This is a genomic window from Komagataeibacter sucrofermentans DSM 15973, assembly GCF_040581405.1.
In the GTDB taxonomy this organism is placed as follows: domain Bacteria; phylum Pseudomonadota; class Alphaproteobacteria; order Acetobacterales; family Acetobacteraceae; genus Komagataeibacter; species Komagataeibacter sucrofermentans.
In genome coordinates, this window is sequence record NZ_CP137157.1 from 500,001 (window position 1) to 557,429 (window position 57,429).

At 59.3% G+C, this 57,429-nt stretch carries 50 protein-coding genes, 1 tRNA gene and 2 rRNA genes (1 of these 53 cut by a window edge); 26 read left to right on the forward strand and 27 right to left on the reverse strand.

What is annotated here, in order from left to right:
• From R5N89_RS02390 to istB, 6 genes are all read left to right on the forward strand, one after another.
• Positions 1-1,864: ribosomal RNA gene (locus R5N89_RS02390) — 23S ribosomal RNA — on the forward strand; it begins 877 nt to the left of the window's first position.
• Positions 1,865-1,980: 116 nt separating this feature from the next.
• Positions 1,981-2,096: ribosomal RNA gene (gene rrf / locus R5N89_RS02395) — 5S ribosomal RNA — on the forward strand.
• A gap of 20 nt (positions 2,097-2,116) precedes the next feature.
• Positions 2,117-2,193 (forward strand) — tRNA-Met (locus tag R5N89_RS02400).
• A gap of 348 nt (positions 2,194-2,541) precedes the next feature.
• Entirely contained in the window at positions 2,542-3,249 is a 708-nt protein-coding gene (locus tag R5N89_RS02405; protein ID WP_110570279.1) for a LysR family transcriptional regulator, read from the forward strand.
• A 166-nt stretch (positions 3,250-3,415) separates the two neighbouring features.
• Complete coding sequence (gene istA, locus R5N89_RS02410; protein WP_110570287.1) at positions 3,416-4,939, forward strand: IS21 family transposase; 1,524 nt, start codon at positions 3,416-3,418, stop codon at positions 4,937-4,939.
• Positions 4,929-5,708, forward strand: a complete 780-nt coding sequence (istB, locus tag R5N89_RS02415; protein WP_087609052.1) for an IS21-like element helper ATPase IstB — start codon at positions 4,929-4,931, stop codon at positions 5,706-5,708. The genes istA and istB overlap by 11 nt, the downstream gene beginning before the upstream one ends.
• Before the next feature lie 184 nt (positions 5,709-5,892).
• Here the strand turns inward: istB and R5N89_RS02420 are convergent, their stop codons facing one another.
• Positions 5,893-6,090, reverse strand: coding sequence for a hypothetical protein (locus R5N89_RS02420; protein ID WP_110566959.1), 198 nt, complete (start codon positions 6,088-6,090; stop codon positions 5,893-5,895).
• A gap of 321 nt (positions 6,091-6,411) precedes the next feature.
• On the reverse strand, positions 6,412-6,717 hold the full coding sequence (locus tag R5N89_RS02425; RefSeq protein WP_146220176.1) for a hypothetical protein: 306 nt from the start codon (positions 6,715-6,717) through the stop codon (positions 6,412-6,414).
• A 200-nt stretch (positions 6,718-6,917) separates the two neighbouring features.
• Between R5N89_RS02425 and R5N89_RS16350 the strand changes: the two genes are divergently transcribed.
• Positions 6,918-7,037 (forward strand): type II toxin-antitoxin system ParD family antitoxin, encoded by a 120-nt coding sequence (locus R5N89_RS16350; RefSeq protein WP_408887032.1) that lies wholly within the window; start codon positions 6,918-6,920, stop codon positions 7,035-7,037.
• 317 nt (positions 7,038-7,354) lie between these two features.
• Here R5N89_RS16350 and R5N89_RS02430 read toward each other — a convergent pair whose 3' ends face one another.
• From R5N89_RS02430 to R5N89_RS02440, 3 genes are all read right to left on the reverse strand, one after another.
• Positions 7,355-8,194, reverse strand: a complete 840-nt coding sequence (locus R5N89_RS02430; protein ID WP_110566963.1) for an MIP/aquaporin family protein — start codon at positions 8,192-8,194, stop codon at positions 7,355-7,357.
• A gap of 31 nt (positions 8,195-8,225) precedes the next feature.
• The gene (gene glpK / locus R5N89_RS02435) at positions 8,226-9,725 is read right to left on the reverse strand and encodes a glycerol kinase GlpK (RefSeq protein WP_110566965.1); all 1,500 of its coding nucleotides are present in this window, start codon (positions 9,723-9,725) and stop codon (positions 8,226-8,228) included.
• A 67-nt stretch (positions 9,726-9,792) separates the two neighbouring features.
• Positions 9,793-11,292 (reverse strand): carbohydrate porin, encoded by a 1,500-nt coding sequence (locus R5N89_RS02440; RefSeq protein WP_110566967.1) that lies wholly within the window; start codon positions 11,290-11,292, stop codon positions 9,793-9,795.
• 450 nt (positions 11,293-11,742) lie between these two features.
• Between R5N89_RS02440 and R5N89_RS02445 the strand changes: the two genes are divergently transcribed.
• Entirely contained in the window at positions 11,743-12,537 is a 795-nt protein-coding gene (locus R5N89_RS02445) for an OBAP family protein (RefSeq protein WP_110566969.1), read from the forward strand.
• Here the strand turns inward: R5N89_RS02445 and R5N89_RS02450 are convergent.
• Positions 12,507-12,812, reverse strand: a complete 306-nt coding sequence (locus R5N89_RS02450) for a hypothetical protein (protein WP_146220177.1) — start codon at positions 12,810-12,812, stop codon at positions 12,507-12,509. The genes R5N89_RS02445 and R5N89_RS02450 overlap by 31 nt on opposite strands.
• Here R5N89_RS02450 and R5N89_RS02455 point away from each other — a divergent pair.
• The gene (locus R5N89_RS02455; RefSeq protein WP_110566971.1) at positions 12,811-13,716 is read left to right on the forward strand and encodes a DNA adenine methylase; all 906 of its coding nucleotides are present in this window, start codon (positions 12,811-12,813) and stop codon (positions 13,714-13,716) included. The genes R5N89_RS02450 and R5N89_RS02455 overlap by 2 nt on opposite strands.
• On the opposite strand, the gene R5N89_RS02460 is transcribed toward R5N89_RS02455, so the two are convergent.
• The 4 genes from R5N89_RS02460 to R5N89_RS02475 form a co-directional block, all read right to left on the reverse strand.
• The gene (locus R5N89_RS02460; RefSeq protein ID WP_208624612.1) at positions 13,705-14,439 is read right to left on the reverse strand and encodes a hypothetical protein; all 735 of its coding nucleotides are present in this window, start codon (positions 14,437-14,439) and stop codon (positions 13,705-13,707) included. The two genes, R5N89_RS02455 and R5N89_RS02460, sit on opposite strands and share 12 nt — an antisense overlap.
• Entirely contained in the window at positions 14,432-14,671 is a 240-nt protein-coding gene (locus R5N89_RS02465) for a helix-turn-helix domain-containing protein (RefSeq protein WP_110566975.1), read from the reverse strand. The genes R5N89_RS02460 and R5N89_RS02465 overlap by 8 nt, the downstream gene beginning before the upstream one ends.
• A 298-nt stretch (positions 14,672-14,969) precedes the next feature.
• Complete coding sequence (locus R5N89_RS02470; RefSeq protein WP_110566977.1) at positions 14,970-15,689, reverse strand: HAD-IA family hydrolase; 720 nt, start codon at positions 15,687-15,689, stop codon at positions 14,970-14,972.
• A 186-nt stretch (positions 15,690-15,875) separates the two neighbouring features.
• Positions 15,876-16,076 (reverse strand): DUF2905 domain-containing protein, encoded by a 201-nt coding sequence (locus tag R5N89_RS02475; protein ID WP_110566979.1) that lies wholly within the window; start codon positions 16,074-16,076, stop codon positions 15,876-15,878.
• A gap of 411 nt (positions 16,077-16,487) precedes the next feature.
• Between R5N89_RS02475 and R5N89_RS02480 the strand changes: the two genes are divergently transcribed.
• From R5N89_RS02480 to R5N89_RS02500, 5 genes are all read left to right on the forward strand, one after another.
• Positions 16,488-17,216 (forward strand): haloacid dehalogenase type II, encoded by a 729-nt coding sequence (locus R5N89_RS02480; RefSeq protein WP_244192041.1) that lies wholly within the window; start codon positions 16,488-16,490, stop codon positions 17,214-17,216.
• 51 nt (positions 17,217-17,267) lie between these two features.
• A complete protein-coding gene (locus tag R5N89_RS02485; RefSeq protein WP_110566981.1) occupies positions 17,268-19,265 on the forward strand; it encodes an FAD/NAD(P)-binding protein in 1,998 nt (665 codons plus the stop codon).
• 60 nt (positions 19,266-19,325) lie between these two features.
• The gene (locus R5N89_RS02490) at positions 19,326-19,871 is read left to right on the forward strand and encodes a hypothetical protein (protein ID WP_110566983.1); all 546 of its coding nucleotides are present in this window, start codon (positions 19,326-19,328) and stop codon (positions 19,869-19,871) included.
• 89 nt (positions 19,872-19,960) lie between these two features.
• Positions 19,961-20,293 (forward strand): tRNA-binding protein, encoded by a 333-nt coding sequence (locus tag R5N89_RS02495; RefSeq protein ID WP_110566985.1) that lies wholly within the window; start codon positions 19,961-19,963, stop codon positions 20,291-20,293.
• A 165-nt stretch (positions 20,294-20,458) separates the two neighbouring features.
• On the forward strand, positions 20,459-21,823 hold the full coding sequence (locus R5N89_RS02500) for an amino acid permease (protein WP_244192042.1): 1,365 nt from the start codon (positions 20,459-20,461) through the stop codon (positions 21,821-21,823).
• Positions 21,824-22,003: 180 nt separating this feature from the next.
• On the opposite strand, the gene R5N89_RS02505 is transcribed toward R5N89_RS02500, so the two are convergent.
• The 5 genes from R5N89_RS02505 to R5N89_RS02525 all read right to left on the reverse strand — a co-directional run bounded on the left by R5N89_RS02505 (position 22,004) and on the right by R5N89_RS02525 (position 27,066).
• Complete coding sequence (locus R5N89_RS02505) at positions 22,004-23,383, reverse strand: aminotransferase class III-fold pyridoxal phosphate-dependent enzyme (protein ID WP_110567338.1); 1,380 nt, start codon at positions 23,381-23,383, stop codon at positions 22,004-22,006.
• A gap of 196 nt (positions 23,384-23,579) precedes the next feature.
• Complete coding sequence (locus tag R5N89_RS02510; protein ID WP_078524773.1) at positions 23,580-24,077, reverse strand: Lrp/AsnC family transcriptional regulator; 498 nt, start codon at positions 24,075-24,077, stop codon at positions 23,580-23,582.
• 198 nt (positions 24,078-24,275) lie between these two features.
• Positions 24,276-25,415: an FAD-binding oxidoreductase gene (locus R5N89_RS02515; protein ID WP_110566989.1), complete on the reverse strand. Its 1,140-nt coding sequence runs from the start codon at positions 25,413-25,415 to the stop codon at positions 24,276-24,278.
• Positions 25,412-26,782 (reverse strand): NAD(P)/FAD-dependent oxidoreductase, encoded by a 1,371-nt coding sequence (locus tag R5N89_RS02520; protein ID WP_110566991.1) that lies wholly within the window; start codon positions 26,780-26,782, stop codon positions 25,412-25,414. Before R5N89_RS02520 ends, R5N89_RS02515 begins: the two co-directional genes overlap by 4 nt.
• Positions 26,764-27,066, reverse strand: coding sequence for a (2Fe-2S)-binding protein (locus R5N89_RS02525; protein ID WP_110566993.1), 303 nt, complete (start codon positions 27,064-27,066; stop codon positions 26,764-26,766). Before R5N89_RS02525 ends, R5N89_RS02520 begins: the two co-directional genes overlap by 19 nt.
• Before the next feature lie 300 nt (positions 27,067-27,366).
• Between R5N89_RS02525 and R5N89_RS02530 the strand changes: the two genes are divergently transcribed.
• The 11 genes from R5N89_RS02530 to R5N89_RS02580 all read left to right on the forward strand — a co-directional run bounded on the left by R5N89_RS02530 (position 27,367) and on the right by R5N89_RS02580 (position 41,121).
• Entirely contained in the window at positions 27,367-28,851 is a 1,485-nt protein-coding gene (locus R5N89_RS02530) for an aldehyde dehydrogenase (protein WP_110566995.1), read from the forward strand.
• A 6-nt stretch (positions 28,852-28,857) separates the two neighbouring features.
• Positions 28,858-30,036, forward strand: a complete 1,179-nt coding sequence (locus R5N89_RS02535) for an amidohydrolase (protein ID WP_110566997.1) — start codon at positions 28,858-28,860, stop codon at positions 30,034-30,036.
• On the forward strand, positions 30,033-31,106 hold the full coding sequence (locus tag R5N89_RS02540) for a tartrate dehydrogenase (protein WP_110566999.1): 1,074 nt from the start codon (positions 30,033-30,035) through the stop codon (positions 31,104-31,106). The genes R5N89_RS02535 and R5N89_RS02540 overlap by 4 nt, the downstream gene beginning before the upstream one ends.
• Before the next feature lie 635 nt (positions 31,107-31,741).
• Positions 31,742-32,410, forward strand: a complete 669-nt coding sequence (locus R5N89_RS02545) for a haloacid dehalogenase type II (protein ID WP_110567001.1) — start codon at positions 31,742-31,744, stop codon at positions 32,408-32,410.
• A gap of 152 nt (positions 32,411-32,562) precedes the next feature.
• Complete coding sequence (locus R5N89_RS02550; protein ID WP_110567003.1) at positions 32,563-34,152, forward strand: ABC transporter substrate-binding protein; 1,590 nt, start codon at positions 32,563-32,565, stop codon at positions 34,150-34,152.
• Positions 34,149-35,105 carry an ABC transporter permease gene (locus R5N89_RS02555; protein WP_110567005.1) on the forward strand — a complete coding sequence of 319 codons (957 nt, stop codon included), beginning with the start codon at positions 34,149-34,151 and terminating at the stop codon, positions 35,103-35,105. The genes R5N89_RS02550 and R5N89_RS02555 overlap by 4 nt, the downstream gene beginning before the upstream one ends.
• Positions 35,102-35,926, forward strand: coding sequence for an ABC transporter permease (locus R5N89_RS02560; RefSeq protein ID WP_244192043.1), 825 nt, complete (start codon positions 35,102-35,104; stop codon positions 35,924-35,926). The genes R5N89_RS02555 and R5N89_RS02560 overlap by 4 nt, the downstream gene beginning before the upstream one ends.
• Positions 35,923-37,782 (forward strand): ABC transporter ATP-binding protein, encoded by a 1,860-nt coding sequence (locus R5N89_RS02565; RefSeq protein ID WP_244192044.1) that lies wholly within the window; start codon positions 35,923-35,925, stop codon positions 37,780-37,782. The genes R5N89_RS02560 and R5N89_RS02565 overlap by 4 nt, the downstream gene beginning before the upstream one ends.
• Before the next feature lie 18 nt (positions 37,783-37,800).
• On the forward strand, positions 37,801-39,261 hold the full coding sequence (locus tag R5N89_RS02570) for an NAD-dependent succinate-semialdehyde dehydrogenase (RefSeq protein ID WP_110567007.1): 1,461 nt from the start codon (positions 37,801-37,803) through the stop codon (positions 39,259-39,261).
• Positions 39,262-39,314: 53 nt separating this feature from the next.
• A complete protein-coding gene (locus tag R5N89_RS02575; protein ID WP_354680693.1) occupies positions 39,315-40,184 on the forward strand; it encodes a GNAT family N-acetyltransferase in 870 nt (289 codons plus the stop codon).
• A 10-nt stretch (positions 40,185-40,194) separates the two neighbouring features.
• A complete protein-coding gene (locus R5N89_RS02580) occupies positions 40,195-41,121 on the forward strand; it encodes a glyoxylate/hydroxypyruvate reductase A (RefSeq protein ID WP_110567011.1) in 927 nt (308 codons plus the stop codon).
• A gap of 170 nt (positions 41,122-41,291) precedes the next feature.
• Here R5N89_RS02580 and R5N89_RS02585 read toward each other — a convergent pair whose 3' ends face one another.
• The 4 genes from R5N89_RS02585 to R5N89_RS02600 all read right to left on the reverse strand — a co-directional run bounded on the left by R5N89_RS02585 (position 41,292) and on the right by R5N89_RS02600 (position 47,256).
• Positions 41,292-42,563: an FAD-binding oxidoreductase gene (locus tag R5N89_RS02585; protein WP_110567013.1), complete on the reverse strand. Its 1,272-nt coding sequence runs from the start codon at positions 42,561-42,563 to the stop codon at positions 41,292-41,294.
• Positions 42,564-42,584: 21 nt separating this feature from the next.
• Complete coding sequence (locus tag R5N89_RS02590; RefSeq protein ID WP_110567015.1) at positions 42,585-43,922, reverse strand: MFS transporter; 1,338 nt, start codon at positions 43,920-43,922, stop codon at positions 42,585-42,587.
• Positions 43,923-44,138: 216 nt separating this feature from the next.
• Positions 44,139-44,858: an HAD-IA family hydrolase gene (locus R5N89_RS02595; protein WP_110567017.1), complete on the reverse strand. Its 720-nt coding sequence runs from the start codon at positions 44,856-44,858 to the stop codon at positions 44,139-44,141.
• A 25-nt stretch (positions 44,859-44,883) separates the two neighbouring features.
• Positions 44,884-47,256 carry a TonB-dependent receptor gene (locus tag R5N89_RS02600; protein ID WP_354680747.1) on the reverse strand — a complete coding sequence of 791 codons (2,373 nt, stop codon included), beginning with the start codon at positions 47,254-47,256 and terminating at the stop codon, positions 44,884-44,886.
• A gap of 682 nt (positions 47,257-47,938) precedes the next feature.
• Between R5N89_RS02600 and R5N89_RS02605 the strand changes: the two genes are divergently transcribed.
• A complete protein-coding gene (locus R5N89_RS02605) occupies positions 47,939-48,958 on the forward strand; it encodes an NAD(P)-dependent alcohol dehydrogenase (protein ID WP_110567023.1) in 1,020 nt (339 codons plus the stop codon).
• Between the two features lie 73 nt (positions 48,959-49,031).
• Here R5N89_RS02605 and R5N89_RS02610 read toward each other — a convergent pair whose 3' ends face one another.
• The 8 genes from R5N89_RS02610 to R5N89_RS02645 form a co-directional block, all read right to left on the reverse strand.
• The gene (locus R5N89_RS02610) at positions 49,032-50,777 is read right to left on the reverse strand and encodes an oleate hydratase (RefSeq protein ID WP_110567025.1); all 1,746 of its coding nucleotides are present in this window, start codon (positions 50,775-50,777) and stop codon (positions 49,032-49,034) included.
• Between the two features lie 605 nt (positions 50,778-51,382).
• On the reverse strand, positions 51,383-51,718 hold the full coding sequence (locus R5N89_RS02615) for a DUF2934 domain-containing protein (RefSeq protein WP_110567344.1): 336 nt from the start codon (positions 51,716-51,718) through the stop codon (positions 51,383-51,385).
• A gap of 35 nt (positions 51,719-51,753) precedes the next feature.
• Positions 51,754-52,548 carry a family 1 encapsulin nanocompartment shell protein gene (locus R5N89_RS02620; RefSeq protein ID WP_110567027.1) on the reverse strand — a complete coding sequence of 265 codons (795 nt, stop codon included), beginning with the start codon at positions 52,546-52,548 and terminating at the stop codon, positions 51,754-51,756.
• A gap of 12 nt (positions 52,549-52,560) precedes the next feature.
• Positions 52,561-53,580, reverse strand: coding sequence for a Dyp-type peroxidase (locus R5N89_RS02625; protein ID WP_110567029.1), 1,020 nt, complete (start codon positions 53,578-53,580; stop codon positions 52,561-52,563).
• Between the two features lie 144 nt (positions 53,581-53,724).
• Positions 53,725-54,369 carry a Crp/Fnr family transcriptional regulator gene (locus R5N89_RS02630; protein ID WP_244192046.1) on the reverse strand — a complete coding sequence of 215 codons (645 nt, stop codon included), beginning with the start codon at positions 54,367-54,369 and terminating at the stop codon, positions 53,725-53,727.
• A gap of 325 nt (positions 54,370-54,694) precedes the next feature.
• Positions 54,695-55,351 carry a TetR/AcrR family transcriptional regulator gene (locus R5N89_RS02635; RefSeq protein WP_110567032.1) on the reverse strand — a complete coding sequence of 219 codons (657 nt, stop codon included), beginning with the start codon at positions 55,349-55,351 and terminating at the stop codon, positions 54,695-54,697.
• A gap of 140 nt (positions 55,352-55,491) precedes the next feature.
• Positions 55,492-55,971, reverse strand: a complete 480-nt coding sequence (locus R5N89_RS02640) for a hypothetical protein (protein WP_146220178.1) — start codon at positions 55,969-55,971, stop codon at positions 55,492-55,494.
• A gap of 361 nt (positions 55,972-56,332) precedes the next feature.
• The gene (locus R5N89_RS02645; RefSeq protein WP_110567348.1) at positions 56,333-57,256 is read right to left on the reverse strand and encodes a ketopantoate reductase family protein; all 924 of its coding nucleotides are present in this window, start codon (positions 57,254-57,256) and stop codon (positions 56,333-56,335) included.
• Between the last annotated feature and the right edge of the window lie 173 nt (positions 57,257-57,429).

Genomic DNA, 57,429 nt, shown 5'->3' on the forward strand with positions numbered 1-57,429 from the left:
ACCAAACCTAACCAAACTCCGAATACCCGGAAGTATGAGCTCGGCAGACAGACAGTGGGTGCTAAGGTCCATTGTCGAGAGGGAAACAGCCCAGACCACCAGCTAAGGCCCCCAAATCGTGGCTAAGTGGGAAAGGATGTGAGGATTCCAAAACAACCAGGAGGTTGGCTTAGAAGCAGCCATCCTTTAAAGAAAGCGTAATAGCTCACTGGTCTAATAGAAACCTTGCGCCGAAAATGTAACGGGGCTCAAGCCACGTGCCGAAGCTGTGGGTGCATTCTATGAATGCGCGGTAGCGGAGCGTTCCGTAGGTCTGTGAAGGAGACGGGGTGACCCTCTCTGGAGATATCGGAAGTGCGAATGCTGACATGAGTAGCGACAAACAGTGCGAGAAACACTGTCGCCGAAAGTCCAAGGGTTCCTGCGCAAGGTTAATCCGCGCAGGGTGAGCCGGCCCCTAAGGCGAGGGCGAAAGCCGTAGTCGATGGAAACCGGGCAAATATTCCCGGGCCTGCCAGAAGTGACGAATACAATATGTTGTCGGGTCTTATCGGATTGATCCGGCTTTTGGAGTATTCCAGGAAATAGCTCTGGCATATAGACCGTACCCGAAACCGACACAGGTGGACTGGTAGAGAATACCAAGGCGCTTGAGAGAACGATGCTGAAGGAACTAGGCAAATTACTTGCGTAACTTCGGGATAAGCAAGACCCGTCAGTGGGCAACCATCGGCGGGTGGCACAGACCAGGGGGTAGCGACTGTTTAGTAAAAACACAGGGCTGTGCGAAGTCGAGAGACGACGTATACGGCCTGACGCCTGCCCGGTGCCGGAAGGTTAAGAGGAGGTGTGCAAGCACCGAATTGAAGCCCCGGTAAACGGCGGCCGTAACTATAACGGTCCTAAGGTAGCGAAATTCCTTGTCGGGTAAGTTCCGACCTGCACGAATGGCGTAACGACTTCCCCGCTGTCTCCAGCATCGGCTCAGCGAAATTGAATTCCCCGTGAAGATGCGGGGTACCCGCGGTCAGACGGAAAGACCCTATGAACCTTTACTGCAGCTTTGCAGTGGCATCAGAGACATTCTGTGTAGGATAGGTGGGAGGCTTTGAAACCGGGGCGCCAGTTCCGGTGGAGCCATCCTTGAAATACCACCCTGACTGTTTCTGATGTCTAACCGAGGCCTGTTAGCCAGGTCCGGGACCCTGCATGGTGGGCAGTTTGACTGGGGCGGTCGCCTCCCAAAGTGTAACGGAGGCGCGCGATGGTGGGCTCAGGCCGGTCGGAAACCGGCTGTCGAGTGCAATGGCATAAGCCCGCCTGACTGTGAGAGTGACAGCTCGATCAGAGACGAAAGTCGGCCATAGTGATCCGGTGGTCCCGCGTGGAAGGGCCATCGCTCAACGGATAAAAGGTACTCTAGGGATAACAGGCTGATCTCCCCCAAGAGTCCACATCGACGGGGAGGTTTGGCACCTCGATGTCGGCTCATCACATCCTGGGGCTGGAGCAGGTCCCAAGGGTTCGGCTGTTCGCCGATTAAAGTGGTACGTGAGCTGGGTTTAGAACGTCGTGAGACAGTTCGGTCCCTATCTGCCGTGGGTGTTGGAGACTTGAGAGGATTTGTCCCTAGTACGAGAGGACCGGGATGAACATACCTCTGGTGCACCGGTTGTCGCGCCAGCGGCACAGCCGGGTAGCTAAGTGTGGACGGGATAACCGCTGAAAGCATCTAAGCGGGAAACCCACCTCAAAACAAGGTCTCCCCAAGGGCCGTGATAGACCATCACGTCAATAGGCCAGGTGTGGAAGCGCAGTAATGCGTGCAGCTGACTGGTCCTAATCGCCCAATAGGCTCATTCCATCGCCACAATCGTGGCAACACACATGCACAGCAGTCATCCACTCTCAATACATAGTCATACAAAAAACACCAACCCATCCACATCAAGTCCAACCCCATACGGGGAGACTCGATGACCTGGTGGCCATGGCGGGGAATGATCCACCCGATCCCATCCCGAACTCGGCCGTGAAAACCCCCAGCGCCCATGATACTGTGCCTTAAGGCACGGGAAAGTCAGTCGCCGCCAGGTCTTCCAGTCTCCCCCACAACCGCGGGGTGGAGCAGCCCGGTAGCTCGTCAGGCTCATAACCTGAAGGCCGCAGGTTCAAATCCTGCCCCCGCAACCAAAATTACCAAACGAAATCAATGACTTAAAAGGCGGCGCAAGCCGCCTTTTGTCGTTCCAGTGCACCGACTGGAATCATATAGGAATCAAACGGTGGAGAATTCACGCGTAGCAGCCGGACGCGCGGGGTGTGGCGCGAGAGGGCCGGGAACGACCCGAATCGGTCATGCCGCCTTCAGGTCGCGATTTGGGCGACGCCATTGCGATGTATATGCGCGGCCCCATAAAAGGCCCGGAGATGCTCACAAAAGCACGCATCCTTACCTTATGACTTCAATGATTGGATGAAACAAGCGACAACAAAGGCTGTGCCGACGGGTTTGGCCGTCGCGTTGGGTAAGTCAGCCTTATGTCCAAAGCCGATCTGAACCTCTTACACGCTCTGGATATCCTGATCGAAGTCCAGAGTGTGACGCTCGCCGCCGAACGTCTGGGGACAAGCCCGCCTTCGGTCAGTCGCTTGTTGGCCCGAGCCCGTGACATGCTGGACAACCAGATTCTGGTGCGGGCTGGACGCGGGCTGGTTGCGACGGAACGCGCCAAGGAGCTTCAGGCGGGCATCCGTCATCTTCTTGCTGAGGCGGATACCCTGCTGAATGCTCATGCGGCGTTCGATCCCGGCGGGCTTGAGCGTCGTTTCACGATCCGGGCCAATGACGGCTTCACGGGGGCGTTCGCCTCCGGTCTATACAATATTCTTGCTGATCAGGCCCCACGCGCGACCCTGCGTTTCGCCCAGGAACATGAGTTCGATGATGAGGCGCTTCGGGAAGGGCGGATCGACCTGGACATCGGTGCAAGCCGCGCAATGGGACCAGAAGTTCGGCTTCAAACCATTTTCCGCGATCATCATATCGCGCTTGCCCGTGACGATCACCCGATCTTCTCCAGGGATATTTCTCCCGAAACCTTCGCGGCCTTTCCGCATATCAGCGTCTCGCGCCGTGGGCGCTCCGCAGGGCCGGTCGATGAGGCTCTTCAGAAACTCGGGCTGACACGACATGTCCCGTTGATCGTTGAGGTGGTCCCGTCCGTTCGGACAGTTTTGCGGGCTTGATAAGCTATACCCGGTTGTTGTTATGCCGCCCTTCTGACGGCGTTGCTGTTGGCCTGTTGATTTTCACTGAGAACTGACCCGGGTAGGGCGGAAATTTTCATCGAGATTTGACCCATGCCTTCACACTCCCCGGCAGCATCTGCTGGGGGTTTGAGGAGTGATTGACATGGAGCTTCTGAGTGTGATCCGTCGGTGGCACTGCCGGGATCATCTTCCGATCCGCGAGATCGAACGCCGGACGGGACTGTCACGCAATACGATCCGGAAATATCTCCGGGCACAGAGTATTGAACCACGGTTTCAGGTTCCCGAACGTCCCAGCCGACTGGACCCGTTTGCTGACAGGCTGAGGGGATGGCTGGTCCTGGAAGCCGCTCGCCCCCGCAAGAACCGGCGCACGGCGCGACGACTGCATGAAGACCTTGTGGCGCTGGGTTATGATGGGTCCTACGGACGGGTGGCCGCTTTCATCCGGCAGTGGAAACACGAACAGCGCCAGGCACGCCAGACAACGGGTCGGGGTGTTTTCGTGCCCCTGTGCTTCCAGCCCGGGGAAGCCTTCCAGTTCGACTGGGGCGAGGACTGGGCGGTGATTGCCGGGCATCGCGTCAAGCTGCAGGTTGCCCACACCAAACTGTCCTTCAGCCGGGCCTTCATACTCAGGGCCTATCCCCTGCAGACCCACGAGATGCTTTTCGATGCGCTTACCGAGGCCTTCCGCGTGCTCGGTGGCGTGCCGCGGCGGGGTATTTTTGACAACATGAAGACCGCCGTGGACCGGATTGGGTCGGGCAAGGCACGTCAGGTCAATCTGCGCTTCATGGCCCTGGCCAGCCATTATCTGTTCGAGGCGACCTTCTGCAATCCGGCAGCCGGATGGGAGAAAGGGCAGATCGAGAAGACCGTGCAGGATGCCCGGCGCCAGATCTGGCAGGATCTGCCTGCCTTTCCTGATCTGGGGGCGCTGAACGCCTGGCTGGAAGCCCGCTGCCTGGACTGTTGGGAACGGCTGCAGCATGCTGAATTGCCGCACAGCGTCTCCGAGGTCCATGCCAGCGAACGTCCCCACCTCATGATCCCGGGGCGGCCCTTTGACGGGTTTGTCGAACAGACCAAGCGCGTCTCACCAACCTGCCTGATCCAGTTCGAAGGCAATCGCTACAGCGTGCCGGCCTCCTTTGCCAATCGTCCGGTCAGCCTGCGGGTTTATCCCGACAGGCTACGCATTATCGCCGAAGGGCAGGTTCTGTGCGTGCATGACCGGATCATCACGCGTTCGCATGGTGTGCCAGGCCGCACGGTGTATGACTGGCGGCATTATCTGGCGGTCATCCAGCGCAAACCGGGCGCCCTGCGCAATGGCGCGCCGTTTACCGAATTGCCAGCCGCCTTCCGGACCCTGCAGGATCAACTGCTCAGGCGGCCTGGAGGCGACCGGGAAATGGCTGAAATCCTGGCCCTTGTGCTGCAGCATGATGAGCAGGCTGTCCTCTGCGCGGTTGAACTGGCACTTGAAGACGGCGTGGCGACCAAGACCCATGTTCTCAATACGCTTCATCGCCTGATCGATGCCAAGAGAACCGTGGTTCCCCGGCTTGATGCCCCACAGGCCCTGGTGCTCGCACACGAACCGTGCGCCGATACAGGGCGGTATGACATCCTGCGAAGGGACAGCCGCCATGCGTCATGATCCTGCTGCTGCTTCACTTGTCGTCATGCTCCGTGGATTGCGGATGTATGGCATGGCCCAGGCCACGGCCGACCTCATCGAGCAGGGCGCGCCCGCCTTCGAGGCGGCCATCCCCATCCTCTCGCAGCTCCTGAAGGCGGAACTGGCCGAACGCGAAGTCCGCTCCATCGCCTACCAGACAAAGACCGCCCGGTTCCCCGCCTACAAGGACCTGTCCGGGTTCTCCTTTGCCGATACGCAGGTCAACGAGCCCATGATCCGCCAGCTCCATGGCGGGGACTTCATCGAGCGTGCTGAAAATGTCGTGCTGATCGGTGGCCCGGGAACCGGGAAAACCCACCTGGCGACCGCGCTGGCCATCCAGGCGATCACCCATCACCGCAAGAAGGCGCGCTTCTGGTCAACGGTCGACCTGGTCAATGCGCTCGAACAGGAAAAGATCGCCAACCGGGCCGGGCAGATTGCCGACAGGCTGCTCCGCCTGGATCTCGTGATCCTTGATGAACTCGGTTATCTCCCCTTCAGTGCATCAGGGGGCGCCCTGCTGTTCCATCTGCTCAGCCGCCTCTACGAGCGCACCAGTGTCATCATCACAACCAATCTCAGCTTCAGTGAATGGGGTGATGTCTTTGGTGACCCGAAGATGACGACGGCGCTCCTCGATCGGCTGACCCATCACTGTCATATCCTCGAGACAGGAAATGACAGCTACAGGTTCCGCGCCAGCACCGCCGCGTCAAAAAACAAAAAGGACAGATCCTCTTCTTGACCGCCCGCCTCACTATGCCTGAAATAGCATCTGGCTGGGTCAATTCCTGATGAAAAACCCGGGTCAGTTCTCAGTGAAAATCAACACCACCACTATTAGGATCCGTCATTTTGGTCCGGCCTGACTGGATAATCTCGCGATTCTCCAAAGTGACGGCGGCCTTTAACCTTGATCTTGCTCGCGCCTATTTCTCGCATGGTTCGACGCAATCGATATAGAAGGTGTCGCCTCGCCCATCATAGACCACCCCGCATTCCTCGGCTTCCTCATATCTCGCCTTAGAAAAATAGCGTAGCTTGCCGTCGACTCCGGTCTTCACGATCAGGTTCTCTTCCTCGGGTTCGTCGTCTGACAAGCTGGTGACAACACGACGTTCTAGCATGATGGCATCGTCATCGAGACGGCTGCCGCGAACCCTATGCGCGACACGTCGTGCGAATAAGTGGCGCCATCGGGGTAGAAGCTGAGGAGACTACCTGCGCCTCCGGCAGATCCGGCGGTACGTCGAATGCACGCTCAAGTTATTCGGTGCCAGATTCTTGAACGTCTGCCAGTGCCAAAACTGGTCAACTGCATGCAGTCGGTCAACCTTACGGTGACGTGCATCTTGTCGTCTTTCACCACACCATGTGTCGCAAATGTAGCGGCCATTCAAACGATGTTGGTCGAAGTGTCCAACTGGACATGTTTCAATCCGCTTTTATCATTTATCTGGAAGGCTTCCGATTTTATGCTTTCCACCGTTGGTGGTCACCCGAAGTACAAATTCAACGCGCGAGCCATCCTCGATGTGTTTATTGTTGAAATATTTGCCAGTCATCACTTCATGGCCTTCGTTTATGATGCTCTCAACCTCTTTGATACTTTTCCATTGATGATCGTGCCAACGAAATTCCTGCTCGCTCGGAAGTTTTCCCCAGCGATACATATGGAATTCAGAGTTAATGTGATTGGTAGCTCCTAACGGTCGAGCGCCGACAATACGATATTTACGTTTTTCAGTTGCCATGGTTCCCCCCGTTAACGATTGAGATCAGAGAGATAGATCGCCGCCCCTCTCGATCCGCATCTCAGACTATCAAAATGCGGATCAATTGAGAACCTCCGCCCTGAGTAAGGCCCACGGCGTTATGTGCGCCGCACAGCGGATGGGCAATTGAGGGTGTAATTTTTTTGCCAATTTTTGCCATTAACGAATAGGTTGCCGACATGAGCACGATGAACATCTTGCTCCCGGAGGCCATGAAAAGCTTCGTCGACGAGCAAGTCGTCGGGTGGGGCTTTGGGACCAGCAGCGAATATGTGCGCGAACTGATCCGTCGGGATTAGGGCCGGCCGCAACGGCGTCCTGCGAACGGCCATTCCCTCGACCGCGCGGTAACGCTTTAGCGGAGGTAAGCCGAGCATCTGTCCTGATTTAAAGTGTTAAGCTTCTGATACCGCGCAATTATATTGCCGCCTGAAGTGAATGTGCGAATCGGCGCTTGCGTGCCCCCGCAACTAGACCAAACATCATAATGCCAAACAAAAAACCCGCCCCTCAAAGGCGGGGTTTTTGCGTTCTGAAAATAATCCATATGCAGGGGCGCGGTACCCCCAGACCTGAAAGCAGGCTGTGCCAGCAAGGTCTCTCAATGGGGAAACCCCTACTCCCCTATGATAATGCTTTCCGCGTCGACCTTGCTTTGCAGTGCCTTCTGTGCACGCAGTTGTGCGGGTAGGAAGGGGAAGACCAGATATTCATAGGCTGTGGCCCCCACCAGCCCCCCGATCAGCGGCCCGACAACGGGCACCCACCAGTAATGACCAGTTGCGGGCAGGGCGGCTTCATGCCACCCGGCAATATAGGCGAACAGGCGCGGGCCAAAATCACGGGCCGGGTTAATGGCCCATGCTTCGAGATACCCCATGGAAGCACCGATGGCCGCGACAAGAAAGCCTATGATCAGCGCACCAAAATTGGCGCCGGGCGCCATTTCATTATACTGTTCGGTAATGGCGAAAATGCCGAATACCAGTATGGCGGTCAGGATGATTTCATCGCTGAAGGCGTGCCATATGGTTATGCCCGGCCCAGGTGCGGTAAAAAATACCCCCGCCCCACCGCCGCCCGCGCGTGCAAGTTGGTGGATGTCATTGAAGTGGTTGATGACAGGGTAATACAGTGCGTAAACCAGCCCTGCCCCCACAAAGCCACCCACGATCTGCGCAATCCAGTAGGGCACCACTTTTTTCCATGGAAAGGCGCGATAGGTTGCCAGCGCAAGGGTAACCGCCGGGTTGGCATGCGTGCCCGATACGGATCCGGTGGCATAGATGGCAACAGTCACCCCCAGTCCCCATACAATGCACACCCCCCAGTAGGACTGCAGGTAAGGACTGGGATCATAGAGGAGATACATCGCCGCCACGGAATCACCGAAGGCGATGATGATGAATACGGCAAGTGCTTCAGAAATCAGCTCACCCAGGAATTCCCTGTTCATTGGCCTGTTTCCTTATATGTGCTCAGAGGGCTCATTCTGCCCAGTCAAAGGATTTCTGTACTGCCTTCTTCCACCAGCCCAGGTAGCGGCTGCGCTGTTCCGGCGGCATGGTGGGCTGCCAGGTGCGGTCCACTTCCCAGTTGGCGCGCAGGTCATCGATGTTTTTCCAGTAACCCACGGCCAGGCCAGCAGCGTAGGCCGCGCCGAGTGCTGTGGTTTCCACCACTTTCGGGCGCACGACCGGCACATTCAGGATATCGGCCTGGAATTGCATCAGCAGTTCGTTTGCCACCATGCCGCCATCCGTTTTCAGGCTGCTCAGGATGATGCCGCTGTCTTCCTCCATGGCGGCGACCACATCGCGCACCTGATAGGCCGTGGCCTCCAGCGTTGCGCGGGCAAAATGCGCGCGGGTGACATAGCGGGTCAGCCCCACAATGACCCCACGGGCATTTTCCTTCCAGTATGGCGCATACAGGCCCGAAAAGGCGGGGACGATATAGATCCCGCCATTATCCGCCACGCTGCGGGCCAGCGGTTCGATCTGTGTGGCCAGATCAAACAGCTTCAGGTTATCGCGCAGCCACTGTACCAGAGCGCCCGTAATGGCAATGGAACCTTCCAGCGCGTAGCGTGGTTCTTCCGTGCCAAACTGGTAGGCGACCGTTGTCAGCAGTCCTGCTTTGGACTGGACCGGCTCGGTGCCGGTATTCATCAGCAAAAACGAGCCGGTGCCGTAGGTATTCTTGGCTTCCCCCGGTGCAAAACAGGTCTGTCCTACAAGGGCCGCCTGCTGGTCGCCCAGAATGCCGGCAAGCTTCGTGCCCTGCAGGCTGGGAATGACGATCGTGCCGTAAACCTGTGAGGACGGAACAATGCGCGGCAGGCAGGCAGCGGGAATGGAAAAGGCTGCAAGCATGTCCTCATCCCACGCGCAGGTTTTCAGGTTCATGAGTTGCGTGCGTGACGCGTTGGTCACGTCGGTAATGTGAATGCCCCCCTTCACCCCACCCGTCAGGTTCCATGAAAGCCAGCTGTCTATCGTACCGAACAGGGCCTGCCCGCTTTCGGCTTTCTCGCGTGCGCCTTCCACGTTATCGAGCAGCCAACGCAGTTTCAGCCCCGCAAAATAGCTTGCCAGCGGCAGGCCCGTAATGGCACGGAAACGGTCCTGCCCCCCGTCATGGGCATAGTCGCTGACGAGTTGGTCCACGCGGGTGTCCTGCCATACGATGGCGTTATGCAGCGGCTGGCCTGTTGTCCTGTCCCATAGCACGGCGGTCTCGCGCTGGTTGGTGATCCCGACCGATACCAGGCTGGCCGCGCCCAGATTGGCGCGGGCCATGGCCGCACCAATCATTTCATTCGTGTTTTCAAGAATTTCCAAGGGATCGTGTTCAACCCAGCCGGGCCTGGGATAGATCTGGCGATGCTCCTTCTGCGCAACGGAAACCACGGTTCCCTTCCGATCGAAGATCATGAAGCGGGAACTGGTCGTGCCCTGGTCTATTGCGCCAACGTATTCCGTCATGCTGCATTCCTTTTTATTATTTACAGTAACGCTTCATATGTTCTGTTTTTTTACTGTACGGCAGGATTTACAGATTGGTGGTGAACTGGAAGCCGATCACCGCCGCATCGTGGAAGGTGGTTGTAGCCCCCGGGCGCTGCAGATACTGGAAATCAGGCTGGAAGGCCGTGCCACGGGCGACGTGGATGCTGTAGAAGGCTTCCCATACATTTTCATGGCTCTGTATGCCGTAAACGGCTCCCCACTGATTGGGCAGGTAGGGCAGGCCGAGCGCAAGCGAGGATTCCTGCTGCAGGGCCACGGTGTGGCTCATTTCCATATACTGGAACATGACGCCTATCTGATCGAGCGGGCGGCCCCAGGGTGTGCCGCTTTGCAGCAGGCCGATCCATTCATGATCGCGCATGGCGACCTGGCTGCCCTGTGTGTAATCAACGCCCCCGATCACGATCAGGCCGTTCGCCAGCCCGTCTCCGCTGCGGTGGATCATCTGGTTGAACATGAGCCATGCCGCGTTCATGCCGGTTTCATACCGGCGCGGCTGGCCCGTCGCCTGGAACGAATTGCCGTTTATGTCGGCATACAGGTTGGGATAACGGGAATTGTCATACCAGTATCCGATCTTGTAATGCCCCAGCAGGTGATGCCTGCCAAAGGAGGGGCTCCATCCGATCTCGACCTGGGATGAAAGCTTTCCCAGCCCGTCTTGCCCCAGCGCCCAGCCGGATATACCGCCATTATAGGCATGGGGGCTGACGGCAAAGATGCCGCCCATGATGTAGGTCCGCAACGTGGGGCGCACCCGCAGGACCGCGCCGAGGTTGCCTGAAGGCCAGTCCCGTCCGCCCGGCACGTATTTTGAGGGTGCGGGATTGCCGCATACCGATACGTTCATGAACGAACAGACAAGATAATCCTGATTGAAAAAACTTCCTGTCGGTATGACACCAACCGACAGGATGATGCGGTCACGCAGGAAGCCCTTGTCGGCATACATGTCCACCAGATGGGCAACCACGTTGCCGCGTGCGCCATATATTTCTTCAGGATTGGTGACCGAATCCCCTATGGCGTTGGACAGGTTGCTTCCGTGCCCGTTGACGACCAGCATATGGGTCCAGAAGGAGGGAATCCCTGCCAGGCGTTGCCAGTCTATGTCCAGCGCGCCGGCGACCTGACCGGCCAGCACGTTGGCGCGCTGTTTGCCACCGGTAATATTGCCCATATATTCTTCATTGACGGTAACATTGAGGAATATGCCCCGATTTGTCAGCCACGGCTGTATGCCGCCCCAGTCTCCAAGCAGGTGTGGGGTGGCTGTCAGCATGGGCACGAGGGGACCGATGGCCACCTGTCCGCTTTCTGTCATGGGAAAGGCGGCAGGCTCGTAATGGGTTGTAAAGGCGGTCTTGGCGGTTTCTGTCTGGGCCAATACTTCGGAAGTAAGCATGCAACCGGCGAACAGCATTCCCACCGTAACGGCCAGAAGCCTGATATGGGCAGGAAAGTTGTTCCATGTTATTGCAGACTTATTCTCGTTCTTGGCGCATGTCGTGATGACACACATTATCTGCACTCCCTTCCCGGGGGCCTTATGGCCACGGGCGCGGCTATCAGGAACACAGTGTGTATCGGTGTACGAGTAAGAAAGATTTAATTCATGAATAACACAAGTTCGTGAATAATTTACTTATCTTATATTTTTGGTGATTTATATATTCGGAATACAAAGCCATTCTGTATCGAATAAAAAATGATTTTATGATCGTGTCGCCATCATGGCCACCCCGGGCGCGGATCGCCGCTGCTGCAAAAACTGTTACCGCCCGCTTCAGAGCCGCCTTCACCAGAAGACATGCAGGATGTGTCTTTATTCCTTGCATGTCCTGTTTTTATGGCCCGGTATCCCGCCATAAACCGGCCGGGTAATGCGCACGGTATCCTCCATGAAACTTCAGCGGACAGAGGCGCTTTATAGCGGCACGGAACATGCTTCATGTGCATGAAAGGACAGGCCATGTCGTTCCTTCATAACTTCACCTGCCGCCGATGTTTCAGCCGCACGCTGGCTGCAACCCTTGTTGCGGCACCCCTTTCGGCAATTGCAGGGCGCAGGGCCGGTGCGGCGGACAAAAAGCTGGCTCCTGTTCCCGGCGGCCCCACATCCCTGCGCAGCGATATGCTCGACGTGGCGGCGGATACGCTACAGGTCAAGAAACCGATTGATGCGATGAGCGCGTATCTGAGCGGTTTCCATTTCTATGCCGATGATCTGGGCCGTCAGGTGGAGGCCAACCATTTCTGCACGCATCTGAGCGAGGGTTTCCATCAATGCGTGATTTATGAAGCCAACCAGAAAAATGCCAGGTTGATCGGCATTGAATACATTGTCAGTGAAAAAATATTCAGGACACTCCCTGAAGAAGAAAAGAAATTATGGCATAGCCATCATTACGAGGTAAAATCCGGCATGCTTGTCGCACCCGGCGTGCCCGATATGGGCGAGCATGCTTTCATGGCCGATCTCGTCACCACGTACGGCAAGACATGGCACACCTGGCAGATCGACCGGGACAATGAACTGCCTCTGGGCATTCCCCAGTTGATGATGGGCTTTACCAAAGACGGTCAGATCCGTCAGTCCCTTCTGGATGACCGGGACAGGCGTTTCGATATTTCCACCCGGAGCGAAAAAGAGAACCGTGCCGATATCCCGACGCCACAGATTGTGGCGGGCGCCAACACCTGGCAGGGCGGCACGACGCCACAGTTGCAGCTTGTTCAGATGCCCGTAAAAAATCCTGCGCAATAATAAATGAATAACCCCTGCATTTCCCGACGCCCGGCCTCCTGAAAATGAGGAGAGGAGGCATTGATGGGAAAGTCCGATTTCTGTTCGCGCGGGTGCATGGGTGTGAAACCGGTCGTGACAGAAAGGCTTTTCAGGAATGCTGATCTCCAGAACCGGCTCTTGAGGGTTAAAACAGGAGATTTCTGCCTGTTCTGCAGGTACGGGCATATGGCCGACATTACCAGGTGTTTTCTCTCTTGATTGATGACGACTTCAAGTAGCATACTGCGGGTCATGATCAGGCAGCCCCTCTCTATCCAGCCAATCCCGTATCAGGGCAGCAAGCGCGCCCTGGCGCCGCGTATCTGTAGTTTGTTCCCGCAGAAAGTAGGAACACTTTATGAGCCGTTTGCGGGATCTGCAGCCATTACGTTGTTTGCAGCAACCCATGATCTGGCTGATCGATTTATCATTGGTGATTGTTACGGCCCGCTTGTTGAATTATGGAAACTCATTATCGAGACCCCTTCGGAACTCTCTGAAAGATATGCCGAAGTCTGGCAGGCTCAATTTGAGGTGGGGCTCTCTCACTTCAATGATGTACGTGCCCAATACAATGAAAACAGTGATCCCGTTCTTCTGCTGTATCTGATTGCGCGATGTGTTAAAAATGCTGTCAGATTCAATAAGGAAGGGAAATTCACGCAGTCCGCCGATAAGCGGCGCACGGGAATGAAGCCTGATCGCCTGACACGCACAGTTCACGCTGCAAGTCGGTTGCTTAAAGGCCGGACAACCACATTTCATGGTGATTTTCTGGGCTGCGTAAACGGCGCGTCAAGTAATGACCTGATCTATATGGATCCGCCATATCATGGAACAACCTATGGAACGGACAAGAGATATGCTTCCGGCCTGGAACGGGAACGTCTTATAGAAGGACTGCATCACCTGGATGCACAATCCGTTCCTTATATCCTGTCATATGATGGTCAGATGGGTGATAAGGTTTACGGGGAACCGTTGCCGCCCACCGTTAATGCTGACCGCCTGGCTATCCATGCTGGTCGTTCATCCCAGGCAACCATTAGTGGAAAAGTCGCAGAAACCATCGAGAGCCTTTATGTTTCCCGGTCCCTGAATGCACAGGATGCTGATATCTACCGGCCCAAACCAGCGCAGGAGCGACTATTCGTTTAGTTTGCGTTTGATAAGGTCAGCCAGTGAAATTCCATCATTGACAGCCTGTTGTGCCAGATGATCATAAATAAGGGTTTCCTGACCGCTCCATATTAGGTCAATACGCCTGCATGGCTCTCCACAAATATGCGTATAGTGTTCAGGAAACGCCCAGAAGCACGATTTGCAAAAATCAGGAGAGCGCGCGCCTGAGAAATTGGGACAGTGCTCACAAGCCCAACTTTTCTGGCGGTTTGATGAGGCATCCAGCAGCATGAATAACGATGGATCAAAAGAGCCGTCATCACCAGAAATCTCATAGGGAATTCGATGATCTATCTGCAGGCAGGCTTCTGGTAGAAGTGTATGAGTGATGGCATCACGAGAACCATGCAACGCGATTAGGTCTTGCTTTAACTTTTTTGGAAATGCTTTCCGCCCACCAATGCGACCATGAACAATATCGGCGGCATCACCAAATGTATATACGCCCATACGGCGTTTGGTACCTGGTTTAATAACGCTATGTGTTATTAGAGGAATACCGTTTTCCCGAACATCCCTGATTGCTCTTGGTGGGTGATTATATTCAGTACTTAATTGTTCATTGGTTATGAAACCGTTTTCAAGAATACGATCTATTACAGCACGAGCACGTTTTGCCTGAACACTCTCGCAAAGTTTGCGCATTTTCGGATCCAGAGATGATGCTGGTGTTTTTTTTATGCTGTTAATATCAGTCATGTTTAATCTCTAATAGGTGTGATGGCGATACATTTAAAGCATTGGAAAGTGATTCCAATGTTGATAACGTTATATTTCTTTCAGATCGCTCAACTGAACCAATGTATGTTCTATGGTATCCACAAATATAAGCAAGCTCTTCTTGAGATAGCCCCATGGTCAAGCGTAACCGCTTAACATTTGAAGCAATTATATATCTAAGCTTCTTGCCGTCTGTTTCTTGGTTACTCATGATTGTAGCATCGTTGAGTAAAGAACACTTTAAGTCTACAGACTTTAAGTAGCTTCCTGCAGGTAAAATGTCTTTCCCTCCCGAAGTGCTCTATGGGCGCAGGAAAATGTCAGTTCTGGCGCACTGCATGTATGGTCACTTTGCTGGCTACGAACAGCTTTGCCAATTTCTGGTATGATTTTCCTGCACCCTGTTTCCCCAATCAGTGCGCATGCGGGGAATTGAGTTGTCTTATTCATTGGGAAGGATGCTGTTTGACGCCGCCTTTGCCAAACACAGGCGGCGCCCGAATGCTCTTTTATGCCATGGCGGAGACAGAAGCTTTTTCATCCATGAAGTCAGCCAGTTCGGCTAACGTGGCAAAGTGATAATCAGGAATGGTGGCTTCTTCTACAGCAATGGTCGCACCATAGCCTTCCAGGCCCTGCCGGCGTTCGATCCAGCATACGCAATAGCCCATTTCCCGCGCAATGCCGATATCATGGAACTGGCTCTGGGCTACATGCAGGATCTTGTCCTTTACAATACCGTCACGGCTGAGGCGTCCGCGCGTAAAGGCAAAGAATTCCGGGGTCGGCTTTTCACACAGCGCATCATCTACCGTAACGGTATCAAAAAAAGGATAGTCCAAAGACTTTTCCAGCCCGGCAAATGCCCAGCGCTGGCAGTTTGTCATGGCTACCAGTTTGAAATGCTTCGAAAGCCGCTTCAGGGCCGCGACCGTATCGGGGAAGGGCTTCCAGTTGCGGGCATCCTGCGCAAAGGCCTGGGCGATGGCGTCATCGCGCGGCAGGTCAAACTGTTCGGCCAGGATGTGATAGACGGGCACCATATCATCAGGAAACAGGAGCGTGCCTGCACGGTCATGCGCTGCGCCATAGGCGGCGAGAAAGGCCTCGCGGTCCATGGCCTGCCCAGCTGCGCCACAATGGGCGTGGATGAAGTCCACCATACCGCTTTCAAAATCGATCAGGGTTCCAACCACATCAAATGTCAGTACTTCAGGCCATGATTTCATGTCAGCACTCCTTGCCGCGATTGCTGTAATTCAGCGGCATCCCATTATCTGAAGGCAAGTCCTTCATGAATCATGCCTATCATTACGAACTAGGAATATAATGCTGAACACCACATGATTTTCAGCGCTTTGCGCCGTTCTGCCCGGGCCGGATAGGGCAAAAGCCAAGGCATTGCGCCTGTGCGCCTAGCGCCGCATGAGCCACAGGATGCACGAAACAAGGAGGCTGATGAGCAGGCCACTCGTTATTGGCATATAAAGGGTGAAATTTGGCCGCTGTATCAGAATATCGCCCGGTAGCCTGCCAAAGGGCAGGCGCGACAGGAAAGGCCAGAACAGGCCTGCGGCCACAAGAAGCACGCCTGCGGCAATCAGAATGCGGGGCATCGGGTATGATCCAGTCCAGTCATGATCGGCTTGTCCGTGCCTGTGTCATATACACGGTCTTCTGTCATGAAAATGGAGATCATGATGCCAGGATCAAGCCCTGCTCCCGCACGGCATGTGCAGGCTGCATGCGCAATGCCCCATATTCTGCTGTTTCATGAGCCGGGACGACATGGAATATCGTTTTTACATCGAAATATAATCAAATGGTGCATGGCAGGTGTGTCATCGTATCGTTAATGAAACGCTTGTGCTTCAACTGGCTTCATGAAGGGATTGAATGAAACAGGATCATCAATTCAATATATATCATATTACATATCGTAAAATGTACATGAGCTTAAAGTAAGGTTACTTTATGCTTCCGGTCAGCCCCGGAGGCATGATGCATTTTTCGAAATGATGGAGCGCATGATGAAATTAAAAGACTTCAAGGTTCTGACCTTTGACTGTTACGGCACCCTGATTGATTGGGAAACGGGCATCATCAACGCCCTGACCCCCCTGACATCACGCCTCAGGACGCCGCTCAGCCGCGATGCCATCCTGCAGGCACATGCCAAATATGAGTCCCGCCAGCAGAAATGGACTCCCGGCCGCCCCTATCCGGCCATTCTGGCCAGTGTCTATCGCCGCCTTGCTGAGGAGTGGGGCGTGCCGCATACCATTTCCGAAGCGCAGGATTACGGGCAGTCCGTTCCGAACTGGCCTGCATTCCCCGATAGCACCGAAGCGCTTCAGTATCTCAAACAGCATTTCAGGCTGGTGATCCTGTCCAATGTTGATGCCCGTTCCTTCAGTGGCAGCAATGCGCGGCTGAATGTCGTGTTTGATGGCATCTACACCGCCGAGGATATCGGGTCGTACAAGCCGTCCATGCGCAATTTTGAATACATGCTCGAATATCTTGCCGACCTCGGGCTGGGGCCGTCAGATGTCTTGCACACGGCGGAAAGCCTGTTCCACGACCATCAGCCTGCCAACAAGGCGGGGCTGGCCTCGTGCTGGATCTACCGCCGCCATGCGCAGGACGGGTTCGGGGCGACGATGGACCCCGGTGCGATGCCGAACATTGATTTCCGCTTCAATTCCATGGCGGAACTCGCCGAGGCCCACAGGAAAGAGATGGCCGAAGGCTGAGGCCCGTTTCCCTGTCATCATTTCCCGATATCCCAGGTGTTGAGGTCATGTATGAAAAGCAGCGATAAACGACTGGGCATGGGCGCCGCGATTTCACGGCGTGATCTCATTCATGGCCTTGGCGCAACCGCGCTTGGCGCTGCCATGACCCGATCGGGCGCGAGCCAGGCCGCCACACCCGAGAGCGTGCAGGCAGCCCTGAGCAATTACGCGGGCCCGATTGCGGATGCCGCGACCTATCCCCCATTGCGCGAGGGCATGCGCGGCGCCCATCCCGGTGCGTTCGAGGCCGCGCATGGCCGCCGTGATGGCATGGCTTATCCTGCTCCGGTCCCGACCGGCGAAACCTATGACCTTGTGGTGGTTGGCGGCGGGCTGAGCGGGCTTGCCGCGGCCTGTTTCTACCGTCGGCGCTTCGGGCCGGAGGCGCGGGTTCTGGTGCTCGACAATCATGACGATTTCGGGGGGCATGCCAAGCGCAACGAGTTTGTCAGTGATGGGCGCACGCTCATGACCACCGGGGGCTCGGCCTATTTTGTCGCGCCCGATCAGTGGACGGATCAGGCAAAGGCATTCGTCAAAAGCCTTGGCGCCGATTTTACGATCAAACGCAAGGAAACCAGCCCTTTCGCCGCGTTGGGCATGCGGCCTGCAACCTTTCTGTCGCGTGGCAGCGGGGGCGACGGGCGGCTTTACCCGCATGTCCGTTTTACCGCGCCAACGCCCGAGTTCCTCAAGGCTGCGCATCTGCCGCAGCGCGTGCGCCAGGATCTCGCCGCGGTCTATCACGGCACGGTCGATTATATGGCGGGCATGACCACGGCGCAGAAAATCGCGCGCCTGCAATCCATAACATACAAGCAGTACCTGCTGGATTACGTGAAGGTAGCCCCCGAGAGCCTGCCGTGGCTACCGGGCGTGTGGTGCATGAGCAAGACCGCCGCCAGCGCCTGGTTTGCCTATTTCCGCTATGCCCCGGGTTTTTCAACGCTGGGGGTGGCGCGCGCGCCCTATTCGCCCGAGGCCCCGGAGGACGAGGCGGCTGACTTTCATATGCCCGCAGGCAATTCGGATCTGGCGCGGCTTATGGTGCGCGAACTCGTGCCGCAATCCCTGCCGCAGGGCACATGGCAGTCGCTGGAAACGGTGCGGCTGCGCTATGACATGCTTGACCGCCCGAAGGCCCCGGCCCGCATCCGGCTCAACAGTATTGTGGTGCGTGTCCAGCATGTCGGAGTGGCCCCGGTGGGGCTGTTTGAACCCGAAACGCGCCCGGTCGCAGTGGATTACATGCGTGATGGCAAATGCAGCCGCGTAATGGCGAAGAATGTCATTCTGGCGGGCAATAACAACATGATCCCCTATCTTTGCCCCGAAATGCCCGAAGAACAGAAAGCCGCCCAGCACAAGGCCGTGCGCGCCGCCAACCAGATAACCACCGTCCTGATCCGCAACTGGGAGGCCTTCCGCAAGGCCGGGGTGACGCATGTGGATACACCAACCGGCTTCTTTGGCAGTTTTGCCCTATCTGTGCCGTGGGCGCAGGATGATGGGGTGCCGGATATGGACCCCGGCAAGGGCGTTATCGTTATCTTCATGACCGGGACCAATTCCGGAATTCTCAATAACGAAACCATGACACGCGCCATCATGGGCACCGACATGCCCGACAACCTGACCATGCAGCAGCAGTTCAGGATGGTCAGGATGGGCCTGCTCCAGACACCCTTCGCGGTTTTTGAACGCGCCGTGCGCACCCAGATGAATGATGCGCTTGGCCCCTATGGGTTTGATGCTGCGCGTGACATTGTGGGCATTACCGTCAATCGCTGGCCGCATGGTTTTGCCATGGCGCAGAATTCGCTGTTTGATCCGCCCAGCCCGACGGGTGAGCAGCCCTGCGAGATCGCCCGCCGCCAGTTTGGCCGGATCTCCATCGCCAATAGCGATGCCTCGGGGCAGGACCTGTGCAATACCGCCATCGATCAGGCCTGGCGCGCGGTAGAAGAAATGGTGCCCCATAATTACGGTTACTATAACAGGATATAGTCATATCCACGATGGGCGACCCTATTGTTGTCTCCTGTCGTGGCATGGAGCAGAATGCACATGTACAGGAAATATTTCTCCACCGTGTTCAGGTCACGCTGGCCCGGGGCCGCGATGGGCCTGCTGGTTGTGGCCATGATGTCGGGAGCACCAGCCGCCAGGGCGGCGGAAGAAGCATGGCGTGGCACCGATGCGCGCGAGCAGGTGTCCGCCGCGCTGCTCGGGCCGTGGAAAGCTGACATTGCCGCCTCGCATTACACCGACCCGCCACCGCGCAAGGCGCTGCGGTTCTTTTCCTATACGGAGGGGGGAAAGGTCCTTGTCTCCTTCATGACGCTGAATGCCAAGGGCCAGTTCAGTTCCGGGCACTGGGCTGCTCAGGTCGATGGCACGCCCGGCATCGAGTATCACAGCCAGGGCGGCGCGATCCCGTTCAATGTCGTGTATTTTACAAAAGTCGATGATGACAATTACCACCTTGTTGTCAAAAGGAATGGCAAGGTGGAAATCACGGCGGATTACGCTCTCTCCAGAGATGGCAGGACACTCTCCTATCGTTATGGGGGCACGGTGGTTGTCTATCACCGTTGGGACATGATGGAATAAGGCCTGATGCTTCCGGCGCACTATGAGCCCATTACGTCGGAAAAACATCTGCACCATTTGCCCTGTTATTATGATGGAGAGTGAGCCCCATGGAAAAAATAAGCTGGAATGATTTTGAAAAAGTCCTGATCGTTGCGGGCACGATTGTTCGTGTCGAGGATTTTCCCGAAGCCCGTAAGCCAGCCTACAGGATATGGGCTGATTTCGGCCCTTATGGCGAACTGAAAACCAGCGCGCAGTTTACAAAACTGTATGACCGCGACACGCTGGTGGGGCGGCAGGTGATCGGGATCATCAATTTCCCCGAAAAGCAGATCGGCCCCTTCCGCTCGCAGTTCCTGCTATCGGGTTTTGAAACGCCGGAGGGCGTTGTGCTGGCATCGATCGAACGCAGCGTGCCCAATGGCACCCGGCTGAGCTGAATCCTGCACATATAATATTTCACAAAAGAAACAATAATAAACGCTACAAGTTAAATATATGCCAGTATTATAAATGTCTGGAAACGATACGGGCTGGTCATGGCCAATGAAAAACCACCCGTCATGACCAGTATTCTCCCAACCTTGCAGGGAATGGTACACGGCATGGGCGATACGGCTGGTTCTTCTTATTCCAATCATGCCCTGTCCACGCTCAGGCAGCGTCATGTCATCATGATCGCCCTCGGCGGGGCCATCGGGGCAGGGCTGTTTGTGGGTAGCAGCGCTGCCATTGCCGCAGCCGGACCGGCCGTGCTGGTGGCGTTCGTGGCGGTGGGGCTGCTGGTCATGCTGGTCATGCGCATGCTGGGTGAAATGGTAACGGCCCGCCCTGGCCGGGGCTCGTTCGTGGCCTATATCCGTGAGGCTCATGGCAATGGGGCGGCATTTACCGCAGGCTGGCTGTACTGGTTTTTCTGGCTGGTCGTGCTGGGTAGCGAGGCGATTGCTGGCGCCATCTTGCTGCATGAAAGCATCAACCTGCCTGTCTGGTTGCTGGCAACGGGCCTGATTGTCACGCTCATGGTTATCAATCTGGTAGCCGTGCGCATATTTGGCGAATGTGAATTCTGGCTGTCCATGGTCAAGGTGGTCAGCATCGTCGTGTTCGTGCTGGTGGGCAGTCTGGCTGTCGGGCACGTGCTGGGGCCGCCAGTGCCGGTAGTGCACAACCTGCTGGGGCATGGCGGTTTCATGCCACATGGCAGTATTGCGGTGCTTTCTATTGTTCCTACCGTCCTGTTTACCATGATCGGCTCTGAAATCGCGACGGTGGCAGCAGGAGAAACAGCAGAGCCTGCCCGGAATGTCGCGCACGTAACCCGTAGCCTGGGCACGCGGCTGACGTTGTTCTACAGCCTCTCGATCGGCCTGATCCTGATGATCGTGCCGTGGAGCGATATTGTGCCGGGGCATTCGCCCTTTGTCATGGCCATGCAGGCCATGCACATTCCTGGCGCTGCGGCAGGCATGCGTATCGTGGTGCTGACGGCAGTGATCTCGTGCATGAATTCCAGCCTGTACATCACATCACGCATTCTGGCGGAACTGGCACGCCATGGGGATGCTCCGGCAGCTCTTCAGCATCATGGTCGACATAATACGCCGGTCAATGCCATCGTGGCCAATTCGGTTGCCGGGGGGATTGTGGCTTTTGCCTCTATTGTCGCGCCTGATACGGTCTTTTCGTTCCTGCTCAGTTGCAGCGGGGCGGTGATTCTCGTGGTGTATTCCCTGATCATGACGGCCTATATTGTCCTGCGCCGTCGGGCGCCCAGGGAGGCGCAGAAAGCGTTTTTCCATCTGCCGCTGTTTCCAGCCATCAATATTGCCTGTCTGGGCGGGGTGGTGGTGATTTTTGCTGCCATGTTCAGCAATCCCGCGCAGCGGGAAACGGCTGCTGCCAGCCTCGGCACATGCCTGCTGTTTGTCGTGATCGACATGGTGCGGCGCCGGAGGCGGCCCGCCTGATGACGATGGGCAGGCCAATACAATAAATACCATTTTATTATAAAGAAGTTTTTGGTGAAGCTTTCTGCAAAACGCTTCACCAAAGGCAGAACCCAAGGCCCTACATCAAGATGACATAATAAAAAGGCCGGGATATGCCCATATCCCGGCCCGGTCCTGATAACAGTTCAGGGGTAGACGTTAGCCCTTGAGGGCTGCGCGCACATCCGCATCGTCGCGCACGGCATCGAGCACGTCGGTCAGGCGGTCGCACAGCAGATCGACTTCTTCGGTGGTGCAGCACAGCGGCGGGGCCAGGCCGATGATGTCATCACCAAAGGCACGGAACAGCACGCCCTTTTCATAACCGATGCTCGACAGCTTGCTGGCGATCTTGAGCTTCGCATCCGGCTTGCGCTTGGTCATCTTGTCGGTAACCAGTTCGATCCCGGCCAGCATGCCGCTGATGCGCACATCGCCCACCAGCGCGTGGTTGCCCAGCGCATGCAGGCGGCGGGCCAGGTGTTCACCCGCCTTGACGCCATTGGCCAGCATGCCCTGTTCATACAGGTCCAGCACGGCCAGGCCGATGGCGGCGCTGACAGGGTGCGCGCTGTAGGTCATGCCATGGCCAACCGCAACGCCGGGGGGCGTGTTATCGCGGATGGTGGTGTAAATATCTTCAGACATGAACACGGCACCCATCGGGGCATAGCCCGATGTCAGGCCTTTGGCGACCGTCATCATGTCGGGCACCACGTTTTCGCGCTCGCAGGCAAACAGGGGGCCTGTGCGGCCAAAACCCGTAATGACCTCATCGGCCACGAACAGGATGCCCAGTTCACGGCATGTCTCGCGCATGGCCTTCATCCAGCCCGCGGGCGGCACGATCACGCCGCCCGACCCCTGAACCGGTTCGCAGAAGAAGGCCGCGACCTTGTCTGCGCCAAGTTCGGCAACCTTGGCCTTCAGCGCGGCCACGGATGCTGCCGTGACGGCGGCATCGCTATTGTCGCCGGGGTGGCGGTAGGCATAGGGGCTGGGAATATGGTGCTGCCACGACAGAGGCACATCGGCATCGCGATGGAAGGCCGCCAGCGCCGTCAGCCCCGCGCCGGTATAGGTAGAGCCGTGATAGCCGCGGGCCAGGCCAATGACATGACGGCGCTCGGGCGTGCCGCGGGCATGCTGGTAGAAACGGATGAAGCGCAGCGCGCTATCCACCGCATCCGAGCCGCCCTGCGAAAAGAAGATGCGGTTCAGGTTGCCCGGCGCGCGCGCGGCCAGTCGGCCAGCAAGCGTAATGGCGGGTTCGCTGGCAAAGCCGAAATACCCCGTGGCATAGGGCAGGCGCGCCATCTGCTCGGTCGCGGCCTCGACCACGCTCTTGCAGCCATAGCCGACATTGACGCACCACAGGCCGGAAAAGCCATCAAGCAGTTCCTTGCCGTGAATGTCCTTGAGCCAGGCGCCATGGCCTGAATGCAGGATGCGGGGACCAGCCTCTTCCTGATCTCGCCAGGAGGAAACGGGATGGATCAGGTGATCCCGATCGATGGAAATCAGTTTTTCTGGGGTCATGTCGCGCTTGGCCAAATGTTATGGAGTTTTAACAGACCTGTTGATTGTGTCATAGACCAACAGAAGATGTTACGGGAAATGCCACCACCCGGGGCAGATTATGCCGTTTCCGACATTTGAGCAGCCCATAATCCTGATGGAGCGGCATTGATTCTGGTAGTATTCTGGTCCTTGCCCGTGGGGGTCATCATCAAATTTACGTATCGTTACTGTCCAGAAGGCTTTCAATCGCCACGGCGGATTTGATGATGGGAGATTTTATGACAATATAGCTGAAATATTTTTCAATGCCGATATTACGATCAAGCATTGTTTCCACGATTTCCTGATAATGATCCACGCTTTTGGTCATGAACTTCAGCAGGTAATCATAGCCACCACTGACCAGATGACATTCCACGACGGATGAAATTTTCTGGATATAGGTTTCAAAACGGGAAAAATCATCCCGCCGGTGGTCCGATAGCGTTACTTCGGTAAAGACCGTAAGCAGGCTGCTTATTTTCTGTAAATTGATCTGTGCGCCATAACTGACAATATATCCCGCTTTTTCCAGGCGCTTGACCCTGATCAGGCACGGACTGGCCGACAGGCCCACCCGGCGTGCGAGTTCCACGTTGGTCAGTCGTCCGTTGCGCTGCAGTTGCGCAAGGATACGCAGGTCAATCCGGTCCAGTTTTGGCTGGGATATCATGTTGGCCGATTACCTTTGTCCATATAAAAACCGCTGTTGTGGCGTCGATGCGTCATGCAGCATGAAGGTGGCATGTCCGCACGGATAAGAAAAGAAGATCGCATGCTCCCAGCGCTTTATCATGCACCCTGCGCCGCGACGGGCGGCGCGTGAAGGAGGCCCGGCAATGGCACGCACGGCTGCCATCGCCGGGCCGGGTTACTGGAACCGTTTTATATGGAAGGGCTCCAGCGGAATGTCGGTGCGCCCGGTTGCAATCAATTCCGCCATGGTCATGCCCACGCCGGGGCCAAGCTGAAAGCCGTGACCGCAGAAGCCGAAGGCGAAGAACAGGCCGGGCACCTTGCTGCTTGGCCCCATGATGGGCAGGTTGTCGCCCACATATCCTTCCACCCCCGACCAGGTGCGGATAATGCGCAGCCGCGCCATCTGTGGCACCAGCCGGGCAAGGTGGGGCATCTGGCGCATGGTGTTGAGCGGGTCGATCGGCGCGCGTTTGGCCACGATGTCCGCCACGCTGCGCAGGCCGCCGCCAAACACGATATTTCCGCGCTTGACCTGCCGCAGGTAGACGCCTTCCTCCGGCACGCTCGAGGCGCAGCCGATGACCGGCTCGATGCGGTAGGGGAGCGGTTCGGTCACCCCCATCTGCGGGCCATTGGCGGCAAAGGGAATATCCTCGCCAAAGGAGGCGGCCATCGCCCGACCCCATGCCCCGCTTGAAATCTGGAGGAGGGGGGCCTGGAAGGACTGCCCGTTCCGTGTCTCGACAATAAAGTCTTCCGCCGATTTGGTAATGGCGCACACTTCGGCGTTTTCGATCACCCGCGCGCCTGCCCGCCGCGCCGCGCGCCCGAAGGCCGGGGCGGCAAGGCGGGGATTGGCATGCCCGTCGAGCGGGGAATAGGAAACGGTGCGGATATCAGGGCCGACCATGGGGAACTGGGCACGCGCCTGCGCCCCGGTCATGATGGTCAGGTCCAGGCCGTAGGGCTTGCAGTCAACCGCGTATTTTTCCAGCCGGGCGCCGTCCTTTTCGCTGGTGGTGACCAGAATGTGCCCGCTCATGACAAACTCTGCATCTTCCCCGATCAGGCGGGGCATGTTGAGCCAGATATCGCGCGAGCGGTTGGCCAGCGGCAACTGGCCCAGATAGCGGCTCTGGCGGCGCACGTTGCCAAAATTGACGCCACTTGCCGCCTGTCCCACCAGGTCACGCTCCAGCAGGATGACCGACAGCCCCTGCCTGCGCAGGAAAAAAGCCGTCGCGGCCCCCATGAAGCCACCGCCGACAATAATCACATCGGCCTGCATGCGGTTGGTCGGATAGGCGGTCATGATTTTACCGTGCAGTTAAGGGGGAGGGGCTTGACGGGCGCTGCCGTGCGCAGGCGGCCGACTTCGCGCACCGGCACATTGCGCGCCGCGGCCAGGATCTCGGCTGCGGCAAGGCCGCACATGCGCCCCTGACACCGCCCCATGCCGGGGCGGGTGAGGGCCTTGGCGCGGTTCATCTCGGGCGCATCGAGTTCGCCCGCCGCGCGGCGGATCTCGCCTGCCGTTATGTTTTCACACCGGCAAACCACCGTTTCATCGGGCAGGGCGCGGGCCAGATGCGCAGGCCAGGGGAACGCTTCGGCCAGGCCCCGGCCAAAGCGGTTCATGACTGCCAGCGTCTCGTGCAGTTGCGTGAATTCGGTGTCGGCAACCGCATGGCCGCCATCGCGCAGCACGGCGCAGGCGGCAAGCTGGCCTGCGGCCTCGGCCGCGTCGGCCCCGCGCAGCAGCACGCCATCGCCCGCCAGATAGACATCGGGCCGGCTGGTGTGGCCATTGCGGTCAACATGCGGGCGCCACTGGGTAAAGCAGGGGTCGAAAATGAATTCGCATTTCAGCAGGTCGGCCAACTGCGTTTCCGAACGCAGGCCGTAGCCCATGCCGACCGCATCGCACGAAACATGGCGCAGCCTGCCCCGGCTGTCGCGCCATGCCACGCCCGATACCTGGTTGTTGCTGCCTTCAATGGCGCGCGGCGTGATCCCGGCATGCAGGCGCACGCCCGCACGCGCGAGGTCGGCCATGTAACGCACGCCATTGGCCACGACCCGCGCCCGGCTGGCCATGCGCCGCAGGCCCCGCATGCGGGTGGAGACAGCGCTGGTATCAAGCACGGCGGCCGGTTTGGCGCCCGCCTGCAGGTATTGCCAGGCCACAAGATAGAGCAGCGGGCCGGTGCCCATGAAAACCGGCTTCTGCCCGATGGCGCAGGCCTGCGCCTTCAGCGCGATCTGGGCGGCGCCAAGGCTGTAGGCTCCCGGCGTGGTCCAGCCGGGCACCGGCATGATCCGGTCGGTCGCCCCTGATGCGATAATGACCCGGCTGAATGGCACGATGGTCACATCCTGCCCGCGCACGGTCATGAGCCCTTCAGTCGAAACGCCCCATACGGTCGTGCCGGGGCGATAGTCGATATGGGGGCGCAACAGATCGAAATCCGTATGCAGGCTGGTCGCCTTTGCTGCTTCGGTGCCGTACAGCTTTTCGGGCGCGCGGTGAAAATTTTCCGGCTGGCGGCGATAGATCTGGCCACCCTGGCGGTCGTTTTCATCAATGACAACCGGGCGCAGGCCTGCCTGCACCAGTCGTTGCGCCGCGCGCGTGCCAGCCGGCCCCGCGCCGATGACGATTACAGGTTCGTCAGCCATGGGACCTCCGTTGTGGTAATGCGCATGCCGGGCTGGGCCGTTGTCGAACATGCGCGTAGCTGCGTGCCGTCTTCGGTCCATACCCAGCAGTCCTGACACGCCCCCATCAGGCAGAAACCCGCCCGTGGCGCATTGTCGAATTCATTGTGGCGCAGTTGCCCGATCCGTGTCAGCAGGGCCACCAGCACGGTGTCGCCTTCCAGCGCCTCGATTTCATGGCCATCGACGAACAGGCGTATGGTTTTTCGGTCTTTTTCGGCTACACGTCGGAATAAAGCCGGCATTGGTTCTCTCTTGGGTTGGGTCTGCTGGCGGGGCATATGCCGAATGATATGAGGATGCGACCTGAATTCACATACCCGAAAGAGTCACGCACCCGGAATGAAATTTGTTTAAAAAAAACAGGGGCAGGAAAGCAGGAAGTCCTGTTTCTGTGTTGAGTACGAAACATAATGTCCAGCCCGCGCCTTACAATGGCGGGCACGACCTGCGTGTCATGCGCGCCCCGTTTGAGGGAGGCTGCCGTCCGGGCGTGGTCCGGTCCGGCATACGGATAAAACGCATATTGGTTCAGGAAACGTTTCATGTCGTCCTCACTGTCTTTCGATCCCGCCCTTGCTGATATTCCCGCAGGCCATTTCATTGGCGGCCAGTTGCTCGCGGGTGGGGAGCAGATTGCGGTACACGCTCCCTCAAGCGGCGCGGTGGTGGGGCATATCCCCGCAGGCAGCGCGGATATCGTCGATCAGGCCGTGCGCCGCGCAGCCCATGTGCAGGCAACAAGTGGCTGGGCCACCTGTGCCCCGCGTGAACGCGCGCGGGTGATCCGGCAGTGGGCACGGCTGGTGGAAGAAAATGCCGGGCGGCTGGCCCGACTGGAATCCTTCTGCTCCACCCGCCCCATTGCCGAGAGCACGGCATGGGATGTGCCGTTTACGGCGGAGGGGATGCGTTTCTTCGCGGAATATGCCGACAAGCTTGGCGGTGATGTGGCCGCCACCCAGTCGGACCTGCTGGGCATGACGATTGCCGAACCCTATGGCGTGATCGGCGCCATCGCGCCGTGGAATTTTCCGCTGGTCATGGGCAGCTGGAAAGTGCTGCCCGCCCTGGTGGCGGGCAATGGCGTGGTACTCAAGCCCTCGGAAATGACGCCGTTCTCCGTCGTGCTGCTGGCCCAGCTTGGCGAGCAGGCGGGCCTGCCCGCGGGGCTGTTCAATGTGGTGCAGGGGGCAGGCAGCGTGGTGGGCGCGGCGCTGTCGCGGCACCCGCTGGTGGGCAAGCTCACCTTTACCGGCTCCACCCGCACGGGCATTGCGGTCATGCAGGCGGCGGCTCAAAGCGGGCCCAAGCCGGTTACGCTGGAACTCGGTGGCAAGAGCCCGCAGGTGGTCTATCAGGACATCAGCTGCATCGACACGGTGGCCGCCCGTATCTTCCGCGCCTTTACCGGCAATGCCGGGCAGGTGTGCGTGACCGGTTCGCGCCTGATCGTGCATGAAAAGGTCGCAGCCCCCCTCATCGAGCGCATCGCCACGCTGGCAGGCCAGGTCCGCCCTGGCCCTACATGGAATGGAGAGGCGGCCTACGCCCCGATCATTTCCTCCTCCCAGGCGCAGCGGATAGAAGACATCGTCAGCCGCGCCTGTGCGGCAGGCGCGCAGCAGGCCGTGCCCATGCGCCGCCTGCTGCCCGATAGCGGCGGGGTTTTCCTCTCGCCTGCGGTGCTGACCAACGTGACCATGCAGAATGTGGCCGTGCGCGAGGAAATCTTTGGCCCGGTCCTGACCGTGCAGACCTTCAGGGAAGAAGAGGAAGCCATGACGCTGGCCGAACACCCTGAATACGGGCTGGCCGCTGGCGTGCATACCGCTGACCTCGGTCGCGCCATGCGGGCGGTCAGGCGGCTGAAGGCAGGCACGGTGTGGGTCAACCGATACGGGCGATCGGCTGATTTTGTCATTCCCACGGGCGGCTTTGGCGGTTCGGGCATTGGCAAGGACCTTGGGCGACAGGCGGTGGAGGCCAACCTGCGGCACAAAAGCGTGCTGATGTCGTTTGAGGGATAAAGCGCGATGACCCGGGCCGCATGCCTTACCGAACTGACCGCCCTGCGGCAGGATCTGCACGCCCACCCCGAACTGCGTTTCGAGGAGGTCCGCACAGCCGATCTGGTTTATGAATACCTGACCGAAATCGGCTACGCGCCCGTCCGTGGCCTTGCCACGACAGGGGTCGTGGCAACCCTGCATGGCAACCGCCCCGGCCCGTCAATCATACTGCGCGCCGACATGGATGCGCTGCCGGTGCATGAACGGGGCACGCATGGCCATGTCTCGCGTCATGCAGGCCGGATGCATGCCTGCGGGCATGACGGGCACACGGTCATGCTGCTTGGCGCCGCCGCCCGGCTGGCGGCCCGACCGCCGGAACATGGGGTGATCCATTTCGTCTTCCAGCCCGGCGAGGAAGGGGGCGCAGGCGCGCGCGTAATGATCGAGGAGGGCCTGTTCACGCGCTTTCCGGCTGAAGCGTGTTTCGGGCTGCATAACTGGCCCGGCCTGCCGGCGGGGCAGCTTGCGGTGCGTAACGGGCCGATCATGGCGGGGGGCTGGCGGTTCCGTATCCGCATCAGGGGGCGGGGCGCGCATGCGGCGCAGCCCCACCTTTCGGCCGATCCGGTTCTGGCCGGGGCGGCGCTGGTGCAAGCCATGCAGCAGCTTGTGGCGCGGCGCACGAACCCGCTGGTGCCAGCCGTGGTTTCGGTCTGTACATTCCATGCTGGCAGCACGGACAATATCATTCCCGACCAGGCGGAACTTGCAGGCACGATCCGGGCGCTGGACCGTGACACACTCGAGCGCCTGCGTGAAGAACTGGTGGATCTGGCTGCGGGCATGGCGCAGGCAGGCGGGGTTGAAATGGCGGTGGACTACCACAGCCCGTATCCTGTCACCGTCAACGCGGCAGCGCCCACGCGCATTGTGGGCCATGTGATGCGTGACATGGATGCGGATACAGCCTGGCCGCCTGCCGATACCGATGTGCCGCCCAGCCTGGCCTCGGAGGATTTCGGCTTCATGCTCGAGCAGCGTCCGGGCACTTATGCCATGATCGGCAATGGCCCGTCTGCTGCCCTGCATGCGCCGGATTATGATTTCAATGACAACGTGATTGGTCGCGGCGTGACCTACTGGGAGCGCCTGGCCCGTTATTATCTTGCGCAACAGACGCGGAGAGATGAAGTATCATGAAGACATACAAGATTGCAGTCCTGCCCGGTGATGGTATTGGCAAGGAAGTCATGCCGCCTGCGCTGAAGGTGCTCGATAGCATTGGCAAGATCTGCGGCATCGGTTTCCAGTATTCCGAATATGACTGGAGCTGCGAAACCTATCTTGCGACCGGCAGCATGATGCCAGCCGATGGCATGGACCGCCTGTCGCAGCATGATGCCATCCTGCTTGGCGCGGTGGGGTATCCGACCGTGCCGGACCATATCTCGCTGTGGGGGATGCTGATTCCCATCCGGCGTGATTTTGACCAGTACGTCAATCTGCGCCCCGTCCGCCTGCTGCCCGGCATCCGCTGCCCGCTGGCTGACCGCAAGCCTGGCGACATTGATTTCTGGATCGTGCGTGAAAACACCGAGGGCGAATATTCGCGCATTGGCGGCCGTTTTGCCGAGGGCACGGATGCCGAAGGCGTGGTGCAGACCGCCGTGTTCACCCGGCACGGCACGGACCGCATCATCCGGTATGCTTTTGAACTGGCCAAGAAGCTGGACCGACCGCATGTTTCATCGGCCACGAAGTCTAACGGCCTGTTCCATTCCATGCCGTTTTGGGATGAGCGGTTCGAGAAAATGGCCGCGCAGTATCCGGGCACCCGCATCGACAGCCACCATATCGATATTCTGGCCGCGCGTTTTGTCCTCTCGCCTGAATATTTTGACGTTGTGGTAGGCAGTAACCTGTTTGGCGATATCCTGTCCGATCTCGGGCCGGGGGTGACGGGCACGATCGCGGTGGCGCCGTCCGCCAACATCAATCCCGAGCGGCGTTACCCCTCCATGTTCGAGCCCGTGCATGGGTCCGCCCCCGACATTGCCGGGCGTAACATCGCCAATCCCGTTGGTCAGATCTGGGCGGCTTCCATGATGCTCGATCATCTTGGCGAGCCGGAAGCCGGGCGCATGGTGCTCAAGGCCATCGAGACGGTTCTGGCCAACCCCGCTGCCCCCCGTACGCCCGATATTGGTGGCAAGGCCAGCACGACACAGTTCGGGGACGCCATTGCCGCAGCCCTGCACGACATGCGTTGACAGGCCGCCTGGGGCGGGATCTGAGCGATCCCTCCCCATGACGATGCCGCACTGATTGAAGCAGATGAATCAGCCAGACTGGTTCATCTGCTTTTTTTATGGCGCGAAAGTAACGGCATGAATTGTTTCATGCTGGCATCTATCATTCTGCTACCTGTGGCATGACAGGTTATGCGGTTGCGCGAGAGGGAATATGAGCAGTTTCCTGCATGATGATTCTGTCGCCGTTTTTTATCATGATATGTTTATATAAATGAAGTTTTACGATCTGGGCGCTTTGAATCCATAAGGCATGCCCAGGTACGGATGTACGGCCCGCGCGGACCTGCGGCAGGGGTGTGGCAGCATATTCTGCTTTGTGAACCGTTCCGTGCGGGCAGGGTGGCACGATCTGCGTCTGACATGGTGGCACAGGGTGTTTTTATTGCCGTGGGACAAGCCCGGGTTCGGCCATAACCCTATGTAGGGTATGAAGAATTTTCATATTTTCTGCGTCAGGCTGCAGGAAAGCAGACCCTGCTCGTGTTGGTTGCCTATTCGATACATTATGCTGAAAATCATATATAAACGGGTATTCCCGCATGGTGTTTTCATGATTTATTGATGAGCACTACGGAATGAGGTGTTATCCTGTCATGTCCCTTTTTAAGCCCAAATTCATCACCTTCGACTGCTATGGCACGCTGATCCATTTCGAAATGGGTGAGACGGCCCGCAAGCTCTATGCCGATGTGATCGCGCCCGAGCACATGGACCAGTTCGTGGCCGACTTTGCCGGTTACCGCCTTGATGAAGTGCTTGGCGCCTGGAAGCCGTACCGTTACGTCGTGCTTGGCGCGATCGAGCGCACCTGCAAGCGCTGGAACATTCCGTTCGATGTAGCCGTGGCCAACAAGTTTTACGATGCGGTGCCGACATGGGGGCCGTGGCCCGATGTAACCGAGCCGCTGCGCCGCGTGGCCAAGGAGTTTCCGCTCGTCATTCTGTCCAATGCCATGAATTCGCAGATTCATTCCAATGTCGCGAATATCGGTGCGCCTTTCCATAAGGTGCTCACGGCGGAAGACGCGCAGGCCTACAAGCCGCGCATGCGCGCGTTTGAATACATGTTCGACCAGCTCGGCTGCGGGCCGGAAGACATCCTGCATGTCTCGTCTTCCCTGCGTTACGACCTCATGCCCGCGCGTGACCTTGGCATCCGTAACAAGGTGTTCGTGGCCCGTGGGCATGAACCTTCCACGCCGGAATACGGTTATACCGAAATCAGGGATATCGGTGGCCTTCCGGGCGTTCTGGGCCTGTAAACCGGCAGGGCGCGCGTCACGACATCCGGGATCACCACATCGCAGGGAAGCACGATCATGACACTTGCCAGCAACTGGTTGGACATGCTGGCCGCCCGCATGCCGGGTGGCATGTGGTGGCAGGCGCGCCAGCCTGAGGGCGCATTTTCCTGATGCGGGGTGGTCGTGCTCCCTATGGTACGACAGGCGCGCTTGGTCGGCGGCAGGCGCTGCGCCTGGCGGGCGCGGGGCTGGTTGCAGCAACCCTGCCCGCGCGCGCGGGCAGGGCCTGCGCGCAGGATGCGCAGCCGCGCCGCGGCGGGCACCTGAATTTTGCCGGTCTGGCCGCCTCAACGGCGGATACGCTGGACCCGGCGCGTTTTGCGCTGGCAACCGACTATATCCGCGGCCACATGTTCTATGATGGTCTGGTCATGCTCGATGCGGACATGATGCCGCGCCCAGCTCTGGCTGAACGCATCGAGAGTGATGACCTGCAGACATGGCACATCACCCTGCGCCGTGGCGTGACCTTTCATGATGGTGCGGCGCTGGATGCGGCGGATGTGGTCTATTCGCTGGCGCGGCACAAGGACCCGGCCGTAGGCTCCCAGCAGCGCGTCATCGCGCAGGAAATGGCGGACATCAAAGCTGTTGGCCCGCTGGAAGTGCGCGTGACGCTGCATGGGCCGAATGCCGATTTCCCGTCCATGCTCGGCATTGTCAGCTTCAGTATCGTGCGCGATGGCACGACGGATTTTTCGCGGACCAACGGCACAGGCCCTTTCATCTGCACGGAATTCACGCCCGGCGTGCGCACATCAGGGCGGCGCAACCCCAATTTCTGGCGGGGGCCCGCGCCCTGGCTGGACAGCGTGGACATGATCGGCATTTCCGATGACATGTCGCGCCACAATGCGCTGCTGTCGAATGACGTGGATATCATTGCCTCCGTCAATCCGCGCCTCGTGCGCCTGTTGCGCGCGCGCGGGTTCGGGGTCATGGAAAGTCCTGTCGGCACCTATACCGACCTGGCCATCCGCCTTGATGAAGGGCCGGGCCGGTCGCAGGATTTTGTCACGGGCATGAAATATCTGTTCAATCGCGAGCAGGTGCGTGATTCTGTTTTCCTTGGTTTCGCCCGGCTGGGCAATGACCAGCCCATCCCGCCCGAACACCGTTATTTTGCCGCCGACCTGCCACAACGCTCCTTTGATCCTGACCGCGCGCGTTTTTACCTCCAGCGCTCGGGCATGATGGAAGCGGGCGTGCCGCTGGTCTGTTCGCCCGCGGCGCTGGCCTCGGTCGATATTGCGGTGGTGCTGCAATACGCGGCACAGCAGGTTGGCATGAGCCTGCCCATCCGCCGCATGCCAGCCGATGGATACTGGACGGAATACTGGATGAAGACCCCGATGGGGTTTGGCAATACCAATCCCCGCCCGTCGCTGGACATGACGTTTGCCCTCAACTTCGCCTCGGGCGCGCCGTGGAATGAATCGCACTGGCGCGACCCGCGTTTTGACCAGTTGCTGCTTGCCGCGCGCAGCCAGCGCGATGAGGGCGCGCGACGGCAGATCTATCATGACATGCAGGTGATGATTCACGATGGGGCGGGCATCTGCCTGCCTGCTTTCACCACCAGCCTTGATGCCTTCAATCCGCGCGTGCGGGGGCTTGCGCCCAGCCAGGCGGGGCAGTTGATGGGGTATGATTTTCTCAGTCATGTCTGGCTGGCCGATGCGCCGGGAGGGGCTGCATGAACGCGCGCCTGGCCACGCTGGTGCTGCGCCGGATCGGGGCGGCATTGTGCTCACTGCTGTTCGTGGTGGTGGCGATCTTTGTCCTGACCGCAGCCCTGCCGGGCGATGTGGCGGATATGCTGCTGGGCCAGAACGCAACACCAGATGCCACGCAGGCCCTGCGGCATGCGCTGCATCTGGATCAGCCGCTCTGGCTGCGTTTCGTGCACTGGTGCGGTGGGATGTTGCAGGGCAATGCGGGCAATTCGCTGCTGACAGGGCGCCCGGTGAGCGAGATGCTTGCCCCGCGGCTGTACAACTCGCTGCTGCTTGCCGGTGCGACCACACTGGTGGCCGTGCCGCTGGCGCTGGTGCTCGGGCTGGCATGCGCGACATGGCGGCATACCGTTTTTGACCGTGTCATGACGGTGCTGACACTCGGCATCGTTTCCGTGCCTGCCTTTCTTATTGCCACGGTGTCGGTGTTCGTGTTTGCCGTGCAGTTCAGGGTCGTGCCAGCGCTGTCCGATATCCGGTCGATCCATTCCGTGGGGCAGTTTTTCCTCACCTTCGCCATGCCGGTGGCCACGCTGGCCAGTATTACCATGGCGCAGATGATCCGCATGATCCGGGCCTGCATGATTGATGTGTTTTCCGCCCCCTATATGGAGATGGCGGTAATCAAGGGCGTGCCGCCCATCCGCATCATGCTGCACCATGCGCTGCCCAATGCGATTGGCCCGGTGGCCAATGCCATAGCGCTCAGCCTGTCATCGCTGCTCGGCGGCGTGGTCGTGATCGAGACCATTTTCAACTATCCCGGCCTCGCACAGCTTATGGTGGATTCCGTCATGTCGCGTGATGTGCCGATCATCCAGGCCTGCACCCTTCTGTTCTGCATGACCTATCTGTTCCTGACCACGCTGGCCGATATCGTGGCGCTGGCCTCCGTGCCGAAGGGGCGTGGCGCATGAGCGGCACGACAACCGGCCCCAAAGCCCTGCGCCTGCCTGCCCTCACACCGGCGCAGCGTGTCATGGGGCTGTTCGGGTTCTGGCTGGTGCTGGCGGTGTGCGGACCGTTCTTCGCGCCCTATGCGCCGGGGCAGATCATCGATACGGAGGTGTTTGCCCCGCTGTCGCACCGGCACTGGCTGGGCACGGATTATCTGGGGCGTGATCTGGGCAGCCGCCTGCTTTATGCCGTGCGCTACACGGTGCTGATATGCACCTTGTCCACCGCGTTTTCATGTAGCTGCGGCATCCTGCTGGGCATCGCCACGACAGCCACGCCAGCCTGGGTGGAACAGGTTGCGGGGCGGTTGATGGATGGCATCCTGTCCATTCCCAGCCTGCTGTGCGCGCTGCTTGTCATCGCGGCGTTCGGGGACTCGCTCGTGGCGCTGGTCCTGACCATGGGGGTCATCTATACGCCCGGCGCCTACCGTACCAGCCGCGCGCTGGCGCTGCGTATTGCGCGGATGGATTACATCACCGTTGCCGTGGCGCGGGGGGAAGGGGCGTTCTTCATTATCTGGAAGGAAATCCTGCCCAACATGCGCGGGCCGCTGCTGGCCGATGTCGGGCTGCGGTTCATCTATGCGGTGCTGCTGCTCAGCAATCTCAGCTTTCTCGGGCTGGGAGTGCAGCCCCCGCTGGTGGATCTGGGCTCGCTGGTGCGCGAAAACGTGCTGGGGCTGGTATATGGCTCAGCCGCCGTGGTCCTGCCTACAATCGTGATCGGCGCGCTGACGGTGGGGATCAACCTTGTGCTTGATGGAACATCACGGCGATGAGCAGGGCGCATATGATCTCGGTCCGCAATCTCGATATCGTCGGCCATCGCCCTGATGGGGGCACCGTGCCGATTGTGCGCGATGTCAGCCTGGAGGTGCGCGAAGGCCAGATGCTGGCCCTGATCGGGGAATCCGGCTCGGGCAAGACCACCATCGCCCTGTCGCTGCTGGGGCATGTGCGGCCCGGATGCACGATCAGCGGCGGCCAGATCCGGGTTGCGGGCTATGACGTGACCAGCATGACCATGCGCGAATTGCGGGGCTTTCGGGGGCGCACCATCAGCTATGTGGCGCAGAATGCGGGCACGGCGTTCAATCCTGCGCTGAGCATTGCGCAGCAGGTGATCGAGCCTGCGCGTGTGCACTGGGCCATGACGCGCCAGCAGGCGGAACGCAAGATGATCGAGCTGTTCCGTGCACTGGCGCTGCCCGACCCCGAAACGATTGGCGCGCGCTATCCCTACCAGCTTTCCGGTGGGCAGTTGCAGCGCCTCATGGCGGCCATGGCGCTGATTACGGACCCCGAAATCGTAGTCTTTGATGAGCCGACAACCGCGCTTGATGTCACGACCCAGATCGAGGTTCTGGCCGCCTTTCGCACCGTGCTGGCCGACCGGGGCATTACCGGCGTGTATGTAACGCATGATCTGGCCATCGTGGCGCAGATTGCCGATCATGCCGTGGTGCTGCGTCATGGGCAGGTGCGTGAAAGCGGCACGGTGGCGCATATTCTGGGCAACCCGCAGGATGATTACACGCGCGAACTGGTGGCTGCATGCCGGATTCCGCCCCGCACCACGCCCTGCGCCCCGATGCAGGCCGCGCGTGAGGACAGGGTGCTTGAGCTGTCCGATGTGGTTGTCGGTTATGGCAACCGCACCGCCGAGGGCCTGCCGGAGCGGCGTATTCTCGATCAGGTCAGCCTGTCGGTGCCGCGTGGCAGTACGTTGGGGATCATCGGGGAGTCCGGCTGTGGCAAAAGCACGCTGGCGCGTACCATATCGGGCCTTCAGCCATGGGCCGCGGGGCAGGTAATGTTTCGCGGCGAAGCGCTTGCGCCCGCCGTGGCCGGGCGCACGCGCGAACAGCGCCGCCGTTTGCAGATCGTGGCGCAGAATGCTGATCTGGTGCTCAACCCGGCATGGCGTATCGGGGCCACGATCGAGCGCGTGCTGACTTTCTTTCATGGGATGAAGGGAGCCGAGGCCCGCGCGGAGGCGACGCGCCTGCTCGACATGGTGCGCCTGCCCCATGCCGTGCTGGAGCGCTACCCCGCTGAACTGTCGGGCGGGCAGAAGCAGCGCGTCAATTTTGCCCGTGCCCTGGCCGCCCGGCCTGATCTGGTGCTGTGCGATGAAATTACTGCGGCACTTGATCCCGTCGTAGCCGCGGCCATTCTTGAACTGATGGCCGAGTTACAGGAAACGCTGGGCATTTCCTATATTTTCATTACCCATGACCTGCACGCCGTGCGCGCTGTATGTGACCAGGTGGCGGTGCTCTATGCGGGGCATGTGGTGGAACAGTGTGACAGCCAGTCCCTCGTAGCGGGCGCGCATCATCCCTATACCCGCCTGCTGGTTTCTTCCGTGCCGGAAATGCGGGCTGGCTGGCTGGCCGATGCCGTGGCCCTGCGGCATGCGGGTGATGCGCCTGCGGAGCAGCATGGTGCCAGTGGCGGGTGCCGGTTCTTTTCACGCTGCGACATGCGGATGCCGGGTCAATGCGACCGGGATCCCGTGCCGGTGCGCACACTGCCCGATGGCGCGCGGATTGCGTGTTACCGGTCGTGTTCGGATCTTGCCTTTCCAGGGGGCATCGCACCCGCCGCGCCCCTGTGTTCCCATGAATCCTAAGTCTTCAAGAGGTATGTCATGATTAACATGCAGCTTTCTGATTCGTCGCTGTTCCGGCAGCAGGCCTATATTGCAGGCCAGTGGCAGGATGCGACCGATGGCGCCCGTATTGCGGTGGACAATCCCGCAACGGGCGACGTCATTGGCTATGTGCCCGCCTGTTCAAGGGCGCAGACGCTTGAGGCCATTGCCGCGGCCGAGGTGGCGCAGGCCGAATGGAAAAAATACCTGCCAGCCGAGCGGGCGGCCATTCTGATGGCATGGCATGACCTGATCATGGAAAATGTTGATGATCTGGCCCGCATCATGACCATCGAGCAGGGCAAGGTGCTGTCCGAAGCGAGGGGCGAAGTCAAATATGCCGCGTCCTTCTTCAAATGGTTTGCAGAAGAGGCGCGCCGCATTGATGGCGCCATCCTTGCGCCCCCCACGCCCGGCCGCCATGTGCTGGTCATGAAGGAGCCGGTGGGTGTTACGGCTGCAATCACGCCGTGGAACTTTCCGCTGGCCATGATTACGCGCAAATGCGCCCCCGCCCTTGCCGCCGGGTGCTCCATGGTGGTCAAGCCATCGGAACTGACGCCGTTTTCAGCCCTGGCGGTTGCCGTGCTCGGCGAGCGCGCGGGCGTGCCCGCGGGGCTGGTCAGTGTCGTGACCGGCATGCCCGATCAGGTCGGGATCGAGCTGAGCACCAATGTCACGGTGCGCAAGCTGTCCTTTACCGGCTCGACCCGTGTCGGCTCCATCCTGATGGAACAGTCCGCCGCGACCATCAAGCGCCTCAGCCTTGAACTCGGTGGCAATGCGCCGTTCATCGTGTTTGACGATGCCGATGTGGAGCAGGCGGTTGAAGGGGTCATGACCAGCAAGTTCCGCAATGCCGGGCAGACCTGCATCTGCGCCAACCGCGTGTTCGTGCACAATGCCATTCATGACCGGTTTGTCGAACGCCTCATGCAGGCGGTGGCCGAACTGAAGGTGGGTAATGGCCTGGAAGACGGCATGACCATGGGGCCGCTGATCAACACGGCAGCCGTGACCAAGGTAAAGGAGCATGTTGCGGACGCGCTGGCCAAGGGTGCCCGTTATGTCAGCAGCCCCATTGAGGTTGATGGCTGTTTTGTCAGCCCCGTCGTGCTGACGGATGTCACGACTGAAATGCGTGTCGCCTCCGAGGAAACGTTCGGGCCGGTGCTGCCCATCTTCCGTTTTGATGCGGAGGAGGATGCTGTGGCCATGGCCAATGCCACGCCGTTCGGTCTGGCCAGCTATTTCTTCACCCGCGATCTCGATCGCGCCTGGCGCGTGGGTGAGGCGCTTGAATTTGGTATGGTTGGCCTTAATACGGGTGCCATCTCGATGGAATCCGCGCCGTTTGGTGGCATGAAGCAGTCCGGCCTTGGCCGTGAAGGCGGTCATCCCGGCATTGATGAATTCCTCGAAATCAAGAGCTTTCATATGGGCGGGCCAAAAGCCTGAAGCCCGCAACCCCGGAAAACCGAGAACCAGGATCATGATGATGGGATATGACCATGACTGATGCAGCCCTGCTGACCCGGATCAGCATCCGCCCCATGTGCGAGGCCGATCTGGAAGCCGGTTACAACCTGTCAAAGGCATTGTCCTGGCCGCATCGTCTGGAAGACTGGCAATTCATGTTTTCCGTGGGGGAAGGCGGCGTGGCCGAGACCGATACGGGCGAGGTCATCGGCACGATCATGTGGTGGCGGTATGGGAAAACCCATGCCTCGCTGGGCATGGTGATTGTTGATGACGCATGGCGCGGGCACGGGATCGGCCGAAAGCTGATGACCGAGGCCCGCAATGCCCTGCCGGGCGCGGTCATTCACCTCAACGCCACGCCCACCGGGGTGCCGTTATATGAGAAAATGGGCTTCCGCCCCTGCGGCATTGTCGAGCAGCGGCAGAGCAACGCTGCGGCACAGCCGCTGATCGCCCTGCCCGAAGGGGTGCGCCTGCGCCCTGCGGGACAAAACGACTTTGATGCCCTCGTGGCGTGTGACACGCAGGCATGCGGCATGGACCGGCGCGAACTGATTGCCGCCCTGCTGACGGCAGGCAAGGGCATGATTGTTGATGAAGGGGGAGAGGTGGCCGGTTATGCGTTCTGCCGCAAATTTGGCTGGGGCATGGTTGTTGGCCCCGTTGTCGCCACATCACTTGAATACGCGGCGGCCATGATCGCGTACTGGATCGGCAGCCATGCCGGGCAGTTCATGCGCCTCGATATTCCGCAGGACAGTGCCCTGTCACGCTGGCTTGATGAAATCGGCCTGCTGCGGGTCGATGCGGTGGCGGCCATGGTGACCGATAGCCATGACAGTCATGACGCGGAGAGCCCGATGCACCGTTTTGCCCTGTGCAGCCAGGCTTTTGGTTAAGGAACGCATCATGTCCATGGTTCTCAAATCCACTGCTGAACGGGCGGATGTATGGGGCAGGCTGTTTGCGCGATACCTGCCCGATGTTCCCTTCCGCGTCTGGCCTGATATTGGCGACCCGGCGGAGGTTGAATACCTTGCCACCTGGGTTCCGCCTGAAAACCTGCTGGAACTGTTTCCCAACCTGAAAATCCTGTTTTCGGTTGGCGCGGGCATCGACCAGTTCGACCTGAGCCGGATTCCGCCTCATGTCCAGGTCGTGCGCACCATTGAAACCGGCCTGACCGATGGCATGGTGGCCTATGTGCAGTTTGCCGTGCGGGCCATCCAGCGCGACATGCTGCGCTACATTAACCAGCAGCGCCAGCATGTGTGGCAGGCGCTTCCCGTGCGCAGTGCGTCGCAGTTCCGCGTGGGGGTGATGGGGCTTGGGCAACTCGGCGTGCCCGTGGCGCAGTCCTTGCGGGGCATGGGCTATGTGACGCAGGGCTGGGCGCGTTCGCGCCACGTCATTGATGGCGTAAAATGCTTTGCTGGCGAAGCGGAACGAATGGAATTTCTGGCCACCACCGATATTCTGGTATGCCTGCTGCCCCTGACCGCGGAAACGGCGGGGATGCTGAACAGTGCGCTGTTTGCGCAGATGCCGCGCGGCGCGGCCCTGGTCCAGTGCGGGCGCGGGCGGCAGATGGTGACGGATGACCTGATGGCGGCCCTTGATGAAGGGCAGCTTTCCGCCGCCATACTCGATGTAACGGACCCCGAGCCCCTGCCTGCCGATCATCCGTTATGGGATAGGCCGGATGTGCTGATTACGCCGCATATTGCCAGTTCCACCCCTGCGGAAAGTGGCGGCATGACGATCATCAACAATATTCGCCGTTACCTCAATAACGAAGCGCCGGTCGGTCTGGTTGACCGCACGATGGGATACTGAACCCATACCGGCATGGACTGACGTTGCGGCTTCAGATGCGCGCAACGTCAGCATGAACGACAGGACATGGAAATTTTCAGGGGGCCGTCTTTTCAAAAAGGCGGCCCCCTGAAATTTGTCATGTCTTTATCGGCATGAGGCTGACCTGCCTGTGCGGCAGGCCAGGCCAATTACATCAGCTTGTCCTTGATGCGGTAATACATGCCAATGGCCGGCAGGAAGTGCTCAGCCAGCCCATACATGGGAATGCGCGGCCAGGGCATGTTTTCCAGCGGGTTGGCATGCGGGTTGCCTGCAATCACATCCGCCATGCACTGCCCCATATGCACCGACATCTGCGTGCCATGGCCGCTATAGCCCATGGTGTAGAAAACGCCGTTCCATTCGCCCGCGCGGGGCAGGCGGTCGATGGTCATGTCCACATCGCCACCCCAGCAGTAATCGATGCGGATGTCGGGCACCTGCGGGAAAACGCTCTGCAACGCGTCGCGTAGCATGTCGCCGCTTGAGATATCCGTGCTTTCGCGGGATTTGGAAAAACGGGCCCGTCCGCCAAAGATCAGGCGGTTATCGGCAGCGATGCGGAAATAATGGTGAATGTTCTGCGTCGTGACCACATTGCGGTGGCCGGGCATGATCGATTTGACCGTGGCGTCATCAAGCGGCTCGGTTGCAACGATAAAGCTGCCGACCGGCATGATGCGCTTGCGGAAATAGGAGGGCGCATGCCGGCTTGTGCCAGTGGCCAGCAGCACCGCCCCGGCATCAATCACGCCATGGGGGGTGGTGACGCGGGTGATCCTGCCCTCGCGGCGCAGGGCGGTCATGGGGGTGTTTTCAAAGATCTGGCCGCTTGCCTTGAGCACGCTGTTGGCCAGCCCGATGCCGAATTTGCCCATATGCATCTGCCCGCTATGCGGATACAGGATGCCGCCAGCGAATTTGGATGAGCCGATTTCATCGCCCAGCGCATTGGCTTCCAGCACTCTGGAATCCGGATCAACATCCATGGCAAGGCGCGCCTGGTCGGCGCGCAGGCTGGCCATGTGGCTTTCGCGGCTGGCCAGCTTGAGCTTGCCGCAGCGGCGGAAATGGCAGTCAATCCCGTTTTCGGTGACGATGCGCTCGACTGTATCAACCGCGCGGTTCAGCACTTTGTACAGTCGTGCGGCGGTGGCAACGCCCAGCTTGTCGCAGGCCATGCCATAATTGCCAGCCAGGCCGTTATTGACGTGGCCGCCATTGCGGCCCGATGCCTTGCCGATCACCCGCTCTTCATCAATCACCACCACGCTGGCGCCTGATTTGGCCAGTTTCAGCGCGGCGGAGAGGCCGCTAAACCCGGCGCCGATCACCACCACATCCGCCTTTGCGGGCAGGGCGGCAATCGGGGTGCCGGTAAAGGCCGGTGCGGTATCCAGCCAGTAAGATGTCAGCTTCATTGGAAATGACTCCATATCCGATCAGGATGTAAGCGATTGACTGGCTTCAGACAGGTTGAGGGTAGCGGTTTCGGGCGCCCATCGCCATGAAATGGCTGCCCCCAGTGTCAGAAGCATTGCGGCCACCAGCATCATGGCGTGCACCCCGAACTGTATCGTGCCCATGGGCAGCAGCACGGTGCCCATTGCCGCGCCAAGCCTGCTGGCCGATGAGGCAAAGCCTACGGCGGTGCCACGAATTTCGGTGGGAAAGAGTTCATTGGGGTAGACAAACTGCAGGCCACTCCCGGCGGCTTCAACCGCAGAGTATATTATGAATGCAACGATTATAAACCAGTTGGCCGGGTGGGGATAGAGACCCACAAAAAATAAGGCGATAGCCCCCCACGCAAATGAACCGATCAACAGTTTACGTCGGCCCATTACATTGATCAGCCCCAGCGAGACAGGAACAGAGCCCAGTAACGTGAAGCTCGTTACGATGCAGGAGGCCAGAAGGGAGTTCCCCATCCTGAGCTGCTCGAGGATCGGGGCCTGCAGGGTATGGATGGCAAAGGAGGGCGCGCTCTGCAGGATCCAGAAGGCGCATACAAAAGCCAGGGCACCGCGGTAACGGGTCTGGAACAGGTGTTTGAACGACAGTCTGGGCGTATCGGCCGGCTTGGGTTCATCAAGCAGGACATGCGCGCCCAGATGCTCGCGCACGACCGCCCGGGCCTCCTCTGCGCGACCGGCCTGCATGAGCCAGCGCGGGGATTCCGGCATGCCGATGCGAAAGAGCATGAGCAGCGCCGAGGGCACGAGGCTCGACCCCAGGATGATGCGCCAGTTATCGGGGAAGTAGAGTGAAAGCAGGTAACCTGCAATGAAACTGATGATATACCCCACCCACCAGAACGTAATCAGCCCCGACAGCACGGGGCCACGCCAGACACGGGGCATGAACTCGGTCACGTAAGCGGTGGCAATGGGGTAATCCGCGCCAATGGCCATGCCGATCAGCAGCCGCCAGAACAGGAGCGCATACAGGCTGCCTGCAAAATACTGCGCGCACGAGCATATCGCGAACATGAGCAGGTTGAGCGTATAGAGCCGCTTGCGGCCCAGGCGGTCTGAGATGATGCCGCCACCCAGGCCACCGAGCAGCACGCCGAACAGCGAGGACGCCCCCAGCAGCCCCGTCATGTTGCCTGACAGGTGGAAGTCCTTGACCATGATGGGCAGGGCAATGCCGATGATGCCCAGGATGTAGCCATCGCAAAACGGACCGCCACCGGCGACAAGGGCCAGTCGCAGGTGGAAGCCCGAGGGTTTGAGATCATCGATGAGGCAGGGGGAAGTCTGTGGTTGTTCTTGCATTGCGCGGCCGGTCCCATCCTTCATGATCGCTGGTGGATATGTGCGGGTAAGCGGGATATGCCGCCGGTGGCGCAGGGGCCCCGGTGCCAGGGCTGCGAGCCGGTAATCAACAGGCGCAGCCCCGTTTCGGCCCTGTCCACAACGGACATCTCGGTTTCGATGATGGTGCTGTCACAAACGCGCACGCGATCCGTTACGGATCGCGTGCAGCCTGCCTCAGTCGTAAATCATGAACAGTTCGTTGCGGTCCGCCATGTCAGCCAGTTCTTTCATGGTGGAGAAGTGGTAATCGGGCTTGGTCAGCTCGGCTACGGCAATCGTGCCGCCAAAACCGCCAATGGCCTTGCGGCGCTCGATCCAGCACACGGTGTAACCAAGGTCACGCCCCACCGAGATGTCATGATACTGGCTTTGCGCCACGTGCAGGATCTCGTTCTTCACGATGCCATCACGGCTCAGGCGCCCGCGGGCGAAGGCGAAGAACTCGGGGTCCGGCTTTTCGCACAGCGCGTCATCTACCGTGACCGAATCATGGAAAGGCATGCCCAGGGTCTTTTCCATGCCCTTGAAAGCCCAGCGCTGCGTGTTGGTCATGGCCACGAGTTTGAAGTGCTTGGCCAGGCGGGCCAGGGCATCGACTGAATCGGGGAAGGCGGGCCAGTCATGGGCGGTCTGGGCAAAGGCCTTTATCTGTTCCGCGCCTTCGGGCAGGCCAAAGCGCGGGGCCAGCGTTTCATAGATGGGCATCAGGTCATCGGGAAAATTAAGGGTCTCGCCGCGTGCGCGCATTTCGCGGTAAGCGCTCAGGAAGGCTTCGCGCTCCACTTTCGCACCGGCTTCACCACACTGGGTGTGGATGAAGTTCATCATGCCGGTTTCAAAATCGATCAATGTTCCCACGACATCGAACGTCAGGGCTTTGGGTAAACGCTTCATGTTATTTCTCAGCCTGTTGTAGTGATTAGAAACCCGTGGTGAAGGACAGGACGCCAGCAAAGCCGCCGCCAACGTAATACTGCGGTGCGGAGGCCGCGACCTGATGCCCGTTGACCATCATGGCCTGTCCGTTGGTCTTGATGCTGCTCGTGCCGGATAGATAACCATTATTGCCAATGTTGATCAGGTTCAGCTGGATCTGCGGGTGCTTGGCATACCAGAACGACTTGAACCGGTAGCCCATGTTCATGTTGAACGTTTCGTAGCTGGGGATCGACTCATCGTTCATGAAGGTCGAATACTGCTTGCCGATATAGTTCATGTTGAACCCGGCAAAGACGGACCCATTGTCGTAATTCAGGCCCACGGCCACCGTTACTTCGGGTGTATTGACCGCGTTCTTGCCAGCCGTGGGCATGTACACCGTCGTGCCATCGGTTGCGGCGGCTTTCAGGTTGTTGTCGATGGTGGCGTGCTCATACTGCGCGGAGACGTACGGGCTGAAGTGATGCCACGGGCGCAGGCCGATTTCGATCTGGGCGCCGCGCGCGGTCTGACCACCCGCATCGATGGATTCCGAGATTGCCTGGGTGCCGGAATAGGTTGTCGTGCTGAGCTGGCGGTGCGTGAAGTTGTAGTTGAACAGTGCCAGCGACAGGTTGACGAAGCCGGTATGGCGGTAGCCGATTTCTTCCCCGATGGCGAATTCAGGCTGCAGGTTGCGGGCGTGGCGGGTGGAGAGCTTGCCGTTGGAAATGCCGTAGCGGTCCGCGTAGGTCATGATCGAGGCCGGCATGCGGAAGGAGGACGTGCCGTTGATGTAGATCTGGTCATGCGGCGTGATCTTGTAGCTGGCCATGAACTGCGGCAGCGGTTCGGCCACGCTCTGCCCGGTGCCATACGTCACATCGGGGATGGCGTTGGTTTCGCTACGCGTCACCATGACTTCCTTGAAGCCCGCGGTCAGGGTCAGCCGGTCATGCAACGCGCGGTAGGTGTCGTTGATGAACAGCGCGTTGGTCTGCTGGATGAGGTGGATGTTGTAGGTGGAGAGCACCTGCCCGTTCTGGGTCAGGATGGCGTTGTTGCCCCACTGGCCCGATGGCGTGCCATCGCCGTTCGCGGCCTGGTAGCTCTGTGGTTCCGACTGGTCGAAGTAGGAATACCACGCGCCGCCCGTCAGGGTGTTGTGGCCCTTGGTCCATGACAGGGCGGCGTTGATGCCGGAATAGGCGAGGGTATAGCTGTCAATCGATCCGGCAAGGATGGAGGAGCCGGTCTGCGCGCCCGTGTTCTGCAGGGTGCCAGCGGGCTGGCTGCCATAATAGGAGCCGTTGCGGCTCAGGGTCGTAGCGCCGTTGTCGTAACCCCAGGAATAGGTGAAGTAGGGAGTGACATCGAGCGTCAGGCCCTTGCCCAGCTTGACATTGACCGGCGCGCCCATGGTGATTTTTTTCATGCGGTTTTCTTCAAAACCGTAGTAATTCGCGGGCGTGCTGCCGCCGGGCGTGTCATTGTAATTGAAATTGACGCCGTACTGGTCCCACTGCTTCTTGGTGGGCGCGCGCAGATAGTACTGCTGCGCGTCGTTATAGGCGAAGACGAAGGATGCGCGGTTGCCGTCGCCCCATTCTTTCAGGAACTTCATATCGACATGATAACGCTTTGTCGCGCCAACGCCACGCCATTCATCGGCCGTGCGGTCGGAAAAGGACACAAAGCCGCGAATGCCGGTATGGCCGATCTCGCCGGTATCGAAACGCACGAACTCACGCCGCAGGCTGAAAGAGCCATAGCTGAGGTTGACATTGCCGCCCATTTTACGCGACGGGTCGCGCATTTTTACGGACATTTCGCCGCCAACGGCGTTGTACAGCGGGGATTTTGTATCCGGTGAGCCCTGGGTCAGGGTAACGGATTCGATGTTTTCGTTATCGGATGACGCAGATGTATAGGGCAGCAGGTAAACCGGGGCCGCAGCCGGGATGCCTTCGAACAGATAGCCGATTTCCTGCTGGTTCAGGCCACGGATGGTCAGTCCCTGCTGGTCATCATTGGTGCCTAGCGGATCATTGCCGCCATAAACGACGCCCGGCAGGCTGGCGATCATGGCAACCGCGTTGGAGGTCGGGCTCTGTTTTGCAATGAAATCACGCGTCAGGCCGCTCCGCGACTTGGCAACGGTCTGCGGTGGCATGAGGCCGCCGCCCGGCGTGGTGTTCGTTACCCCGTTTGAGGTTGGCGTACCGTGGGTAACGTGAATGAATTCCGTCTTGGCCTGCGGTGGCGCGGCGGCCGGGGCGGGTTTGGCTGTTGCGGTGGTTGTCTTGGCGTGTTGTGACGCGGCGGTTCTGGTGCTTTCGGCCGCATCGGCGCCCGCGCTCATGAAAGGCAGCATGAAAGAAGCCACAGACAGAAACAGGAACCTGGACCGTGACCATGCCGGATAACGGGACAGATCATGTGTACGGACGGTCGTGTGGATACCGACCAATGAGCACAATTTATTATCAGTCATTGCGATCCCCTGAGCGCGTCGTTCGAAACGGAGTGAAGTCGAACCGATGGCGGTTTCTTGCTTTCGATACTGCAACATTCTGCCCACAGAACGGGAAGGGCATACTATCAATTTACATTCCGCAACCAGAACATAATCGCGTTGTTTCGCCTCAAATGAGAGGAAAATGCCGATTCATTATGAAAGTATAATAATTGGGAAATTTTTAGATCAATCTGCCGTCTGAGGCGCAACGCAGGCTGAATTAAAGTATAAGTCATTATAAAGTAACGGTAAATATTTCACGGATGCGTGTTCCCGTTATCGGGTTGGGCAGGATATGCTGCGTTTCATGCGCATGAATAGGCATGCGGATAAGGAAGATAATGTTACATACATGTAACGACATAGGCATGAAGTCGTATCATTTGCACACTGCGTTCAGAGCACCCGGATTGCGGGTTTTTATCGGCCTGTTACGCCAGGCAGGCACCCTGCCGTGGCGTGCTGTAACAGGCTGATGTTGGGAACCGGCGCCCATATCTGGTACTTTGCATTTCACTGTAGTGAGGAGAGACCCGCGATGCCCAGAACGGTTATTGTGCAGCCGCCCGGCGGCTTCGATCATGTTGTCATGTCCGAGCAGCCCACCCACGCGCCGGAGCCGGGTGAAATCAGGGTCCGGCTGCATGCATCCTCGCTGAACTATCATGATTATGCGGTTGTCAGCGGCATGTGGGGGCCCACAGTGCCGCGCATTCCCATGGCCGATGGTGCGGGTGAAGTGCTGGAAGTGGGCGCAGGCGTAAGCGAATTCGCGCCCGGTGACCGGGTTGTCAGCACGTTCTTCCCTACCTGGCTGGGCGGCGCGCCAGAGGTGATCGGCTTTGCCACGGTGCCGGGCGATGGCGTGGATGGCTATGCACGTGAGGAAGTGACCGCGCCCGCCACCTCCTTTACCCATGCGCCGCGCGGCTGGTCGTATGCCGAGGCGGCGACGCTGACCACGGCGGGGCTGACGGCGTGGCGCGCGCTGTTTGTCGATGATTCTGTAAAGCCTGGTGATACGGTGCTGGTGCAGGGCACGGGGGGCGTGTCGATCTTCGCGCTGCAATTTGCCAAAATGGCGGGGGCTACAGTCATCGCCACCTCATCGAGCGCAGCAAAGCTTGAACGCCTGCGTGCCCTTGGCGCGGACCATGTGATCAATTACCGCGAAAACCCGCAATGGGGTGTCACCGCATGGGAACTGACCGGCGGCCGGGGCGTGGATCATATCATCGAGGTTGGTGGCCCTGCCACGCTGGCGCAGTCGATGGCGGCCATCCGGGTGGCGGGCCATATTTCCGTCATCGGCATTCTGACGGGCGTGGCGGGGCAGCTTGAAGTGGTGCCCATGCTGCTCAAGCAGTTCCGGCTGCAGGGCGTGCTTGTAGGCAGCAGATCCGACCAGCAGGCCATGGTGCGGGCCTTTGAGGGCAATGGCATCCGTCCTGTCATTGACCGCAGTTTTGCGCTTGAAGATATTGTGGCCGCCTTCCGCTATCAGGAAAGCAACCAGCATTTCGGCAAGATCTGCCTTGAGTTCCAGGCAGCGGGTTAACGCGGCAAAAACCTTCAGGTGCCGCCTTTTTAAGGGCGGCATTTTTTATTGTGTAATGGCGTTGGGGCGCTTTCTAGATCAGGCCATAGCGGGTGAGAAGATCGCCAATTTCCGTGCCATTGGCCATGTGGCGCACCACGCCCGATGCGGGGATCTTGCGGGCATCGCGCAGTTCGGCTGCTGCCTGTAGCAGCATGCGCACGTCATAAACGCTGCCAAACACTTCGGGCACGGCACGGTCAATGTCGAGCAGCGTATAGACCGCCTCCATCGCGGTGCGCACCGAATATTCGGTCGTGAACACCGTATCGCGCGGCGTTTCGGCAAATTGGCCGAGAAAGGCAAGATTGACGCTACCCTCGGGCACCACTTTCGGCCGGTCGCCTGCAGCGCGCGGCATGAACTGCGCGGTGATGAAGGGCATCATGCACGGATGGGTGGTGGCACCCGTGGCGGCCATGTCGTCAATCTCATCTTCCGGCACGCCCATGTGGAACAGCCATTCGCGCGTTATTTCTTCGCCCGTGCAGTCCTGCATAGGTTTCTTGACGTAATTGCCGGGCACGTCGCTGAACAGGCCGTACAGCCATGCCACCATCTGCCCTTCGGGCTGGCCCTTGAAATGCGGCTGCCGGCTGACCACCCAGCTCATCAGCCACGCGGAATCGCGGATCGTGATCGGCCCGCCCGTAACCGTGCGGCCAGAGAAAGGATCGCGCCCCGTGACCTTGTGCACGAGATCAGGAATGCGCGCATCACGCGTGGTGACCGTAGCGGATTCCCAGCGTGATTTCGTGGTGTCGCCACAGAACACGTCGGGCCGGCCAAAGGCGGGGTCCTGTGCCGCGATGTTGCGCCATAGCTGCCAGATATTACCTTCGGCAATGCCGGTTTCGATCGGGGCGGGGGTGTGGTGGTCGCCCCAGCGGGAGTTTTCCACCATGGAGCCATTGGTCACGAACACCAGGTCAGCCGCATTGATGTCGATGCCGCCGGGCTGGCCGTTTTCGAGCAGGTCGATGCGGGTTGCCACTTTCTGGCCGCCTGCCGTGTCAATGCGTACATTGGTGGCCTGCACGCCGTGGCGGAATGCCACGCCCTGATCAGCAAGCCATGTGGCGAGCGGTTTGCTGAGGGATTCCTGCTGGTTGAAGCGGGTGAATTTGAGTGTATGCAGGTCCTTGAGGCCCAGGATCTGGTGCACGAAGCGGGCCAGGTAGCGCTTCATCTCGATGGCGCTGTGCCATGTCTCGAAAGCAAACATGGAGCGCCAGAACAGCCAGAAATTCGATTTCATGAAATCGGCTGACAGCACATCGCTGATCGTTTTGCCATCGAGCCGGTCTTCATCCGTCAGGATCAGGGTCAGGATCTCGCGCCGTGCCTTGCCGGTCAGGGTCAGGCTGTTGCGGTCGGGCAGGGGCTGGCCGCGCCCGTGCATCGCGCGGAGCGGGCTGCTGCTGGGGTCGGCGCGGTTGAGGCGGTAGAACTCATCAAGCACGGAGGCGCCGGGCACTTCGAGCGACGGGATCGAGCGGTACAGATCCCACAGGCACTGGAACTGTTCTTCCATTTCCCGGCCGCCGCGAATGAGCCAGCCGGTCTCGGCATTACCCGTGCCATCGAGCGCGCCGCCATTGTCGCCCGAGGCTTCAAGGATGGTGATGTGGGCCGGGGGCAAGCCCGCATCACGGATCAGGAAGGCGGCCGCAGCCATGCCACCAAGGCCGCCGCCTATGATCCAGGCCGCGCGGGCATCAATCCCGGCGGGTTTTTCGGGGCGTATGAATGCTTCAAAGTTGCTATGGGCATATCTCATGGAATTTGCGCCTTGCTGGGGCCACGCATCATGGCCCGGCCATCTTCCCCCGATGGGAAAGTCTGCTGATCATAGCGTTATTTTTTGGCATTCGTGTCGTTGATATTTATCAATGGGCAACGCAGGAGTGCACCGGTTGCGCAGCATCTGCATGAGGGCTGTCCGGGCCGGGGAGGCGTGATGCCGCTCCTGCCTTCAGGTGTCGTGATGGTATGGCAGGGATCAACCTGCACCGAAAACACGATGGCCTGATGCTATTTATCCCAAAGCGTGGCGCTGCCTGTTCATCAAAGGTGCCCAGCGCAAGAATAGTGAAACCGCGCTGGTGATCTGGAATGATCCCGCCCTCATGCAGACTTATCCACGCCACTGGCGGAACCGCCGGGATCACGTCGACCGGCCCTGACCCGGCTGGTGCCGTAGTGCATCATCGGTTTTATGGCCATGATGGTGGTGCGTTCGGCCCGGCCTTCCCGGAGGGGGGACTTATGGCGCCACTCGGGCCGGGGCTGAACTCCAGGCCATTGTGCGCACGGGCAGGGCGCTTGTGCGGATTAGGGTCGGGTAGAGGTGCAGGATGGCGTTCTCCATCCTGCACGGCAGGGTCAGCCCTGGTCTTTCAGGGCCTTTGCCTCTTCTTCGCGCGTGGCGAAAGGCACTTCCTGCTTGTCATCAAGTTCATCCATGCTGCCGCCGGAATTGCCGAGGTTTTCCTCCAGCCATGCCTGCTCGATGGGCTCTCCGTTCGCATCGAGCGGCACGGGGGATTCAACGGGGATCTGGCCCGCGTCGGGGTTGCTTTCCATCCCGATCAGTTCTGATGCGGCTTCGCGGTAGGCAGCCGCGCCGCAGCCGGGCTTGCCGTCGGCTTCCCACAGTTCCTGCGCTTTGGCGGTGATGCGGGCTTCGGTTTCGGGTGTTGTGGCCAGGGGATTCTGCATGGTCATGTCCTTGGTAGGGTGTTCAGTCTGGAATTTCAGTCGAGGGCGACGGCTGCCTCGCTGGTCAGCACCCGGAAGATAAAGCTCACCTGCAGGTAAAGTTCGACCGTGTCAGCCGTGTGGGCCAGATAGCCGATCGAAAAATCCTGCCCGATATCAAGCTGCATGTCGCCGCCGCGCAGGGAGATGACGAAGGCCCCCTCAATGGCGGGCGCCCAGATCAGCTTGCCTTCAATCAGGCTTTCGATGTGCTTGCGCACCGGGTAGCCTTCATCATCGCCACCGCTTACCGCCTCATACGCCTTGGCGCCAAGCACGATGGCATAGGGGCCGTTGACGCCCGCAAGGCGCAGTTCGCCAAGGGCATCGGCAATGGCATGCGGGTAATCCTTGACCGATGCGGGCAGCTTGACATGCGCGTTGGATGTCGCCTGCGCAATGCCGGTCACGCCTGCTGCGGCGTAGCCTGTAAAGATGGCGCGATCCTCGGCAAAGGCGATTTTCTTGGCCGCATTCTTTACCGGCTGCCAGTCGGCATCGCGCGCGCCGCGTTCCACCGCATCGATTTCCGCGCGTGACAGGGTAAAGGGCACGCGCAGTTCCACCACCGGCAGCACGTCGCGCATGACCGCCTGCACGCCATCGGTCGGGGCATCGATGCGCCTGTCGCGCCCGGTGCCCACGGCGGCAAAGGCCGTGCCCCTGGGTTCGGAAACATCAACCACGCGGCGGCCTGCAAGGTGGCGGCGCAGGGTGCGAGTGGCTTCTTCCTCGATTTCGGTCCAGGCGGCGGATGAAACGGGGGCGAGGTGTCTGTGCAGGTTGTTCATGTCTGGTGTCCTTTACTTCAATGATCCGATGCCAAGCGAACCGGCTGCTGCCGCTACGGGTTGCGGCGGTGCAGGCGGGGGCGCGGCCACGGCGGCCTGCGGCGTGGGCAGGCCGGGTGCGGCATCAAGGAAATCAGAGGTGGGAATGAAGAACAGGTTGCCGGTCACCGCCGTGCTGACATCAAGCAGCCGGTCGTAATTGCCTGGCGGCAGGCCCACGAACATGTTGTTGAGCATCCGCTCGATGCGCGCGGGCGAGCGGGCATAGCCAATGAAATAGGTGCCGAACTCACCCGTGCCTACCGTGCCAAAGGGCATGTTGTCGCGCACGATCTGAAGCTGCTGGCCGTTTTCTTCAATATTGGTCAGCACATTATGGGCATAGCTGGGCTTGGCGGCCTCGGGCAGTTCAATATCCGATACTTTCCTGCGGCCAATGATGTGCTCCTGCACCTCGGTGGGTATGGCATCCCATTTTTTCAGGTCATGCAGGTATTTCTGGATGATGACATAACTGCCGCCCGTAAAGGCCGGATCCTCATCACCGATCAGCGTTGCATCACGGGCGGGCTGGTCCACCGGGTTTTCGGTGCCATCGACAAAACCGAGCAGGTCGCGGGCATCGAAATACTTGAACCCGTGCACTTCATCCACCACCGTGGCAACGCCTTCAAGCCGCGTGACGATGGCGGTGGCGAGTTCAAAGCACAGGTCCATCCGGGTTGCGCGGATATGGAACAGAAGGTCGCCCGGCGTGGAGGGGGCATGGTGCACGCCATTGATCTCGGCAAACGGGTGCAGGTCCATCGGGCGCGGCGCGCCGAACAGGCGGTCCCATGCCTGCGATCCTATGCCGGTTATGCAACTCAGCCGACCATCATCAATACGGAATCCGACACCGCGCACGAGCGAGGATAGGTCTCCCATCAGGTCGCGCACCTGCGGGCCGACTTCGGTATCGGCATTGAGGGTCAGGACAAGAAAAACCGCAGCCTGGGTCAGCTTTGTGTCAATGGGTTGGGGTGTGGCCAATGCTCTCGAACTCCTGCAGACAACGCGCGCAACGCTTATGGTGGCCTAGCATAGGGCGGCGGCGGGGCGTGGCAAGATGGGGCGGCAGGGGGCAGATAGGCGGATTGAACACGCGGCCGCCCCGCGCAGGGGGCGGGCGGACCCTTAGAATATTTCCATGATTTTACGCCGGTCCAGCACGATGCGCTGCGAGGAGAGGCGTTTTATCAGCCGCATGTCTTCAAGTTCCTTGAGCATGCGGCTTGTCGTTTCAACGGCAAAGCCCAGGTAATCGGCAATATCCTTGCGGTCCATGGCCAGGGTCAGGATATTGGAGTGCTGATCATAGAAATCGGCCTGTTTGCTGCATTCAAGCAGAAAGCCCGCCAGCCGCTTGAGCACAAGCGGGTAGGTGGCCAGCAGCAGGTGGCGTTGCGCCGCCTTTGTGTAGTTGAGCGCCTGCTGCAAGAACAGGGTCTGGATGCGCGGGTAAACCTCGATCAGGTTGAGCAGGGCTGCATAGGGAATCTGGAACAGGTAGGTATCCACCAGCGCAATGGCGGAGGCGGGATAGACCCCGTCTTCAATGGTGCCGAACATGTCGTCGGGCCATATGAAGGCAAAGATATGGTTGCGGCCATCGTGCAGGTGATGTTCCAGCCGCACGGCGCCCGAACGGATGCGGTAGACATATCTGCCCGCTTCGCCCTGGGTATAGATACGGCGCTTCGCGGGCTTGTGTATTTTCGTGGAGATCGCGTTTAACGCCTCCCGTTCTTTGTCATTAAGCGTAAAATCTCTGAACATCATGAATATCTATATGCAGGGGCGTATTGTTTTTGTGTATTCGTCAAGAATTTGCCCCCATGATGGATGGGGGCTGCCGCCCCAATGCGGTCAGCCATCAGCCGGTGCGCGCCTTTTCTGGCCATCAGGGTCGCATTGGTCGGCACCGTCCTCATTCCATCCATGGCCACCCGTTGAGGGGGTGTGATTCTGGCATGTATATATACGACACCGTATCGTATCGCAATATGACACGTGTAAAACCACTGTAAAAAAGCATCTATCTGTCGTCGCATTTCAAAGACTTCAGAAAAAAATGCCGCTTTTTTTTAACAGCGCTCCGATACCCTTATTTCTCCCTGATGCAGATGCCGGAAGTGAAGATCTGCCAGGCGCGTTCAAAAAAGCGTGCGCGCATCTGCGGGTCATGCAGCTTGTTCAGGCCCAGCATGGTGTTCTGTAGCGGCCAGCCCAGGATCAGGCTGATCAGAACCCGGGTTGTCTCTTCATGGTCGGTGGAGTGGATGCGCCCTGCATCGGCGGCAGCCTTGATCAGGCGGCTCAGCGTGGCCACGAAGGGTTCTACGATGGTATGCATCATGTCATCCACGACAGAGCCGATGCGGTGTCCATCCGCAATAACGATACGGTAGGCCTCGAGCGTTTCGGGCCGCAGCATGAAGTCAAGGAAGAACAGGCTGATTTCACGCGTGGCGAGCAGCGGATCGGTGGAGGAAGCCTCGACCGCGCCTGCCGCCTCGAGCAGCAGATTACCACGCGCCGCCACCACCGCGCGGAACAGTTCCGCCTTCGAGGCGTAGCGTCGGTACAGGCTGGCCTTGCTGCACTCCGCCACGCGCGCGATCCGTTCGAGCGACGTGGCGGCATAACCCTGCTTGATGAACAATGCCGTTGCAACTTCAAGAACATGCCGGTCGAGTTGCGCCGAGCCTTCCGGCGTCGGGCGTCCGCCCGTATGTGGCGGTCTTGATGATACGTCAGACATTCTTCATCCCTTAGCTCCAGCCGTCAGTCAGTCACATTATGTCACGAAACATAACATGATATGGGGGGACTGGTGCCCTTCAGCCGCGCAATCCAGCCTGTCGCCAACGGATGCCAGAATGGTGATGTCTGTTCAAATGGTCATTGCGAATGGGTGATGTCTTCATGTTTCGTGCTGTTTGCCCCCTTCAGGCGGAAGGAAAGCCGCGCGATCTGTCCGGACAGGAACGCGCCCCGGGTGTCTGCAACGAGATTGATGTCCACGCCCCGGCCATTTTCCATGACCAGGCCTGCCCTGCCATGATGGATGGTGGCCGTGCCGCCCACGCTCCAGTAAGTGCCATTGAAGTCCTGCAGGCGGGCAAGATTGCGCACGCACCCCTGCCCAGAAAGCGTCATGCCACCCACGCTGGGCATGCCGCCGCCCCGTATGGTGAAGGGGTAGGCATGCGTGCCGTCATACAGCGTGCCCCGGCCCCACAGATAACCGACCCCGACGGCGATATGGTGCGCCGAGAGTTCGATCCGGGCATCCGTGGCCTCGCACGCTGCCTGCGCCGTGCCATGAAGGGCCAGAAAGCTGGCGAGGGCCAGAAGGCCAGTATGCCGGAAGCGGTTCATCACATGATCCAGTGAAAGAAGTGCGGGAGCCATCCGCCTGGTTGAACGGAACGGTTCGGTTTCGTTTAATCGAGGGCAAAAGGCCCGTCAATGACAAAACAGGCCTGCCGCGCGGCTTCAGGTTAAGGTGATGGTTTAAGAAGTATTTGAAAAACGCGGTGTCCAGAACGGGTATTGCAAGCTGACAAAAACAGCCAACCAAATAATATTCTGAAATTATAAAATTTTTGGTGAATATTTTTCCAGAAAGCTTCAGAAGACGTTGCCTTGTTAAAAAAGCGACACCCCCAAGAACTTTTCTTATCAATGATTTGGTTTCAGGCAATCTCTTGCAATTGCCTGATTATGTGCGGCGCCGGTGTTACTTTTCGTTCCGGCGCAGTTCATAAGCACGCAGGTTCAGGTCCGTAAGGTCGAGGATGGGGGTGGCGACGCCATGCGCGCGGGCGCGGGCGACGAGATCGCCAATAATCTGCTGCGCTTCCACCGGAGCACCCTGCGAGAGGTCGCGGAACATGGAGGATGTCAGCGTGGAGTCCGGCTGCGTCAGTCTTTTGACAATGCCGTTGACGGTGTCGGCTGCCAGCGGGTAACCGGCTGCCGCCGCAATCGTGGTGCATTCCTTTATTGTGGCATGCACGAAATCTGTGCCGCCAGGCAGGCGGGCCACCTCGCCCACGCTTGCGCGCATGAGGCAGCACAGCGTGCCCAGCGAGGCCAGGAGCGACCATTTGTTCCACATATCCTGCAAGATGTGCGGCGAGGGCACCGTATCAAACCCCGGCGCGCGCAGGGCATCGGCTATGGCAGTAGCGTCCTGCCCCGCCACCAGGGGGCCGAATACCAGCCGGGGGGTGACGCCAACCTGATGGATGCGGCCTTCGGCGTCGAGGCTGCTGACAATGAAGCAGGTTCCGCCCATGACGGCCTCACGGCCAAAGCGGCTGGCCAGCACATCAAGATGCTGCATGCCATTGAGCAGCGGTATGATGCGTGTCTGCGGGCCGATGGCGGGGGCCATGTCCACCATTGCGGCGGCAAGGGAATAGGCTTTTACGCTCAGGATGATGATGTCATAGGGCTGGGCGATCCTGTCCGCCGTGACCATGCAGGGCGTCAGGGTCGCATCGCCGAGCGGGCTGGCAAGGCACAGCCCTGTTGCGCTGAGTTGCGCCTGCCGCCGCGGGCGCACGAGAAAGGTCACATCATGGCCAGAAGCGGCGAGGCGCGCGCCAAAATAGCCGCCCACGGCACCCGCGCCGACAACAAGAATCTTTGGAGTCATCATGATGTATCCCATCTGTATTGCGCTGTGAATCTGCTCCCGCCCTGCCTGAGCGGTCAAGCCGGCAGGCGCATGGAGGCTGCATGCCCCACACGCTTCATGGCCTTGCGCTTCCGGCCCACGCGGCACGGATCGCAGCAGGCGACAGGCAGGCTGTTCCGCGCCCCCCTTGT

Coding starts and splice junctions, on each gene's coding strand:
- R5N89_RS02455 (WP_110566971.1), top strand. CDS start 12,811: ATGATCAGGCAGCCCCTCTCTATCCAGCCAATCCCGTATCAGGGCAGC.
- istB (WP_087609052.1), top strand. CDS start 4,929: ATGCGTCATGATCCTGCTGCTGCTTCACTTGTCGTCATGCTCCGTGGA.
- R5N89_RS02590 (WP_110567015.1), bottom strand. CDS start 43,922: ATGCAAGAACAACCACAGACTTCCCCCTGCCTCATCGATGATCTCAAA.
- R5N89_RS02585 (WP_110567013.1), bottom strand. CDS start 42,563: ATGAAGCTGACATCTTACTGGCTGGATACCGCACCGGCCTTTACCGGC.
- R5N89_RS02565 (WP_244192044.1), top strand. CDS start 35,923: ATGAGCAGGGCGCATATGATCTCGGTCCGCAATCTCGATATCGTCGGC.
- R5N89_RS02525 (WP_110566993.1), bottom strand. CDS start 27,066: ATGCCGGCTTTATTCCGACGTGTAGCCGAAAAAGACCGAAAAACCATA.
- R5N89_RS02405 (WP_110570279.1), top strand. CDS start 2,542: ATGTCCAAAGCCGATCTGAACCTCTTACACGCTCTGGATATCCTGATC.
- R5N89_RS02425 (WP_146220176.1), bottom strand. CDS start 6,717: ATGGCAACTGAAAAACGTAAATATCGTATTGTCGGCGCTCGACCGTTA.
- R5N89_RS02560 (WP_244192043.1), top strand. CDS start 35,102: ATGAGCGGCACGACAACCGGCCCCAAAGCCCTGCGCCTGCCTGCCCTC.
- istA (WP_110570287.1), top strand. CDS start 3,416: ATGGAGCTTCTGAGTGTGATCCGTCGGTGGCACTGCCGGGATCATCTT.
- R5N89_RS02575 (WP_354680693.1), top strand. CDS start 39,315: ATGACTGATGCAGCCCTGCTGACCCGGATCAGCATCCGCCCCATGTGC.
- R5N89_RS02485 (WP_110566981.1), top strand. CDS start 17,268: ATGAAAAGCAGCGATAAACGACTGGGCATGGGCGCCGCGATTTCACGG.
- R5N89_RS02620 (WP_110567027.1), bottom strand. CDS start 52,548: ATGAACAACCTGCACAGACACCTCGCCCCCGTTTCATCCGCCGCCTGG.
- R5N89_RS02645 (WP_110567348.1), bottom strand. CDS start 57,256: ATGACTCCAAAGATTCTTGTTGTCGGCGCGGGTGCCGTGGGCGGCTAT.
- R5N89_RS02605 (WP_110567023.1), top strand. CDS start 47,939: ATGCCCAGAACGGTTATTGTGCAGCCGCCCGGCGGCTTCGATCATGTT.
- R5N89_RS02510 (WP_078524773.1), bottom strand. CDS start 24,077: ATGATATCCCAGCCAAAACTGGACCGGATTGACCTGCGTATCCTTGCG.
- R5N89_RS02475 (WP_110566979.1), bottom strand. CDS start 16,076: ATGCCCCGCATTCTGATTGCCGCAGGCGTGCTTCTTGTGGCCGCAGGC.
- glpK (WP_110566965.1), bottom strand. CDS start 9,725: ATGACGGAATACGTTGGCGCAATAGACCAGGGCACGACCAGTTCCCGC.
- R5N89_RS02440 (WP_110566967.1), bottom strand. CDS start 11,292: ATGTGTGTCATCACGACATGCGCCAAGAACGAGAATAAGTCTGCAATA.
- R5N89_RS02495 (WP_110566985.1), top strand. CDS start 19,961: ATGGAAAAAATAAGCTGGAATGATTTTGAAAAAGTCCTGATCGTTGCG.
- R5N89_RS02570 (WP_110567007.1), top strand. CDS start 37,801: ATGATTAACATGCAGCTTTCTGATTCGTCGCTGTTCCGGCAGCAGGCC.
- R5N89_RS16350 (WP_408887032.1), top strand. CDS start 6,918: ATGAGCACGATGAACATCTTGCTCCCGGAGGCCATGAAAAGCTTCGTC.
- R5N89_RS02550 (WP_110567003.1), top strand. CDS start 32,563: ATGCGGGGTGGTCGTGCTCCCTATGGTACGACAGGCGCGCTTGGTCGG.
- R5N89_RS02460 (WP_208624612.1), bottom strand. CDS start 14,439: ATGACTGATATTAACAGCATAAAAAAAACACCAGCATCATCTCTGGAT.
- R5N89_RS02635 (WP_110567032.1), bottom strand. CDS start 55,351: ATGTCTGACGTATCATCAAGACCGCCACATACGGGCGGACGCCCGACG.
- R5N89_RS02640 (WP_146220178.1), bottom strand. CDS start 55,971: ATGAACCGCTTCCGGCATACTGGCCTTCTGGCCCTCGCCAGCTTTCTG.
- R5N89_RS02505 (WP_110567338.1), bottom strand. CDS start 23,383: ATGACCCCAGAAAAACTGATTTCCATCGATCGGGATCACCTGATCCAT.
- R5N89_RS02595 (WP_110567017.1), bottom strand. CDS start 44,858: ATGAAGCGTTTACCCAAAGCCCTGACGTTCGATGTCGTGGGAACATTG.
- R5N89_RS02480 (WP_244192041.1), top strand. CDS start 16,488: ATGATGAAATTAAAAGACTTCAAGGTTCTGACCTTTGACTGTTACGGC.
- R5N89_RS02445 (WP_110566969.1), top strand. CDS start 11,743: ATGTCGTTCCTTCATAACTTCACCTGCCGCCGATGTTTCAGCCGCACG.
- R5N89_RS02515 (WP_110566989.1), bottom strand. CDS start 25,415: ATGACCGCCTATCCGACCAACCGCATGCAGGCCGATGTGATTATTGTC.
- R5N89_RS02555 (WP_110567005.1), top strand. CDS start 34,149: ATGAACGCGCGCCTGGCCACGCTGGTGCTGCGCCGGATCGGGGCGGCA.
- R5N89_RS02530 (WP_110566995.1), top strand. CDS start 27,367: ATGTCGTCCTCACTGTCTTTCGATCCCGCCCTTGCTGATATTCCCGCA.
- R5N89_RS02600 (WP_354680747.1), bottom strand. CDS start 47,256: ATGCTGCCTTTCATGAGCGCGGGCGCCGATGCGGCCGAAAGCACCAGA.
- R5N89_RS02430 (WP_110566963.1), bottom strand. CDS start 8,194: ATGAACAGGGAATTCCTGGGTGAGCTGATTTCTGAAGCACTTGCCGTA.
- R5N89_RS02545 (WP_110567001.1), top strand. CDS start 31,742: ATGTCCCTTTTTAAGCCCAAATTCATCACCTTCGACTGCTATGGCACG.
- R5N89_RS02540 (WP_110566999.1), top strand. CDS start 30,033: ATGAAGACATACAAGATTGCAGTCCTGCCCGGTGATGGTATTGGCAAG.
- R5N89_RS02470 (WP_110566977.1), bottom strand. CDS start 15,689: ATGAAATCATGGCCTGAAGTACTGACATTTGATGTGGTTGGAACCCTG.
- R5N89_RS02580 (WP_110567011.1), top strand. CDS start 40,195: ATGTCCATGGTTCTCAAATCCACTGCTGAACGGGCGGATGTATGGGGC.
- R5N89_RS02615 (WP_110567344.1), bottom strand. CDS start 51,718: ATGCAGAATCCCCTGGCCACAACACCCGAAACCGAAGCCCGCATCACC.
- R5N89_RS02630 (WP_244192046.1), bottom strand. CDS start 54,369: ATGATGTTCAGAGATTTTACGCTTAATGACAAAGAACGGGAGGCGTTA.
- R5N89_RS02535 (WP_110566997.1), top strand. CDS start 28,858: ATGACCCGGGCCGCATGCCTTACCGAACTGACCGCCCTGCGGCAGGAT.
- R5N89_RS02520 (WP_110566991.1), bottom strand. CDS start 26,782: ATGGCTGACGAACCTGTAATCGTCATCGGCGCGGGGCCGGCTGGCACG.
- R5N89_RS02490 (WP_110566983.1), top strand. CDS start 19,326: ATGTACAGGAAATATTTCTCCACCGTGTTCAGGTCACGCTGGCCCGGG.
- R5N89_RS02420 (WP_110566959.1), bottom strand. CDS start 6,090: ATGCTAGAACGTCGTGTTGTCACCAGCTTGTCAGACGACGAACCCGAG.
- R5N89_RS02450 (WP_146220177.1), bottom strand. CDS start 12,812: ATGACCCGCAGTATGCTACTTGAAGTCGTCATCAATCAAGAGAGAAAA.
- R5N89_RS02610 (WP_110567025.1), bottom strand. CDS start 50,777: ATGAGATATGCCCATAGCAACTTTGAAGCATTCATACGCCCCGAAAAA.
- R5N89_RS02465 (WP_110566975.1), bottom strand. CDS start 14,671: ATGAGTAACCAAGAAACAGACGGCAAGAAGCTTAGATATATAATTGCT.
- R5N89_RS02500 (WP_244192042.1), top strand. CDS start 20,459: ATGGGCGATACGGCTGGTTCTTCTTATTCCAATCATGCCCTGTCCACG.